At 74.6% G+C, this 56,290-nt stretch carries 55 protein-coding genes and 1 pseudogene (1 of these 56 cut by a window edge); 36 read left to right on the plus strand and 20 right to left on the minus strand.

Features of this window, described 5'->3' with window-relative positions; translation table 11 throughout:
* The 8 genes from KIK08_RS07970 to KIK08_RS08005 form a co-directional block, all read left to right on the plus strand.
* Positions 1–1,023: ABC transporter permease (locus tag KIK08_RS07970; RefSeq protein ID WP_214402372.1), on the plus strand; the 1,023-nt coding region annotated here is incomplete at its 5' end.
* A 1-nt stretch (position 1,024) separates the two neighbouring features.
* Positions 1,025–1,930, plus strand: coding sequence for an ABC transporter permease (locus KIK08_RS07975; RefSeq protein WP_214402373.1), 906 nt, complete (start codon positions 1,025–1,027; stop codon positions 1,928–1,930).
* Positions 1,914–3,014: a CoA transferase gene (locus KIK08_RS07980; protein ID WP_214402374.1), complete on the plus strand. Its 1,101-nt coding sequence runs from the start codon at positions 1,914–1,916 to the stop codon at positions 3,012–3,014. The genes KIK08_RS07975 and KIK08_RS07980 overlap by 17 nt, the downstream gene beginning before the upstream one ends.
* Complete coding sequence (locus tag KIK08_RS07985; protein WP_214402375.1) at positions 3,011–4,297, plus strand: CaiB/BaiF CoA transferase family protein; 1,287 nt, start codon at positions 3,011–3,013, stop codon at positions 4,295–4,297. Before KIK08_RS07980 ends, KIK08_RS07985 begins: the two co-directional genes overlap by 4 nt.
* A gap of 13 nt (positions 4,298–4,310) precedes the next feature.
* Positions 4,311–5,567 carry an acyl-CoA dehydrogenase family protein gene (locus KIK08_RS07990; protein ID WP_214402376.1) on the plus strand — a complete coding sequence of 419 codons (1,257 nt, stop codon included), beginning with the start codon at positions 4,311–4,313 and terminating at the stop codon, positions 5,565–5,567.
* On the plus strand, positions 5,564–6,655 hold the full coding sequence (locus tag KIK08_RS07995; protein ID WP_214402377.1) for an acyl-CoA dehydrogenase family protein: 1,092 nt from the start codon (positions 5,564–5,566) through the stop codon (positions 6,653–6,655). Before KIK08_RS07990 ends, KIK08_RS07995 begins: the two co-directional genes overlap by 4 nt.
* Positions 6,656–6,675: 20 nt before the next feature.
* Positions 6,676–7,527 (plus strand): enoyl-CoA hydratase-related protein, encoded by an 852-nt coding sequence (locus tag KIK08_RS08000; protein WP_214402378.1) that lies wholly within the window; start codon positions 6,676–6,678, stop codon positions 7,525–7,527.
* Positions 7,528–7,584: 57 nt separating this feature from the next.
* Positions 7,585–8,265, plus strand: a complete 681-nt coding sequence (locus KIK08_RS08005) for a TetR/AcrR family transcriptional regulator (RefSeq protein WP_308257486.1) — start codon at positions 7,585–7,587, stop codon at positions 8,263–8,265.
* A 5-nt stretch (positions 8,266–8,270) separates the two neighbouring features.
* Here KIK08_RS08005 and KIK08_RS08010 read toward each other — a convergent pair whose 3' ends face one another.
* On the minus strand, positions 8,271–9,137 hold the full coding sequence (locus KIK08_RS08010; RefSeq protein WP_214402379.1) for a helix-turn-helix domain-containing GNAT family N-acetyltransferase: 867 nt from the start codon (positions 9,135–9,137) through the stop codon (positions 8,271–8,273).
* 97 nt (positions 9,138–9,234) lie between these two features.
* On the opposite strand from KIK08_RS08010, the gene KIK08_RS08015 reads away from it, so the two are divergent.
* Both KIK08_RS08015 and KIK08_RS08020 read left to right on the plus strand, forming a co-directional pair.
* Positions 9,235–10,614 (plus strand): NAD(P)-binding domain-containing protein, encoded by a 1,380-nt coding sequence (locus KIK08_RS08015; protein WP_214402380.1) that lies wholly within the window; start codon positions 9,235–9,237, stop codon positions 10,612–10,614.
* Between the two features lie 27 nt (positions 10,615–10,641).
* Positions 10,642–11,910: an MFS transporter gene (locus tag KIK08_RS08020; protein WP_408004652.1), complete on the plus strand. Its 1,269-nt coding sequence runs from the start codon at positions 10,642–10,644 to the stop codon at positions 11,908–11,910.
* A 7-nt stretch (positions 11,911–11,917) separates the two neighbouring features.
* Here KIK08_RS08020 and arsM read toward each other — a convergent pair whose 3' ends face one another.
* Positions 11,918–12,754: an arsenite methyltransferase gene (gene arsM / locus KIK08_RS08025; protein WP_308257487.1), complete on the minus strand. Its 837-nt coding sequence runs from the start codon at positions 12,752–12,754 to the stop codon at positions 11,918–11,920.
* A gap of 74 nt (positions 12,755–12,828) precedes the next feature.
* On the opposite strand from arsM, the gene KIK08_RS08030 reads away from it, so the two are divergent.
* The 5 genes from KIK08_RS08030 (at position 12,829) to KIK08_RS08050 (ending at position 15,812) form a co-directional block, all read left to right on the plus strand.
* The gene (locus tag KIK08_RS08030) at positions 12,829–13,200 is read left to right on the plus strand and encodes an ArsR/SmtB family transcription factor (protein ID WP_308257488.1); all 372 of its coding nucleotides are present in this window, start codon (positions 12,829–12,831) and stop codon (positions 13,198–13,200) included.
* Between the two features lie 16 nt (positions 13,201–13,216).
* Positions 13,217–13,624 carry an arsenate reductase ArsC gene (locus KIK08_RS08035; RefSeq protein ID WP_214402383.1) on the plus strand — a complete coding sequence of 136 codons (408 nt, stop codon included), beginning with the start codon at positions 13,217–13,219 and terminating at the stop codon, positions 13,622–13,624.
* Between the two features lie 155 nt (positions 13,625–13,779).
* Positions 13,780–14,274, plus strand: a complete 495-nt coding sequence (locus KIK08_RS08040; RefSeq protein WP_214402384.1) for a VOC family protein — start codon at positions 13,780–13,782, stop codon at positions 14,272–14,274.
* Positions 14,275–14,277: 3 nt separating this feature from the next.
* Positions 14,278–14,619 (plus strand): YciI family protein, encoded by a 342-nt coding sequence (locus tag KIK08_RS39665; RefSeq protein ID WP_214402385.1) that lies wholly within the window; start codon positions 14,278–14,280, stop codon positions 14,617–14,619.
* Entirely contained in the window at positions 14,616–15,812 is a 1,197-nt protein-coding gene (locus KIK08_RS08050; protein WP_214402386.1) for an RNA polymerase sigma factor, read from the plus strand. Before KIK08_RS39665 ends, KIK08_RS08050 begins: the two co-directional genes overlap by 4 nt.
* 140 nt (positions 15,813–15,952) lie before the next feature.
* Here KIK08_RS08050 and KIK08_RS08055 read toward each other — a convergent pair whose 3' ends face one another.
* From KIK08_RS08055 to KIK08_RS41610, 4 genes are all read right to left on the minus strand, one after another.
* A complete protein-coding gene (locus KIK08_RS08055; RefSeq protein ID WP_308257489.1) occupies positions 15,953–16,354 on the minus strand; it encodes a VOC family protein in 402 nt (133 codons plus the stop codon).
* A 5-nt stretch (positions 16,355–16,359) separates the two neighbouring features.
* A complete protein-coding gene (locus KIK08_RS08060) occupies positions 16,360–17,016 on the minus strand; it encodes an SRPBCC family protein (protein WP_214402387.1) in 657 nt (218 codons plus the stop codon).
* Positions 17,013–17,609, minus strand: a complete 597-nt coding sequence (locus KIK08_RS08065; RefSeq protein ID WP_250556551.1) for an ArsR/SmtB family transcription factor — start codon at positions 17,607–17,609, stop codon at positions 17,013–17,015. Before KIK08_RS08065 ends, KIK08_RS08060 begins: the two co-directional genes overlap by 4 nt.
* Before the next feature lie 158 nt (positions 17,610–17,767).
* Positions 17,768–18,589, minus strand: a complete 822-nt coding sequence (locus tag KIK08_RS41610; protein WP_214402388.1) for a helix-turn-helix domain-containing protein — start codon at positions 18,587–18,589, stop codon at positions 17,768–17,770.
* 202 nt (positions 18,590–18,791) lie between these two features.
* Here KIK08_RS41610 and KIK08_RS08075 point away from each other — a divergent pair, with 202 nt between their 5' ends.
* The 3 genes from KIK08_RS08075 (at position 18,792) to KIK08_RS08085 (ending at position 21,957) form a co-directional block, all read left to right on the plus strand.
* On the plus strand, positions 18,792–19,835 hold the full coding sequence (locus KIK08_RS08075) for a phosphotransferase (protein ID WP_214402389.1): 1,044 nt from the start codon (positions 18,792–18,794) through the stop codon (positions 19,833–19,835).
* Complete coding sequence (locus tag KIK08_RS08080; RefSeq protein WP_214402390.1) at positions 19,835–21,028, plus strand: acyl-CoA dehydrogenase family protein; 1,194 nt, start codon at positions 19,835–19,837, stop codon at positions 21,026–21,028. The genes KIK08_RS08075 and KIK08_RS08080 overlap by 1 nt, the downstream gene beginning before the upstream one ends.
* A gap of 95 nt (positions 21,029–21,123) precedes the next feature.
* Positions 21,124–21,957: a helix-turn-helix domain-containing protein gene (locus KIK08_RS08085; protein WP_214402391.1), complete on the plus strand. Its 834-nt coding sequence runs from the start codon at positions 21,124–21,126 to the stop codon at positions 21,955–21,957.
* A 74-nt stretch (positions 21,958–22,031) separates the two neighbouring features.
* Here the strand turns inward: KIK08_RS08085 and KIK08_RS08090 are convergent, their stop codons facing one another.
* Positions 22,032–22,961 carry a hypothetical protein gene (locus tag KIK08_RS08090; protein ID WP_214402392.1) on the minus strand — a complete coding sequence of 310 codons (930 nt, stop codon included), beginning with the start codon at positions 22,959–22,961 and terminating at the stop codon, positions 22,032–22,034.
* A 302-nt stretch (positions 22,962–23,263) separates the two neighbouring features.
* Here KIK08_RS08090 and KIK08_RS08095 point away from each other — a divergent pair, with 302 nt between their 5' ends.
* A complete protein-coding gene (locus KIK08_RS08095) occupies positions 23,264–24,901 on the plus strand; it encodes a flavin-containing monooxygenase (protein ID WP_214402393.1) in 1,638 nt (545 codons plus the stop codon).
* A 37-nt stretch (positions 24,902–24,938) separates the two neighbouring features.
* Positions 24,939–26,120, plus strand: coding sequence for a serine hydrolase domain-containing protein (locus KIK08_RS08100; RefSeq protein WP_214402394.1), 1,182 nt, complete (start codon positions 24,939–24,941; stop codon positions 26,118–26,120).
* Between the two features lie 28 nt (positions 26,121–26,148).
* Here the strand turns inward: KIK08_RS08100 and KIK08_RS08105 are convergent, their stop codons facing one another.
* From KIK08_RS08105 to KIK08_RS08120, 4 genes and pseudogenes are all read right to left on the minus strand, one after another.
* Positions 26,149–28,866 carry a winged helix-turn-helix domain-containing protein gene (locus tag KIK08_RS08105; protein ID WP_214402395.1) on the minus strand — a complete coding sequence of 906 codons (2,718 nt, stop codon included), beginning with the start codon at positions 28,864–28,866 and terminating at the stop codon, positions 26,149–26,151.
* 130 nt (positions 28,867–28,996) lie between these two features.
* Positions 28,997–29,323: pseudogene (locus tag KIK08_RS08110) on the minus strand (fumarylacetoacetate hydrolase family protein); the annotation flags it as partial.
* Positions 29,324–29,340: 17 nt separating this feature from the next.
* Positions 29,341–29,502 (minus strand): hypothetical protein, encoded by a 162-nt coding sequence (locus KIK08_RS08115; RefSeq protein WP_250556552.1) that lies wholly within the window; start codon positions 29,500–29,502, stop codon positions 29,341–29,343.
* 116 nt (positions 29,503–29,618) lie between these two features.
* Positions 29,619–30,308, minus strand: a complete 690-nt coding sequence (locus KIK08_RS08120) for a class I SAM-dependent methyltransferase (RefSeq protein ID WP_214402396.1) — start codon at positions 30,306–30,308, stop codon at positions 29,619–29,621.
* Positions 30,309–30,672: 364 nt separating this feature from the next.
* Here KIK08_RS08120 and KIK08_RS08125 point away from each other — a divergent pair, with 364 nt between their 5' ends.
* The 4 genes from KIK08_RS08125 to KIK08_RS08140 all read left to right on the plus strand — a co-directional run bounded on the left by KIK08_RS08125 (position 30,673) and on the right by KIK08_RS08140 (position 35,978).
* Positions 30,673–32,163, plus strand: a complete 1,491-nt coding sequence (locus KIK08_RS08125; protein WP_214402397.1) for an MFS transporter — start codon at positions 30,673–30,675, stop codon at positions 32,161–32,163.
* Positions 32,160–34,667, plus strand: a complete 2,508-nt coding sequence (locus KIK08_RS08130; RefSeq protein WP_214402398.1) for a PEP/pyruvate-binding domain-containing protein — start codon at positions 32,160–32,162, stop codon at positions 34,665–34,667. The genes KIK08_RS08125 and KIK08_RS08130 overlap by 4 nt, the downstream gene beginning before the upstream one ends.
* Positions 34,664–35,299, plus strand: coding sequence for a TetR/AcrR family transcriptional regulator (locus KIK08_RS08135; protein ID WP_214402399.1), 636 nt, complete (start codon positions 34,664–34,666; stop codon positions 35,297–35,299). The genes KIK08_RS08130 and KIK08_RS08135 overlap by 4 nt, the downstream gene beginning before the upstream one ends.
* A gap of 166 nt (positions 35,300–35,465) precedes the next feature.
* The gene (locus KIK08_RS08140) at positions 35,466–35,978 is read left to right on the plus strand and encodes a hypothetical protein (RefSeq protein ID WP_214402400.1); all 513 of its coding nucleotides are present in this window, start codon (positions 35,466–35,468) and stop codon (positions 35,976–35,978) included.
* Positions 35,979–36,037: 59 nt separating this feature from the next.
* On the opposite strand, the gene KIK08_RS08145 is transcribed toward KIK08_RS08140, so the two are convergent.
* Both KIK08_RS08145 and KIK08_RS08150 read right to left on the minus strand, forming a co-directional pair.
* The gene (locus KIK08_RS08145; protein WP_214402401.1) at positions 36,038–36,622 is read right to left on the minus strand and encodes a hypothetical protein; all 585 of its coding nucleotides are present in this window, start codon (positions 36,620–36,622) and stop codon (positions 36,038–36,040) included.
* A complete protein-coding gene (locus tag KIK08_RS08150) occupies positions 36,619–36,966 on the minus strand; it encodes a hypothetical protein (RefSeq protein ID WP_214402402.1) in 348 nt (115 codons plus the stop codon). The genes KIK08_RS08145 and KIK08_RS08150 overlap by 4 nt, the downstream gene beginning before the upstream one ends.
* 68 nt (positions 36,967–37,034) lie before the next feature.
* Here KIK08_RS08150 and KIK08_RS08155 point away from each other — a divergent pair, with 68 nt between their 5' ends.
* The 3 genes from KIK08_RS08155 (at position 37,035) to KIK08_RS08165 (ending at position 42,246) form a co-directional block, all read left to right on the plus strand.
* Positions 37,035–39,815 carry an AfsR/SARP family transcriptional regulator gene (locus KIK08_RS08155; protein ID WP_214402403.1) on the plus strand — a complete coding sequence of 927 codons (2,781 nt, stop codon included), beginning with the start codon at positions 37,035–37,037 and terminating at the stop codon, positions 39,813–39,815.
* A 330-nt stretch (positions 39,816–40,145) separates the two neighbouring features.
* Entirely contained in the window at positions 40,146–40,925 is a 780-nt protein-coding gene (locus tag KIK08_RS08160; RefSeq protein ID WP_214402404.1) for a DUF4389 domain-containing protein, read from the plus strand.
* A 487-nt stretch (positions 40,926–41,412) separates the two neighbouring features.
* Positions 41,413–42,246, plus strand: coding sequence for a maleylpyruvate isomerase N-terminal domain-containing protein (locus KIK08_RS08165; RefSeq protein WP_214402405.1), 834 nt, complete (start codon positions 41,413–41,415; stop codon positions 42,244–42,246).
* Between the two features lie 42 nt (positions 42,247–42,288).
* On the opposite strand, the gene KIK08_RS08170 is transcribed toward KIK08_RS08165, so the two are convergent.
* Entirely contained in the window at positions 42,289–43,140 is an 852-nt protein-coding gene (locus KIK08_RS08170) for a helix-turn-helix domain-containing protein (protein ID WP_214402406.1), read from the minus strand.
* A gap of 102 nt (positions 43,141–43,242) precedes the next feature.
* Here KIK08_RS08170 and KIK08_RS08175 point away from each other — a divergent pair, with 102 nt between their 5' ends.
* Both KIK08_RS08175 and KIK08_RS08180 read left to right on the plus strand, forming a co-directional pair.
* Complete coding sequence (locus KIK08_RS08175; RefSeq protein ID WP_214402407.1) at positions 43,243–43,938, plus strand: SDR family NAD(P)-dependent oxidoreductase; 696 nt, start codon at positions 43,243–43,245, stop codon at positions 43,936–43,938.
* Positions 43,935–44,402: a TetR/AcrR family transcriptional regulator gene (locus KIK08_RS08180; protein ID WP_408004651.1), complete on the plus strand. Its 468-nt coding sequence runs from the start codon at positions 43,935–43,937 to the stop codon at positions 44,400–44,402. The genes KIK08_RS08175 and KIK08_RS08180 overlap by 4 nt, the downstream gene beginning before the upstream one ends.
* A gap of 15 nt (positions 44,403–44,417) precedes the next feature.
* Here the strand turns inward: KIK08_RS08180 and KIK08_RS08185 are convergent, their stop codons facing one another.
* Complete coding sequence (locus KIK08_RS08185) at positions 44,418–44,882, minus strand: cupin domain-containing protein (protein WP_214402408.1); 465 nt, start codon at positions 44,880–44,882, stop codon at positions 44,418–44,420.
* A 289-nt stretch (positions 44,883–45,171) separates the two neighbouring features.
* Here KIK08_RS08185 and KIK08_RS08190 point away from each other — a divergent pair, with 289 nt between their 5' ends.
* On the plus strand, positions 45,172–45,357 hold the full coding sequence (locus KIK08_RS08190; protein WP_214402409.1) for a PspC domain-containing protein: 186 nt from the start codon (positions 45,172–45,174) through the stop codon (positions 45,355–45,357).
* A gap of 99 nt (positions 45,358–45,456) precedes the next feature.
* On the opposite strand, the gene KIK08_RS08195 is transcribed toward KIK08_RS08190, so the two are convergent.
* A complete protein-coding gene (locus KIK08_RS08195; RefSeq protein ID WP_214402410.1) occupies positions 45,457–47,025 on the minus strand; it encodes an FAD-dependent monooxygenase in 1,569 nt (522 codons plus the stop codon).
* A gap of 97 nt (positions 47,026–47,122) precedes the next feature.
* Here KIK08_RS08195 and KIK08_RS08200 point away from each other — a divergent pair, with 97 nt between their 5' ends.
* The 6 genes from KIK08_RS08200 (at position 47,123) to KIK08_RS08225 (ending at position 53,126) form a co-directional block, all read left to right on the plus strand.
* Complete coding sequence (locus tag KIK08_RS08200; RefSeq protein ID WP_214402411.1) at positions 47,123–47,932, plus strand: IclR family transcriptional regulator; 810 nt, start codon at positions 47,123–47,125, stop codon at positions 47,930–47,932.
* Between the two features lie 119 nt (positions 47,933–48,051).
* The gene (locus KIK08_RS08205) at positions 48,052–49,008 is read left to right on the plus strand and encodes an ABC transporter substrate-binding protein (RefSeq protein WP_214402412.1); all 957 of its coding nucleotides are present in this window, start codon (positions 48,052–48,054) and stop codon (positions 49,006–49,008) included.
* Positions 49,009–49,031: 23 nt separating this feature from the next.
* The gene (locus tag KIK08_RS08210) at positions 49,032–49,844 is read left to right on the plus strand and encodes an ABC transporter permease (RefSeq protein ID WP_214402413.1); all 813 of its coding nucleotides are present in this window, start codon (positions 49,032–49,034) and stop codon (positions 49,842–49,844) included.
* Positions 49,845–49,848: 4 nt separating this feature from the next.
* Complete coding sequence (locus KIK08_RS08215; RefSeq protein ID WP_214402414.1) at positions 49,849–50,652, plus strand: ABC transporter permease; 804 nt, start codon at positions 49,849–49,851, stop codon at positions 50,650–50,652.
* 4 nt (positions 50,653–50,656) lie between these two features.
* Positions 50,657–51,487 carry an ABC transporter ATP-binding protein gene (locus KIK08_RS08220; RefSeq protein WP_308257491.1) on the plus strand — a complete coding sequence of 277 codons (831 nt, stop codon included), beginning with the start codon at positions 50,657–50,659 and terminating at the stop codon, positions 51,485–51,487.
* A gap of 25 nt (positions 51,488–51,512) precedes the next feature.
* Positions 51,513–53,126 carry a thiamine pyrophosphate-binding protein gene (locus KIK08_RS08225; RefSeq protein WP_214402415.1) on the plus strand — a complete coding sequence of 538 codons (1,614 nt, stop codon included), beginning with the start codon at positions 51,513–51,515 and terminating at the stop codon, positions 53,124–53,126.
* A gap of 33 nt (positions 53,127–53,159) precedes the next feature.
* On the opposite strand, the gene KIK08_RS08230 is transcribed toward KIK08_RS08225, so the two are convergent.
* The 4 genes in view from KIK08_RS08230 to KIK08_RS08245 are tightly spaced (at most 2 nt apart) and all read right to left on the minus strand, a layout consistent with a single transcriptional unit that may run on beyond the window.
* Positions 53,160–54,131: an alpha-ketoacid dehydrogenase subunit beta gene (locus tag KIK08_RS08230; protein WP_308257492.1), complete on the minus strand. Its 972-nt coding sequence runs from the start codon at positions 54,129–54,131 to the stop codon at positions 53,160–53,162.
* The gene (locus KIK08_RS08235) at positions 54,128–55,084 is read right to left on the minus strand and encodes a thiamine pyrophosphate-dependent dehydrogenase E1 component subunit alpha (RefSeq protein WP_214402416.1); all 957 of its coding nucleotides are present in this window, start codon (positions 55,082–55,084) and stop codon (positions 54,128–54,130) included. Before KIK08_RS08235 ends, KIK08_RS08230 begins: the two co-directional genes overlap by 4 nt.
* Positions 55,085–55,086: 2 nt before the next feature.
* The gene (locus KIK08_RS08240) at positions 55,087–56,070 is read right to left on the minus strand and encodes an alpha-ketoacid dehydrogenase subunit beta (RefSeq protein ID WP_214402417.1); all 984 of its coding nucleotides are present in this window, start codon (positions 56,068–56,070) and stop codon (positions 55,087–55,089) included.
* Positions 56,067–56,290, minus strand: the 3' end of a protein-coding gene (locus KIK08_RS08245; protein WP_214402418.1) for a thiamine pyrophosphate-dependent dehydrogenase E1 component subunit alpha. Its footprint extends 832 nt past the window's final position; 224 of the gene's 1,056 nt are visible here — the last part of the coding sequence; the start codon falls outside the window, past its right edge — the gene reads right to left on this strand; the stop codon is at positions 56,067–56,069. Before KIK08_RS08245 ends, KIK08_RS08240 begins: the two co-directional genes overlap by 4 nt.

Consider the following 56,290-nt stretch of genomic DNA (forward strand, 5'->3'; position numbering starts at 1 on the left):
GCCGAGCCGGCCCCGCCGGGCGGTGCCGAACCGGCGCCGGCCGTCGAGCGCGGCCGCGGTCGGCTCGCCGCCGGCGGCCTGCCCCGGTTCGTGCTGCGCCGGCTGCTGCTGTTCGTCCCCACCGCCGTGGGCGCCGGCCTGCTGACCTTCCTCCTGGTCAAGATCATCCCGGGCGGACCGGCGTACGCGAAGCTCGGTGAGGAAGCGACGCCGGAAGCCATCGCCGTGGTCGAGCGGCAGCTCGGCCTGGACCGGCCGCTGCCCGAGCAGTTCTTCGGCTGGCTGGGCAACGCGCTGGTCGGCGACCTCGGCGTGTCCTTCCAGACCGGGCAGCCGGTGATCAACCTGATCGTCAACGCGCTGCCGGTGACGATCGAGCTGGTGGTGCTGGCGATCCTGGGCACCATCGCGGTCGCGGTGCCGATCGGCGTGTACGCCGCCCGGCGGGCCGACCGCCCGGTCGGGCGGTGGATCCGCAGCACCTCGGGCCTCGGGCTGGCGGTGCCGGACTTCTTCCTGGCCCTGGTGCTGATCAGCATCTTCTCGGTGGGTCTGGGCGTGCTGCCGCGGCTGGGCTACCCGCGGCTCACCGAGGACCCGCTCGACAACCTCTATCACGTGATCCTGCCGGTGCTGCCGATGATCCTGGGCGGCAGCGCGATCGTGATCCGGCAGGTCGGCGCGGCCATGGTCGACGCGCTGGCCAGCGACTACTGCCGCACGGCGCGGGCGATGGGCCTGCCCGAACGCGTGATCACCTGGCAGTACGCGTTCCGGGCGGCGCTGCCGACCGTGCTCAACGTGGTCGCGCTGCTGGCGCTGGGGCAGCTGGGCGTGACCCTGGTGCTGGAGAAGATCTTCGTGCTGCCCGGCATGGGCAGCGCCCTGATCAACGGCATCGGCGTGCGCGACTACCCGCTGATCCTCGGGATCGTGCTGGTGTACGTGGCGATCGCGCTGGTGGTCAACCTGGTGGTGGACATCCTGGCCGGGATCGTCGACCCGGCGAGCCGGGGGGCCTGACATGACCACCACCGTCGCGAAGCACGCCGCGAAGAGCGGCGCCGCGGCCCGCACCGCCCAGCGCGACCGACCGCACCCCGGCCTGGTCGTCGCGGTCACCGTGCTCGGCGCGCTGCTGCTGGCCGCGTTGCTCGCCCCCTGGGTCGCGCCGTACGACCCGCTGGCCCAGGACCTGCTGAACCGCAACGGCGGACCGTCGGCGGCGCACCTGCTGGGCACCGACCAGTTCGGCCGCGACGTGCTGAGCCGGCTGATCTGGGGCGGGCGCAACGCCTTCGGCGGGGTCGTGATCGCCGTCGGCGTGACCACGGTGGTCGGCGTGAGCTGGGGGACGGTGGCCGGGTTCTGGCCGCGGTTCACCGGCACCGCGCTGATGCGCCTGGCCGACATCATGATCGCCTTCCCGACGATGGTGCTGGCGGTGGCCATCACCGGCTCGCTCGGGCCCGGCCTGACCACGTCGATGGTGGCGATCGGGCTGGTGCTCGCGCCCAACACCGCCCAGCTCACCCGCTCGGGCGTGCTGGCACTGCGCGAGCGGCAGTTCGTGCAGAGCGCCCGGCTCTCCGGGGTGCCGGCGCCCGTCGTGCTCCTGCGGCACGTGCTGCCGCTGGCGCTGCGGCCGGTGGTGGTGCAGCTGACCATCTACACCGGACTCGCCTTCGTCATCCAGGGCGTGCTGTCGTTCCTCGGGCTCGGCGTCGCGAAGCCGACGCCGAGCTGGGGCAGCGACCTCTCCGACGCCTACTCCCAGATCCTGTCCGCCCCGCTGCAGATCATCGCCCCGGGCGTGCTGCTCGGCGTGGTCGTGCTGTGCGTCTACCGGATCGGCGACGCGCTGCGCGACCGGATGAGCTCCGGAGCGGTCCGCACCGAGAGGACCGAGGACGATGTCATCGTCGCTTGACCCGGCCCCCCGCCCGCGCCCCCTCGACGGGCTCCGCGTCGTCGACCTCTCCTCGTCGGTCGCCGGCCAGTACGCCGGGCGCCTGCTGGCCATGCAGGGCGCGGACGTCGTGCTCGTCGAGCCGGCGGAGGGCACGCCGACGCGGCGCACTCCCCCGCTCTCGCCCGACGGCACCGAGTCCTACCTGTTCCGCCACCTCAACCAGGGCAAGCGGACGGCCGCCGCGCCGTTGGCCGAGCTGCTCGACGGCGCCGACGTGGTGCTGCGCGACCAGGGGGCGCCGCTGCCGGTCCCGCCGGCCGCCACCGTGGTCGACTGCGAGCTGGGCGACTTCCCGCCCGACGGCCCGTACGCCGGGTGGCGGGGCTCGGAGATGGTGCACCAGGCCCTGTCCGGGGTCATGAACGCCACCGGCTCTGTCGACCGCGAACCGATCTACGGGCTGGGCCAGCGGGCCTCCTACGCCACCGGCACCACCGCCTACATCTCGGTGCTCGCCGCGCTGCACGAGCGCCGCCGCTCCGGGCGCGGCCAGCGGGTGCGGGCCAGCGTGTTCGAGTCCACCGCGGCCATGGGCCAGAACCTCGTCAGCCAGGCGAGCTACAACGGCACCGAGGAGACCCGGGCCGCCTACCCGGGCTTCCTGGCCGTGCTGCGCTGCCGCGACGCCTGGGTCGTGCTGTTCGCCATCCGCAACTGGCCCAGCCTGTGCCGCGTCTTCGGGCTGGACGAGCTGCTCGACGACCCGCGGTTCAGCACCTCCGGCGACCGGCTGGCGAACTGGCCTGCGGTCGTCGAGCGGCTCCGGGAACGGGCGGCGGCGATGGCGGCCGACGACGTGGTGGCCGGGCTGCAGCGCGGCCGGGTGAGCGCGGAGAAGGTGACCGGGCTGGCCGAGCTGGTCGAGTCCGAGCAGTGGCGGGTGCGCTCGATGCTGGGCGAGGTCGGGGACCCCGCCACCGGCACCGAGACGGCGCTGCGCAGGCTGTTCGTCGTCGACGACGCCGACGGCCCGGTCGACGCGGACGTCCCCGGCCCGAGCCCGCGGCTCCCGGTCGGCGAGCCGGCGGGGAGCGCCCGGTGACCGCGGGCCCGCTGTCGGACGTGCGGGTGCTGGAGTTCAGCACCGCGTGGGCCGGGCCGTTCGCCGGTCGCTGCCTGGCCCACCTGGGCGCCGACGTGATCAAGGTGGAGGCACCCAGCCACCCGGACTCCTGGCGCGGCACCCGGGTCGGCGGGGCGCCCCGCTACTACCCCGACCTGGACCCGGGCGACGACCCGCAGAACCGCAACATGCTGTTCAACTCGCAGAACATCGACAAGCGCTCGATCGCGCTGGACCTCAAGGTGCCCGGTGCCGGCGAGGTCATGCGGGACCTCGCCCGCACCGCCGACGTCGTGCTGGCCAACTTCACCCCCGGCGTGCTGGACCGGCTCGGCGCCGGCTTCACCGCCCTGAGCCGGGTCAACCCGCGCATCGTGGTGGTCGAGATGCCGGCCTTCGGCCCCGGCGGGCCGATGTCGGGCCACCAGGGCATGGGCAAGACCATGGAGCCCGCCACCGGCATGACCGGCCTGATGGGCTACCCGGAAGGCACCCCTGTGCTCACCGGCCCCGCGCTGATGGACCCCACCGGCGGCCTGAACGCCGTCGCCGCGGTGCTCACCGGCCTGGAGCTGCGGGAGCGCACCGGGAAGGGGTGCCGGGTCGAGGTCCCGCAGGTCGAGGCGGCGGCCCACTGGATCGGCGAGTACGTCCTGGAGCAGCTGGCCACCGGCGCGACCTGGCGCCCCGACGGCAACCACCGCGACGGCTGGGCCCCGCACGACGCGTTCCGCTGCCGCGGCGACGACGAGTGGGTCGCGATCGCGGTGGCGACCGACGACCAGTGGCGGGCGCTGTGCGCGGCGATGGGCCGCCCGGACCTCCTCGACCGCGGCGCGACCGCCGCGCAGCGGCTCGCCGACCAGGCCGCGCTGGGCGCCGAGATCGCCGCGTGGACCGCCGACCGCGACAAGGTCGAGGTCGCCGAGCGGCTGCAGGCGGCCGGGGTTCCGGCCGCGCCGGTGCTGGGCGGGCGGGAGATCGCCGCGAGCCCGGCGATGCGGCGGGCCGGGATGATCGCCGAGCTGGACCACCCGCTGGTCGGGCGCCGCGCGTACAGCGCCCTCGGGTTCCGGTTCGACCGCACACCCGGCGGCCACCGGCGAGCCGCGCCGCTGTTCGGCCAGCACAACGACGACGTCCTGGGCGGCCTGCTCGGCTACGACGACGCCCGGATCGCGCGGCTCCGCGCCACCGGGGTGATCGCCGACCGCCCGACCGCGGACACCGACACCCCACGCACCCCCGCCCCGCCGACGTGACCGGGAGACGCCGATGAGCACCGGAACACCGATTGCACCAGCACCGTCACCGATCGACTACAGCCCGGCCGCGCAGGAGTTCCGGGCCGAGGTCCGCGACTGGCTCGCGGCGAACGCCCCCGACGAGATGCGCGGGGTGCAGGTCCCCCGCGAGCCGGCACCCGAACTGGCCGCGGCGCTCGCGCGCTGGGCGGACACCCTCGCCGAGGCCGGGTACATGTGCGTGGCCTGGCCGCGCGAGTACGGCGGGCGCGGCCTGTCCGGCGTCGAGGTCGCGATCATGAACGAGGAGTTCGCCCGCGCCGACGTGCCCCGGCTGACCCGCGGGATGGGCGAGGGCCTGGTCGGCCCGGCGATCATCGCGCACGCCACCGAGGAGCAGAAGGCCCGCTTCCTGCCCCCGATCATCTCCGGGGAGCACGACTACTGCCAGGGCTTCTCCGAGCCGGAGGCCGGCTCGGACCTCGCCGGCCTGCGCACCCGCGGCGTGCTGGACGGCGACCACCTGGTGATCAACGGCCAGAAGGTGTGGACCTCCGGGTTCTTCAAGGCCAACATGATCTTCACGCTGGTCCGGACCAACCCCGACGCCGCCAAGCACCGCGGGATCTCCTACGTGCTCGTCCCGATCACCGTGGACGGCGAGCCCAACGGGATCGAGTTCCGTCCGATCACCCGGATGACCGGGCTCGCGCACTTCTCCGAGACCTTCTTCACCGACACCCGCGCCCCGCTGGACAACGTCATCGGCGGCCTCGACAACGGCTGGCGGGTCGCGATGACGACCCTGGGCAGCGAGCGCGGCGGCCGCGCCACCACCCAGCACCTGGGCTTCATGCGCCAGTTCTGGCGGCTGGTCCGGGAGGTCCGCGAGCGCGGGCTGATCGACGACGTGCGCGTGCGCGAGCAGCTCGCCTGGGCCTACTCCCAGGTGGAGGTGCTGCGCTACACCGGGCTGCAGCTGGTCGCCGAGCTGGCCGCGGGCCGCTCCGGAGCCGGGCTCGGCAACGGCTCGACCACCAAGATCCGCTGGTCGGAGTACGAGCGCAGGCTGGCCGAGATCGCGATGGACCTGCTCGGTCCGGACGCCCTGGTCGTCGGCCCCGGCTACGAGCTCGACCACTGGCAGGAGGAACTGCTCGTGACCCGCTCGCACACCATCTGGGGCGGCACCGCCGAGGTCCAGCGCAACATCGTCGCCGAACGGGTGCTCGGGCTGCCCAAGGACCCGGCGGTGGCGCCGGCCCGTGCCGCAGGAGGTGAGCGATGAGCCTCGCGGTCACCGCCGAGCAGCAGGAGCTGCGCGCCACCGTCCGCCGCTGGCTCGCCGACAGCGCGCCGATGGCCCGGGTGCGCGAGCTGATGGCCACCCCCACCGCGTTCGACCCGGCGCTCTGGCGCGGCCTGGCCGAGCTCGGTGTGCTCGACCTGGCCGTGCCCGAGCAGTACGGCGGCGCCGGCTACGGCGTGCAGGAACTGGCGCACGTGTTCGACGAGTGCGGCGCCGCGCTGCTGCCCGGCCCACTGCTGGCCACCCTGGGCCTGGCCCTGCCGCTGCTGCTGGCCACCGACGACGAGCGGGCCCGGGCCCGCCACCTGCCCGGCATCGCCGACGGCTCCACGGTGGCCACGGTCGCCTGGCTGGCCCCCGGCGCCGGCTGGGACTCCGCGGGCCGCTCGATGGGCGTGACCGGCGGGAAGCTCTCGGGCAGCGCGTCGACCGTGCTGGACGGCATGTCGGCCGACCTCGTGCTGGCCGTCGCCGGCACCGGCGACTCCGCCGTCGTCGTCGCCGTCGACCCCACAGCGCCCGGGGTCACCCGCACCGCGCAGCCCACCCTCGACCAGACCCGGCCACTGGCCCAGCTGCACTTCGACGACGTGCCCTGCACCCCCGTCGGCACCGGCGCGCACCTGCTGGAACGCGCCCTGGACACCGCCGGTGTGCTGCTCGCCGCCGAGATGGTCGGCGGTGCGCAGGCCTGCCTGGACATGAGCGTGGCCTACGCCAAGGTGCGCCAGCAGTTCGGTCGGCCGATCGGGTCGTTCCAGGCGGTCAAGCACAAGTGCGCCGAGGTCCTGGTGGAGCTGGAGGGCGCGCGGGCCGCCGCGGCGTACGCGGCCTGGGCGGCCGCGGAGAACCCGGCCGAGCTGCCGGTCGTCGCGCCGCTGGCCAAGGCCGTGGCCGGCGAGGCGTACTTCCGGGCCGCGGCCGACAACGTGCAGATCCACGGCGGCATCGGCTTCACCTGGGAGCACGACGCCCACCTGTACTTCAAGCGGGCCAAGACCTCGCTCATGCTCTTCGGCGACACCGGCGCGCACCGCCGCACCCTCGCCGACCGCATCGGACTGTGACCACGACGAGGGAGTCAGCCATGGCAGCACCGACCACCACCACCTACGAGTCCATCCTGGTCGAGCGGGACGGCCCGGTGGGCATCGTCACGCTCAACCGGCCCGACGTGCTCAACTCCTGGGACTGGCTGATGTCGGAGGAGATGGCGCACGCGTTCGCCGCCCTCGACGAGGACGACGACGTGCGGGCGATCGTGCTCACCGGCGCCGGCCGGGCGTTCTGCGCCGGCGCCGGGCTGCGTCCCGCCGGCCAGACCTTCGACGGCTCGCTGCGCCGCGAGGACGCGGCGGCCAAGGTCGCCGGGCCGAAGCGCAGCGCGGAGAAGCTGCGCACACCGGTCATCGCGGCCGTCAACGGCGCCGCCGTCGGCGCCGGTCTCACCATGGCGCTGCGCGCCGACATCGTCTACGTCGCCGAGGACGCCAAGCTGGGGTTCGTGTTCAACCGGCGCGGTGTCGTCCCGGACGCCGACCTGATGTGGAGCGTCCCCCGCATGATCGGCTTCTCCCGGGCCATGGAGCTGCTGCTCACCGCGCGCATCTTCCGCGGCCGGGAGGCCGTCGAGGTCGGGCTGGCCACCAAGGCCCTGCCGGCGGCGGAGGTGCTGGCGGCGGCCGTGGCGACCGGCAAGGACATCGCCGAGAACGTCGCCCCGGTGTCGGCCGCGATCACCAAGCTGGTGACCCGGGCGTTCCTGCAGGAGACCGACCAGGCCGCGGCGCTGGAGCTGGAGCGCCGACTGTTCCGCTGGGCCGGCCAGCACGCCGACGCACCAGAGGGTGTCACCGCGTTCACGGAGAAGCGCCCGCCGCACTGGACCCTGTCCAAGACCCGCGACTTCCCCACCGAGCTGTTCGACGACGGCCGTTGACCGGGCGAGACCCGGTCCGCGCGTAGATTCCCGGGTGCAGCGGCGGAAGGAGGACCGGTGGTGACGTCGTCGGACGCGGTGCCGGACGCGGTGCCGGACGCGGTGCCGCCGCGGCCCGGGAAGGGCGCGCCCGCCCCGGCCGAGCGCCGGGACGGGCGGGCCCTGCGATCCGAGCGGACCCGCCAGGCGCTCGTCGACGCGCACGTGGCCCTGCTGCTGGAGGGCGACCTGCAACCCACCGCGGCCCGCGTCGCGGAGCGCGCCGGCGTGTCGCTCGGCTCGTTCTGGTTCCACTTCAAGGACGTCGAGTCGCTGTTCGCCGAGTCCGGGGCCAAGATCGCGCAGGCGCAGGAGGCCGCGCGGGGGCAGATCCCGCTCGACCTGCCACTGGCCGAGCGGATCGAGCGGTTCTGCCGGCAGCGCGCCCGGATGCTGGAGGCCGGGGCGGGCATGTACCGGGCCGCGCAGGCGCGGCTGTCGTCCTCGCGCCAGCTCCAGATCAACCGGATCCGGCACACCGCCCGGCTCCGTTCCGAGCTCGAGGAGCTGTTCGCCGGGGAGATCGCGGCCGCCGGGCCCGCGGGCAACGAGCTGTCCAACGCGCTGCAACTGGCCTCGACCTGGCCGTCCTGGATGGGCTGCCGCGACTACCAGGGCCTGTCGCCGGAGGAGTCGACCGCGGTCATGCGGCGGACGATGACGGCGCTCCTGGCCGCGACGAGCACGGAGGACGGCTGATCGGGTCAGACGTCGTCGGTGCGGCGGCGTTCGAGGAAGACGGTGTCGCGCCAGCGGTCGCGGTGCCGGCCGATGCGTTCGCGCAGGCCGAGGGTGCGGTAGCCGGCCGACTGGTGCAGGGCGATGCCGGCGCGGTTCTCCGGGAAGATCGAGGTCTGCAGGGTCCACAGCCCGGCCTCGTCGGCCGCGGTGACCTGCTTGTGGATCAGGGCCTTGCCGATGCCGCGGCCGCGGTGGCCCTCGCCGACGTAGATCGAGGTCTCGGCGACGCCGGTGTAGACCGGGCGCGTGGAGACGGGCCGGGCCGCGGCCCAACCGACGACCCGGCCGTCGAGTTCGGCGATCCACCGGTGCTCGGGTAGCCAGGAACGGTCGAGGGCGCGCCGGTCGGGCACCTCGGTCTCGAAGGTGGCGTCGCCGGTGGCGATCCCCTCGGCGTAGATGCGCCGCACGTCCGCCCAGTCGCCGGCGTCCATGGCCCGCACGGTGACGTCGTCGGGCAGGTCGGTCGGGCAGCACGGGCGCGGTCCGAGCATGCCCATGACGGCGTCGGCGGCGTGCGGGAGCCCGGTGCAGCAGGCCGGGTTGACCGACACCAGGGTGGCGGTGCGTTCCTTGCGCAGGTGCACGAACCCGACGTCGGCGAGCTTGCGCAGGTGGTGCGAGCAGGTGGACTGGCTGATCCCCAGCTGCTCGGTCAGCTCCCCGACGGTCACCTCCCGCCCGCTCACGGCGACGGCGTGCAGCAGCCGGACCCGCATGGGCTCGGCCAGGCACGCGAACCACTCGGCGTATCGCGCGGCATCGACCGGCGCGAGCTGGCCGGGTGTCGGCGCCGCGCTGATGTCGGAGAGAGGCAGGGTCGTGCTCATGCCGACCAGTATCGACGAACATCGATGGTTGCGTCAATCGACGCTCGTCGATACAGTCGGGCCGCATTGGATCGACGCACATCGATGGAGGGACGCCATGAGCGAGACCGCCCGCACGACGACACCCGACGAATCGCCCGTGGTGGTGATCGGCGCGGGTCCGGTGGGCCTGGCCGCCGCCGCGCAGCTGCTGGAGCGCGGGCTGCCGACGGTCGTCCTGGAAGCCGGCGCGACCGCGGGGGCCGCGGTGCGCGAGTGGCACCACGTGCGGTTGTTCTCCCGCTGGGGCGAGCTGGTCGACACCGCGGCGGCGAAGGTGCTGGCCCCGACCGGCTGGCCGGAACCCGACCCCGACACGTACCCGACCGGTGCCGAGTGGGCGCAGCGCTACCTGCAGCCGCTGGCCGACGCCCTCGGCGACCGGGTCCACTACGGGGCCCGGGTCACCGGGGTCGCCCGGCGCGGCTGGGACCGGATCGTCGACGCCGCCCGCAGCACCGAGCCGCTGACCGTGCGGGTGCGGACCGCCGGCGGCGAGGCCAGGATCGCCGCGCGGGCCGTGGTCGACGCGTCCGGCACGTGGGAGCTGCCCAACCCGCTGGGGGCCGACGGGATGCCCGCGCTCGGCGAGGCCGCCGCAGCCGACCGCATCCGCTACCGCGTCCCCGACCTCACCGACCCCGCCGAGCGGATCCGCTACGCGGGAAAGCGGGTCGCGGTCGTGGGCAGCGGACACTCCGCGCTCACCGCGCTGGTCGCGTTCGCCGACCTCGCCGAGGTCACCCCCGGCACCCGCGTGGACTGGCTGCTGCGCCGCGGCCAGGTCGGCACCGCCTTCGGCGGCGGCGACGCCGACCAGCTCCCCGCCCGCGGCGCACTCGGGCAGCGCGCCCGCCGGGCCGCCGCGGCCGGGCACATCGGCACCGTCACCGGCTTCCGCACCAGCGCCGTGCACACCACCCCCGACGGGCTCGAACTGGAGTCCTTCGACGGCGCCCGCGTCGGCCCGGTCGACGAGGTCGTGGTGCTCACCGGGTTCCGTCCCGACCTGGGCCTGCTGTCCGAGGTCCGCCTCGACCTCGACCCGGTGCTGCAGGCCCCGCGCGCGCTGGCCCCGCTCGTGGACCCGAACGTGCACTCGTGCGGCACGGTCTACCCGCACGGCGCCGCCGAGCTGGCCCAGCCCGAGCCCGACCTGTACGTGGTGGGCATGAAGAGCTACGGCCGCGCACCGACGTTCCTCGCGCTGACCGGCTACGAACAGGTCCGCTCCGTCGCCGCGGCGATCGCCGGCGACCGGGCGGCCGCCGAGCGGGTCGAGCTGGTGCTGCCCGAGACCGGCGTCTGCGGCGGCGCCGGCCTAATCGACCAGGCCGGCCCCGCCGAGACCGACGGCCCCGCGGCGGACGCCGGGGGTGGGTGCTGCGGGCCGGTCGCCCCGGTGCGACTCTCGCTCACCAGCGGCACACGCGGTTAGCCACCCGTCCCGAGCGGAGTCCGAGTCCTGGTGCGATCCGAGCCCACCGACGCGGCGCCCGGCGCGCTCTCGCCCGCCGGGCTCCGCCGCGTCCTGGCCGTGCTCTGCGGCACCGAGATCACCAGCTGGGGAGTGCTCTACTACGCCTTCCCCGTGCTGGCCCCCGGCATCGCGGCCGACACGGGCTGGTCGATCGGCACCGTCACCGCGGCGTTCTCCCTCGGCCTGGTCGTCTCCGCGGTCGTCGGCATCCCCGCCGGGCGCCGGCTCGACCGCCACGGCCCGCGCCGGGTCATGACCGCCGGCTCGGTGATCGCCGTGCCCGCGGTCGTCGGGATCGCCACCGCCCCGACGCTGCCGTGGTTCTTCGCCTCCTGGGCGCTGGCCGGGGTGGCCATGGCCGGGGTGCTCTACCAGCCCGCGTTCGCCGCGCTCACGCGCTGGTGGGGACCGCGGCGGGTCACCGCCCTCACCGCCGTCACCCTGCTCGCCGGACTGGCCAGCACCATCTTCGCCCCGCTCACCGCCGCCCTGGCCGGGCCCCTCGGGTGGCGCGGCACCTACCTCGTCCTGGCCGGCGTGCTCGGCGTGCTCACCATCCCCGCGCACCTGTTCGGGCTGCGCGGCCCGTGGCCGGACGCCGACCCGGGCGAGACCCCCGCCCACCTCGACGCCGACCCGGCCCGCGTCACCCGCAGCCGGCCGTTCGTGCTGCTGGTCGCCGCGGTCGCGCTGGGCACGTTCTCGGCGTTCGCGGTGGTGGTCAACCAGGTGCCGCTGCTGATCGAGCGCGGGATGACCACCAGCGCCGCCGCCTGGGCGCTGGGCCTCGGCGGCCTCGGCCAGGTCCTCGGCCGGCTCGGCTACGCCCGCCTGTCCGCACACACCGGCGTGCGCACCCGAACGGCGCTGGTCCTGGCCGCCACCGCCGCGACCACCGCCCTGCTCGCCGCCCTGCCGGGCCCGTCCGGACTGCTGATCGCCGTGGCGATGCTCACCGGCGCGGCCCGCGGGGTGCTCACGCTGCTGCAGGCCACCGCCGTCAGCGACCGCTGGGGCGCGGCGCACTACGGGCGCCTCGGTGCCGTCCTGTCCGCACCCGCCATGATCGCCACCGCCCTGGCCCCGTGGGCCGGTGCCGCGCTCTCCGAACTGCTCGGCGGCTACCCCGCGGTGTTCGGACTGCTCGCCGGGATCGCCGCGCTGGCCGCCGTGCTCGCGCTCGGCACCGTTCCGCGCCACCCGGCGAGCACCGCCCCCGCTCCGGAGGCGCCTCGGCCGGCCGGCGGCGAGTAGCCCGCGGTCAGCGCGCCGTCGCGGGCTTGCGGGCGCGGACGATGGCCGAGGCGGCGTGCTCGTGCACCCGGTGGGTCTCGACGATCTCGACGTCGGCCAGGCCGGCGGCGGTCAGGGCCCGCTCGAACTCGGTGCGGGTCAGGGCGCCGGCCACGCACCCGGTCCACCGGGTCGTGTCGGCGCGGGTGGCCGCGTCCATGTCGGGGTCGGCGATCACGTCCGACACCGCGAACCGGCCGCCGGGGCGCAGCACCCGCGCGGCCTCGCGCAGCACAGCGGTCTTGTCCGCGGCCAGGTTGATCACGCAGTTGGAGATCACCACGTCCACGCCGGCGTCGGGCAGCGGGATGTCCTCCAGGTAGCCCTGCAGGAACTCGACGTTGTCCACCCCCGCCGCGGCGGCGTTGGCCCGGGCCAGCTCCAGCATCTCCGGGGTCATGTCCAGCCCGTAGGCGCGCCCGCCGGGCGCCACCCGCCGCGCCGAGATCAGCACGTCCGCCCCGGCGCCCGAGCCCAGGTCCAGCACCACCTCCCCGGGGCGCAGGTCCGCGACGGCGGTGGGCACCCCGCAGCCCAACGACGCCGACACCGCCGTCGGCGGCACTCCGGCGGCCTCGGCGGGGTCGTAGAGCCGCCCGCCGAAGGCGACCTCCACCGGTCCGCAGCCACCCCCGGGTCCGCAGCAGCCGTCGCTCTCCAGGGCGTGGACCTCGACGGCGCGGGCCTCGTCGGGAGCGCCGGCCGCGGCACGGACCGCGGCGGCGGCGTAGCGGGCCCGCACGACATCGCGGATCTCCTGCGGCGTCGCGGTCGAGCCGGTGGCCGGCTGGTTCTGGTCGGGCACGTCGCACCCCCGTGTATCGACGAATGTCGAATCAGAGGTTGCTCGCTTGCATCGACAGCTGTCAAGGTAGACGCGTGTCGAATCGGAGCCGGGTGGTCGCCGAGCCGGCCGACGTGGTCGGCTGCTGTTCACCGCTGGCGCGCGAGCCCCTCGACGCCGAGCAGGCCGTCGACCTGTCCCGATCGTTCAAAGCGCTCGGCGACCCCGTCCGGCTGCGCCTGCTGTCCCTGATCGCCTCCCACGAGGGCGGCGAGGCGTGCGTGTGCGAGCTGACCGACACCTTCGAGGTCACCGGCCCGACGATCTCCCACCACCTCAAGGTGCTGCGCGAGGCCGGGCTGATCACCGGCGAGCGCCGCGGCACCTGGGTCTACTACCGCGCCGACCCCGACGCCCTGCGCCGGCTCTCCGACGTGCTCGCCACCGGCCGGCCCATCCCGGCGTGAACCCCAGGGAGCCATCGTGACGACCGTCCCCGAAGTGCTCTTCGTCTGCGTCCACAACGCCGGCCGCTCCCAGATGGCCGCCGCCCTGCTCGACCACCACGCCCACGGCACCGTCACGGTCCGCTCCGCCGGATCGGCCCCCGCCGACACCGTCAACCCCGCCGTCCGCGAGGTCATGGCCGAGATCGGCCTCGACATCGCCGGCGAGTACCCCAAGCCCCTCACCGACGACGCCGTCCGGGCCGCGGACGTCGTCATCACCATGGGCTGCGGGGACGCCTGCCCCGTCTTCGCCGGCAAGCGCTACCTCGACTGGGAGCTCGCCGACCCCGCCGGCAAGACCGTCGACCAGATCCGGCCCATCCGCGACGAGATCGACCGCCGCGTCCGCGCACTGCTCACCGAGCTCGTTCCGGCGATCTGACGCCGTCGTACCCGCCGGCCGCGCGATGCCGGGCGCGGCGACGTGATCACCGGCGAAGAATTCCGGGACGGCGGTCGGATCCGGCGGCCTCCCGGTCGTCTCACTGGTAGCGGCCCCGTGCCGCGGGACGACCGACCACCAGGAGGAGCACCACGATGACGACACCGGCCAAGCCCGACCCCGTTCCCGACACGTACCGGCGGGTGACGCCGTGCCTGGTCGTGCAGGGCGCCGCGAAGGCGCTGCAGTTCTACGCCGAGGTCTTCGGCGCGACCGAGCGCATGCGGTTCCCGGGCCCGGGTGGCAGCATCCCCCACGCGGAGATCGTGATCGGGGACGCGGTGGTCATCGTCGAGGACGAGGACCCGCAGCGGGGCACGACCGCCCCACCGGCCGGCGGGCTTCCCGGCACCCCGGTGTTCCAGTTCGTCTACGTCGAGGACGTGGACGCCGTGGTGGCCCGGGCTGCCGCCCTGGGCGCAACCGTGCGGCGCGCCCCGCAGGACCAGTTCTACGGTGACCGGGACGGCTTCATCGTGGACCCGTTCGGGCACGGCTGGGTCGTCGCGACCCACGTCGAGGACGTGGGTCCGCAGGAGATGGCGCGTCGGATGGCGGCGTGGACCGAGCCGGCGCAGGCGGAGGAGTGACCCGTGAAGTACGTGCTGATGTTCGCCGACACCGAGCAGTTCGCCGCCGACCTGGCCGCCATGGGAGAGGGTGAGCGGGCGCGCGCCTACGCCCGCGTGCAGGAGTGGTTCGCCGAGAACCAGGACAAGATCACCCACCACGCGCACCTGATGCCGCCGGAGACCGCCACCACCGTGCGGTTGGACGGCGGCGAGCCGTTGACCACGGACGGGCCGTACGTGGAGGGCAAGGAGGTGGTCAGCGGCTACGCCGAGATCGACGTGGCCGACCTGGACGAAGCGCTGCGGCTGGCCAGGACGTGGCCGGCGTGTCCGGTGGTGGAGATCCGGCCCATCGCCTCATGACCCGAGCGGGGCACGCCGAGCTGGCCCGCGTGGTGCGCGACCACGCGGGCCGGCTCGCCGCCGCCCTCGTCCACCTCGTCGGCGACTTCTCCGCCGCCGAGGACCTGGTCCAGGACGCCATCGAGGCCGCGCTGGCCCACTGGCCGGTCGAGGGCATCCCCGATCGCCCGGACGCCTGGCTCTACGCCGTGGCCCGCCGCCGCGGCCTGGACGTGCTGCGCCGGGAGAGCCGGCACCGCCAGAAGCTGGCGCTGGTGGCGTGGCCCGCCGAGCCGCTGCCCGACGACCGGCTCCGGTTGATCTTCACCTGCTGCCACCCCGCGCTGCCCCGCTCCGCCCAGGTCGCGCTCACCCTGCGGGTGGTGTGCGGCCTGACCACCGCCCAGATCGCCAAGGCGTTCCTCGTCCCGGAGAGCACCGTCGGGCAGCGCATCACCCGCGCGAAGCGCAAGATCAGCGACGCCGGCATCCCGTACCGGATCCCCGCCGACGACGAGCTCCGCGACCGCCTCGGCGTGGTCCTCGCCGTGATCTACCTGCTGTTCAACGAGGGCTACCTGTCCAGCGGCGGCCAGCAGGCGCAGTCCCGCGACCTCGCCGACGACGCCGAGTTCCTCGCGGCCCTGCTGCACCTGCTCATGCCCACCGAACCCGAGGTCGCCGGGCTGCTCGCACTGATCCGGCTGCACCGGGCGCGGCGCGCGGCCCGCTTCGACGAGGACGACGAGATCATCCAGCTCCAGCACCAGGACCGCTCCCGATGGGACCACGACGCCATCGCCGACGCCTCCCGGCTGATCGGGCGCGCCGCCGCCCTCCGGCGACCCGGGCCCTGCCAGCTGCAAGCCGCCATCGTCGCCTGCCACGCCGAGGCCGAACGCTGGGAGGACACCGACTGGACCCAGATCGTCGTGCTCTACGACATGCTGCTGCACCTCGCCCCGACCCCGGTGACCCGGCTGCACCGCGCGATCGCCCTGCGCTACGTCACCGGACCGGCCGCCGCGCTGCGCGAAGTGGACGCCCTCAGCGACGACCTGGGCGACTACCACCTGTTCCACGCCACCCGCGCGGAACTCCTCCGCGACCTCGGCCACGCCGACCGGGCACGAGCGGCGGACGAACGCGCCCTCACCCTCACCGCCAACCCGGCCGAGCGGTCGTTGCTCCGCCAGCGGCTCAGCTGGGCCTGACGGACCTCGACACTCCGCGCGGGACCGCATCCATGCGGAAGTCCGTGCGATTGTCCATGAACGTCCGGCCACGGCCCCGACCACTCGAACCGCCCGGCGCGCACACCGCCGAGGACGACGTACGCGGACTTCCGGACCGATCAGCCGAGGCTGAGCTGCCAGGACACCCCGAACCGGTCGTTGGCCCAACCGAACGGGCCGAACCCGTAGTCGTCGAGCGGCATCAGTGCGATGCCGCCTTCGGAGAGGCCGGCCCACAGCTTCTCCAACTCCTCGCGCGACCCGCAGCGCACGAACAGCGACAGCGACGGGGTGAAGTCGAACTCGTGCACGGCCGGGCTGTCCAGGCAGCGCAGCTGCTGGCCGGCCACCCGGAACACACCCTGCTTGATACCGCCCTCCGGGCCCGGCTCGCCGGGGCCGAAGCGCTCGACGACGAGCACCTCGCCGTCGTCGAACAGCCCGGTGTAGAAGGTCATGGCCTCCTCGGCCTCGCCCTTCTGGAACATCAGGAACGGGGTCAGCTTCTGCAGTTCGGGCACGGGGATCAGCTCCTCTGGGTCGCGGCCAGCCAGGCGGTCCAGCCGGCGGTCAGCGCCATGGGGTCGGCGCCTGGGGTGTAGTCGTGGTGGCCGATGGCGGGCGGCAGCCCGATCGGCGAGCGGTCGTGGAACCGGACCAGCGCGCTCGCGGTGCGCAGGCCCACGTGGTGCGCGGTGCGGATGTCGACGGTGCCGGTCAGACCGGCGACGTGCACCCGGTCGCCCTCGGCCGGGTCCCCGATCGCGGCCCGGACCCGCTCCCACGCGTCCGGGGCGGCCGGGGCCTCGGCCTCGGCGTAGACGGCGGGCCGGTCGGGGAAGTGGTGCAGGTACTGGCCAAGGGTGTGCAGGTAGAGGTGCCAGCCCGCGCTGGTCATCGCGTCGAACTCGTCGCCCCATTCCTCCTCGACGATCCCGCTGTGCACGAACCGCAGGACCGTCGTGCTCCCGTCCGCCGCTTCGAGCAGGTACTCCATCGCCTGGGTGCCGAACCGCACGGCGAACCGGTTCGGCGGGTCGGTCTCGGCCGCGACGCCGGCGCCGCCCTCCGGGCCGGGCATGAACCACCCGGCCTGGCCCTCCGGGGTGGCGATGGCCCGCCACACCTGCTCGATCGGGACGGGGAACGCGACCTCGCGGCGGATCTCGAACGGTCGGCTCACGGCCGCTCCTCGGGGGGCATCGCCGGGTGCAGGGCCACGACCAGCCGGTGCGGGCGCGCACCCGCGTCCTCGCCGCGGTGGTAGCGGGCGACGAGCGCACCGACCGCCTCGCCCAGTTCGCGGGCGAAGGCGGCCCGGTCGGCCGCGGTCGCGAAATGGACGTCGCCGTCGATGCCGAACGTGGCCACCCGGCTGCGACCGGCCGCGCCGATCAGCCGGCTCACGTCGCGCAGCAGTCGGGCCGCGAGGGCGAGCAGCCATTGGGCGGAGAGCTTGTCCGGCTCGTCGTCCGGGTCGGGGGCAAGGGCCGCCCAGGCCCGCGGGGAGACCACGAACGCCCGGGCCGTGGCGCGCAGCACGCGTTCGGTCATGTTGCCCTTGCGCCGCTCCTCGACGAGTTCGACCAGCCCGTGCGCCTCCAGCGCGCGCAGGTGGTGGTTCACCAACTGCCGGCTCAGACCCAGCGCGGCCGCGAGCGTCGTGGCCGAGCCGGGCTCGCGCAGCGCGCCCAGTAGCCGGGCGCGCAACGGGGCGAGGGCCGCCGCGGCCGCCGCCTCGTCCTCGATGACCATCGTGCCCGTCGACACCTCCATGCGCCCAGCATCTCGCTGACAGCAGACGCTGTCAAGAAAATAGAGACTTTCGGTGCGACCGCCTCTCGGGAGGACCGTCGTGCGAGGACGAGGTCACGCCGAGCGGGCCGTGGTCCCCGCTCCCCGGACACGCCGGAACGGTTCACTCGGCCGATCCCTCACGCGGGCCCGGCCAGCGCGGCCCGGGTCCGCAGGCCGGCCAGGAACGCGGCCGGGGAGGCGCCGGCGAACTGGTGGAACTCGCGGATCAGGTGGGCCTGGTCGGCGTACCCGCACTCGTCGGCGATCCGGTCCCAGCGCGGGGCCGGGTGGGTGGCCATGCGGCGCCACACCGCATCGAAGCGGGCCAGCCGGGCGGCGGTCTTCGGGGCCAGGCCGACCTGCTGCTTGAACCTGCTGATCAGGTGCCGGTGGCTCCAGCCGACCTCGTCGGCCAGCCGGCCGACCGGCAGCCTGCCGCCGGTGGCGGTCAGCCGCCGCCACGCCCAGACGACCTCCGGTGCGGGTCGCGGGCCGTCCTCGGCCCGCCGCAGCAGGTAGGCGTCCAGCAGCGCGGACTGCCGGCGCCGGTCCGCGGTGTGGCGGAGCTGGTCGGCCAGCCGCCGGACGCCGCTGCCGAGCACGTCGGTCAGGTCCATGACCTGACCGCTGATCGCGCCGGTGGGCAGACCGAGCCGGTAGGCGCCCAGCCACGTCAGCCACTGCTGCATGGCCGGGTGCGCGGGGGCGTCCGGGTGCACGTGGCAGACGTCGTGGGCGCCGATGAGGAGTTCCGGGGGGTGCCACGCCGAGTCGTCCAGCTTCAGGACGATGCCGACGCCCGCGGTGGCCGGACTGATCAGGTCGTGGGGCGGCCCGGCGGGCTCGGTGAAGCCGGCGTAGCCGCGGGCGAGCAGCCCGCGCAGCCGCGGGTGCGGCGAGCCGCCGGCGCGTGGCGCACGGGACCGCTCGGAGACCAGCACGATCCTCGTCCCGGACACCGCACGTGACCTCCCTGCGCTGCTGGACCGTCGGCCGTGGTCGGGGTGGTCCGCCAGTGCAGCGCCGGCCGAAGCGCTTGGCAACCCGCCAGGTCAATTTCCTTCAAGACCCTCCCGCGGACCGGTGCCTATCGTCGCCGTGGTCCGAGGGAGGTGCGGTGTGACCGGTCGTGGTGGTTCGGGGGACGCCCATCCCCTGCCGTTGACCGCGGACGAGGTCACGGCCGGGTGGTTGAGCGCGGCGCTCCGCACCCGCCACCCGCGCGCCGTGGTCGGCCGGGCCGAGCCGGTGCAGCTCATCGACGGGACCGCCACCAAGGTCCTGCTGCGACTGGCCTACGACCCCCACGGTCCTCGTGCCGGGCTGCCCGACCGGATGTGCGTCAAGGGCGGGTTCGGCGCGTACCGCGAGTACCTCGGCGGCATGGGCCTCTACAGCGGCGAGGTCCGCTTCTACAACGAGATCGCGCCGCTGTACGAGCTGACCTGCCCGACGAGCTACTTCGGCCTGACCCAGACCGATCCCGTCCAGGGCATCGTCGCGCTGGAGGACCTGGGGGCGCGAGGTGCCACCTTCGCGCGTGCCACGAGGCCGCTGGGCGTCGAGCTGGCCCGGGCCGGCCTCGACGCCCTCGCGGCCCTGCACGGCCAGTCGTGGCAGGACGACCGTCCCCGGCAGCTCGGTGTCGACCTGCTGCTGCCCACCGCCACCGAGCCGATCCTGCGGGACTTCCTCACCGCGTTGCCGGAGCGGTTCGCCGCACCGCGCGGCTTCGCCGCACCGGTCGTCCTGCACGACCCGGACCGGCTTCGCGCGGCGTTCACGACCTACCGGGCCGAGGCACAGCGCGCCGCCGCCTGCGTGGTCCACGGCGACGCGCACATCGGCAACGCCTACGTCGAGCCCGACGGGCGCGTGGGCTTCCTCGACTGGCAGACGGTCGCGATCGGGCCCTGGGTGCACGACGTCAACTACTTCCTCGTCTCCGCGCTCGACGTGCCCGACCGGCGGGCCCACGAGCGCGACCTGCTCGGCCACTACCTGAAGGCGCTCGCCACGTTCGGGGTGTCGGCGCCCGGGCCGGACGAGGCGTGGAGCGGCTACCGACAGGCAACGGTCCACGGCTTCCTGAGCTGGCTGTGCAACCTGGACCGCTGGCAGCCGGCCGAGGTGAACACCGCGACCTACGCGCGCTTCGGCATGGCGATGGTCGATCACGACACGTACGCCGCACTGGGGGTGTGATGTCCATCCGGGACCGCGCAGTGGTGGGCGGCGTCGCGGTCGCGCCGGACCCGTCCCACCGCGACCCGGTGTCCGACGTCCGGGCGGCGGTCGAGGTCGCGTTGCCGCTGGTGCGCGAGCGTGCCCACGCCGCGGGCGCCGGTCGCCGGCTGCCGGAGGAGGTGGTCCGGGCGCTGCGCCGGACCGGGCTGTACCGCCTGCTGCTGCCGACCGAGCTGGGTGGGGCACAGGCGCCCGTCGTGGCCGTGATGGACGTCCTGGAACGGATCGCGGCCGTCGACGGAAGCACGGCGTGGTGCGCCATGATCGGGGCGGGCAGCAACGCGTTCGCCGGCTACCTGCCCGAGTCCGGCGCCCGTCGCGTGTTCGCCGACCCCGACCAGGGCAACGCGACCATGCTCGCGCCGGTCGGTCGCCTGGTCGGCGACCGCGGGCGGCTGCGGCTGTCCGGACGGTGGCCGTTCGCCAGCAACTGCCTGCACAGCGCGTGGATCGGGCTGGGCGCGCTGTCCGAGGGGCCCGATCCGACGCCGCGGATGGTCTTCGTCGACCTGCGGTCCGTCACCGTCGAGGACACCTGGGACGCCGTCGGCCTGCGCGCCACGGGCAGCCACCACGTGAGCGTCGCCGACGTGCCGGTCGCCGACGACGAGCACTGCGCGACCGGCGACCGGCCGTGGCCGGAGGGGCCGCTGTGGCGGCTGCCGCTGCACACCGTCCTGGTGCCCCTGCTGGCCTCGGTCCCCCTGGGCATCGCCCGCGGCGCGCTCGACCACATCGCGGGCGCAACCGGCGCCGGCAGCACCGGCCTGCGCGGCCGCCTCGTCGACGACCCCGTGGCCATGAGCGACTTCGCCGTCGCCGACACCCGCTTGCGGGCGGCCCGCGCGGCGCTGCGCGAGGCCGTCGCCGAGGCGCTCGACCGGGCGGAGCAGCACGAGCCGATCGACCAGCACCTGCGGGCGCGGATCTTCCTGGCCGGGCTGCACGCCGGCGACGTCGGCGTGGAGACGACGTCGCTCGCGCACCGGCTCAGCGGAGCCGCGGCCGCGGCCGCCGGCCACCCGGTCCTGCGCGCGCTCACCGACGTGCAGGCGGCGCGCCAGCACCTGCTGCTCGCCCACCGCCACCGCCCCGAGCTCGGCCGGGCCGTGGCCGGCAACCCCGTGCGCTACCCGCCGTTCCTGCCCTGATCGGCGAGCGTCGGCGAGGTGGCCAGGTGCGTTCGAGGATCCGACCGCCGGAACCGGATCGTGCCGTCGCCGGGGGCCGGGGCCACAATCGAGGCATGCGGGCAGCCGGTCCCGCCGCGCGAGCGGCCTGGTACCTGGAGAACGAGCGGCACTCGTGGCGCGTGCCGCACCGGCCGCCGCACCCGCGCATGCGCCAGTACGTCGCCCGCGACTACGAGGGCTCGACCGAGCAGATCGGCAGCCATCGCCTCCTGCTGCCGGCGACGACATCGGTGACACTCGTCGTGAAGGTGCTGGACTCGCCGTACCGGCCGGCGGAGTTCGTGCGCGGGCCGGCCGACACGTTCCACCTGCTCGACGGGGTATGCGCCCCGGCCTACCTGCAGATCATGCTGAACCCGCTGGGCGCCTACCAGTTGCTGGGCGTCCCGCTCGACGAGCTGCGCGGTCGCGTCGCGGACCTGCGCGACGTGCTCGGCCCCGCCGGCGCCCGGTTCGCCGACCGGGTCCGCGACGCGGTGACGTGGCGGCAGCGCTTCGCGATCGTCGACGAGGTCCTCGGCGGTCGGGCGGCGACGGCGACGCCGCCGTCACCGGAGGTCGCCAGGGCGTGGTCGATCCTGGTGGCCTCCGGCGGCCGGGCGCGGGTCGGCCGGATCGCCGCCGAGGTCGGCTGGAGCCACGAGCACCTGACCCGGCGGTTCACCACCCAGGTCGGCCTGGCGCCGAAGGCCGCCGCCCGGGTGATCCGGTTCGGTCGCGCTGCCGACCGACTCGGGAGCGGCGGGTCCTCGCTGGCCGGGCTGGCCACCGAGTCCGGCTACGCCGACCAGGCCCACCTCACCCGCGACTTCCGCGCCCTGGCCGGGGTGACGCCCACCGACTTCCTGGCTCGGCTCCGCACGGCGGCGCCCCCCGACCCCGGGTGAGCACATCGCCGACCGTCCCAGCCGCGTCGATCATGTGATTCGGCCACCTCGCAGCCGTGGGTGGGTCGCCGCGCTCACCTTCGACGACGGCCCCGCTGATCGAGCAGGGCGAGCAGACCCGCGAACGCGAGGACGAGGCCGGCGAGCAGGCCGGTGAGGTGTGCGGTGCCCGCGAGACCGGACGCACCGCTGTAGGCGTCGACGCCGACGACCAGGAGCAGGTGGTAGAGCCCCCACGTGAACGGGACCGCGCTGCCGGTCCACACCGCGATGACGGCGCCCGCCCGAGCGGCCGGTGAACCGCCGACCAGGGTCACCAGTCCGGCCGCGCCGAGCAGCGCGAACACCGCGATGGGCGCGTGCACCAGGGTGGTGGCCACGTCGTCGGTCGTCGTGGCGGTGGCGAGGTGCAGGCCCGCCGCCAGTACCGCCGTGCCGGCGCCGACGGCGGTCAGCCGGCGCAGCAGCGGATGAGCCCTCCCTCGCGGCGCGCTCACCACCCCGGACCAGCGGCTCCGTGCGTGCAGCCCGAACGCGGCGACCAGGAAGACGCCCTGCCAGGCGAACCCGCCGTAGACCAGCAGCCCCACCCACGGCGCCAGCGACCCGTCGCCCAACCCGGCCCCGACACCGGCCGACACCAGTGTCGCGGGCAGGTTGACCAGCGCGATCGGGACGAGCAGCCCGGTGCCGGCCCAGGCAGGCGGCAGCAGCAGCCAGGCGGGCAGCCGATACCCCCAGCCGTGGGTCAACGCCATGGCCAGGACGATCACCAGGACGTCCAGCGCCGCGGTGATCGCGTTGCCCGCGACCCTGGCGGGATCGGTGAGCATCCCCGGATCGGCCAGGCCGACGTCGACCCGCGCGAGCCAGAGCGCCTTCAGCGCCAGGTAGGGCAGCACCCCGACGGCGACCGCCCATCCGGTGGCCCGGTGCAGGATCGGCGTGCGCGGTCGCGACCTCGGCCGGACGGGATGCGGGGTGGTCGTCGTGGTCGCGCTCATGGCCTCGATGCTGCCGTCGCCGCTCCACCGCGGCCTCCCGCTCCAGCGCGATCCGACTCCCCCGCGCGGGGGACCGCGCCGGTCCGGAGGCCGTGGTCGGGCCGGGGCCGAGATCACTGAGGTCGTCCGGGGCCCGGCCGGACGGCGGCGTCCCGCCGAGCTGGTCGAGCAGCTCCCGCCGCGTCGCCCACTCGGGTCCCCCCACCCCGACTACCCGCTCGGGTGGGTGTCGGGACCCGGTCGCGCCGCATGCTGTGACGGCCGACACGGCAGCACACGCCGACGAAGGAGCAGCAGCGACGATGACGTCCGCCACGCAGACCGCGCCACCCGCGACCGGTGAGACACTCGAACTGGACGCCGTGATCCTCGGCGCCGGCGTAGCCGGCCTGTACCAGCTCCACCAACTGCGCCAGCAGGGCTTGCGCGTGCGCGTCTTCGACCGGGCCGGCGACGTGGGCGGCACGTGGTGGTGGAACCGCTACCCCGGCGCCCGCTTCGACAGCGAGGCCTACATCTACCAGTACCTGTTCGACGAGGACCTCTACAAGGACTGGAGCTGGAGCGAGAAGTTCCCCGGCCAGCCGGAGATCGAGCGCTGGATGGGCTACGTCGCCGACCGGCTCGACCTGCGCCGCGACATCCGGTTCTCCACCACGATCACCAGCGCCCACTACGACGAGGACCGCGGTCGCTGGACCATCCGCACCGACCGCGGCGACGTCGTCGACGCGCAGTTCTTCGTCAGCTGCGCCGGGATGCTGTCCGCGCCGCTGGAGGAGGTCTTCCCGGGCCAGTCCGACTTCGCCGGGCGGATCTTCCACACCTCCCGGTGGCCGGCCGAGGGCGTCGAGCTGGCCGGGAAGCGGGTCGGGGTGGTCGGCATCGGGGCCACCGGCATCCAGGTGATCCAGACCGTGGCCGACCAGGTCGCCCACCTGACCGTGTTCGCGCGCACCCCGCAGTACGTGCTGCCGATGAAGAGCCCGGCCTACGGGGAGGCCGAGCAGGCCGCCTACAAGGCCCGCTTCGCCGAGCTCAAGGCGACGATCCCGCACACCTTCACCGGCTTCGAGTACGACTTCGAGCACGTGTGGGCCGAGTGCACGCCCGAGCAGCGCCGCGACGTGCTGGAGGAGATCTACGCCGACGGCTCGCTGAAGCTGTGGCTGGCGAGCTTCGGGGAGATGTTCTTCTCCCAGGAGGTCAACGACGAGGTCTCCGAGTTCGTCCGGGAGAAGATGCGCGCCCGGCTCAAGGACCCGCGGCTGATCGACGTCCTGGTGCCCACCGACTACGGCTTCGGCACCCACCGGGTGCCGCTGGAGCGCGACTACCTGGAGGTCTACCACCGGGAGAACGTCGAGCTGGTCGGGGTGCGCGACAACCCGATCACCCGGATCACGCCGACGGGGATCGAGCTCGCCGACGGCACCGTGCACGAGCTGGACGTCATCGTGCTGGCCACCGGGTTCGACGCCGGCACCGGGTCGCTGACCCGCATCGACGTGCGCGGGCGCGGTGGGCGCAGCCTCACCGAGGACTGGGGCCGCGACATCCGCTCGATGATGGGCCTGCAGGTGCACGGCTACCCGAACCTGCTCACCACCGCGGTCCCGCTGGCCCCGTCGGCGGCGCTGTGCAACATGACCACCTGCCTGCAGCAGCAGACCGAGTGGATCAGCGACGCGATCCGGCACGTCCGCGACCGCGGGCTGTCCACGATCGAGGCGACCGCGGAGGGCGAGGCCGCATGGGTCACCCACCACGACGAGACCGCGGGCGCGACCCTGATCGCGAACACGACCGGCTGGTACCTCGGCTCCAACGTTCCCGGCAAGCCGCGCCGGGTGCTGTCCTACACCGGCGGCGTGGGCACCTACCGGCAGAAGTGCGACGAGGTGGCGCGCGCCGGCTATCCCGGCTTCGATATCCGCTGACCAGCAGACCCTCCGCATCGACCGAAGGAGTTCGACCATGGGTTCAGGGTTCGACGGCGCCGCAACCGCCGCCATCGACGAGGTGCTGGCCGGCGCGGTCCGCACCGGCGCGGTACCGCACGTCGCGGCCATCGTCGCCGACCGCGACGGCGTCCTCTACGAGGGCGGCGCGGGGGTGCGGGTCGCCGGGGAGAGCGACGACCCGGTGACCACCGGCACCCAGTTCCGGATCATGTCCATGACCAAGATGGTGGCGACGGTCGCCGCATTGCAGCAGGTCGAGCGGGGTGAGCTGGAGCTGGACGCGCCCGTCGACACGTTCCTGCCCGAGTTCGCCGACCTGCAGGTGCTGGAGGGCTTCGACGGCGACACCCCGAAGCTGCGCCCGGCCGGCAACCGGGCCACCGTGCGCAACCTGATCACCCACACCTCGGGGTTGGCGTACTGGTTCTGGGACGCCGACCTGGCCCGCTACGAGAAGGTCACCGGCCTGCCCAACGTCGTCCCGGGCTCGCTGGAGGCGTTCACGGCGCCACTGGTCACCGACCCGGGCACCCGCTTCGTCTACGGCATCAACACCGACTGGTTGGGCAGGGTCGTCGAGAAGGTCGCCGGCACCACCCTGGACGTCGTGGTCAAGGACGGGATCACCGGCCCGCTCGGCATGGACGACACCATGTTCCGCCTCGACGCGCAGCGCTACGCCAACTGCGTCTCCGTGCACGTCCGGGGCGAGGACGGGGCGTGGACGTCGGCCGGGGAGATCCTCAACCAGGAGCCGGCGTGGTGGGCCGGCGGGCACGGGCTGTACTCCACCCCGCGCGACTACATCCGGTTCGAGCGGGCCCTGCTGCGCGGCGGCGAGCTGGACGGCGCACGGATCCTGCGCCAGGAGACCGTCGACGCGGCGTTCACCAACCAGATCGGCGACCTCGACTTCCCGGCCGAGATCCCGACCGCCGACCCGCCGATCACCGCCTCGCTGAACGTGGGCCCGGGCTGGAAGTGGGGCTACGGGCTGCTGCTCAACACCGTCGACGTGCCGGGCGCGCGGCGGGCCGGTACCGGGGCATGGGCCGGGCTGTTCAACACGCACTTCTTCATCGACCGCACCAGCGGGATCTGCGCGTCGATCTACACCAACTCGCTGCCGTTCATCACCGAGGAGGCGTGGCAGACCTACGCCGACTTCGAGGCCGCCGTCTACGCGGCGCTCTGACCGTCTCCGGGGCGGGCCGCTGTCCGGCTCAGGACAGCAGCCCGCCCCGGCGCGCGAGCGACACGGCCTCGGCCCGGTTGGTGGCGCCGAGCTTGCTGTAGATGTTCTTCAGGTACCACTTGACGGTGTTGACGGTGACCGTCAGCGAACGCGCGATCTGCTGGTTGCTGCGGCCGAGGTCGAGCATGCCCAGCACGGCCAGCTCGCGGCCGGTCAGGTCGACAGCGGCCCGCTCCCCCGCCGGCTCGGCGCCGGTGCGGGCGAGCAGCGCGGCCAGCTCGCCGGGGGCGATCGGCGCACCGGTCCCGCCGTCGGGCCAGGTGTCGGCCTCGGCCCGGGTCACCAGCCGGCCCAGCACCGCGGCGACCTCCGGGCCACCGTCCAGGACCGGCTGGCACAGCCCGGCCGGGAGCGCGTGGGCCAACGCGGCGGCGAGGCTGCGCTCCGCCGCCATCTGCCGCGCCGCGCGCTCCTGGACCACGCTCAGCTGCACGGTCGCGCTGACCGCCGCCCGGAGCTGTCCGCGCCGCCGCAGGTCGGCGATCAGCTCCTCCAGCAACGCCGTTGCGCCCTCGTGGTCGCCCTCGGCGGAGCGGACGGCGGCCAGCGAGGCGGTCCGGATCTGGTCGATCACCACCCCGATCCCGCCCGATCGGCCCGTGCCGTCGGGAAGGTCCTGCGCGGCCCGGCGCGCCTCGCGCAGCCGGCCGGCGGCCAGCAGTTGCCGGATCCGCTCGGCCTCGATGGCCGCCCGCAGCCGGGTCAGGCCGAGCCGCTCGGCGACCTTGGTCCCCTCGGCCAGCAGCTCCCCGGACTCGGCCGCGGCCCCTCGGTCGGCCCGGATGCGGGCGAGCAGGGCGTAGCTGGCGACCATGAAGTCGACGACTCCGCTCTCCGCGCCCAGCTCCCGGCTGTCCTCCAGCAGCCGCTCGGCCTCGTCGAGCTCGCCGCGCTCGTAGTGCAGCTCGCCGAGCAGGGCGCCGGCCAGCCGGGCCGCGTGCGATCGCCGCCCGGCCGACTCCCTGGCCAGCGCGACCGCGCCCTGCAACTGCTCCTCGGCGGCGGGCAGGTCCAGCTGGGCGAGTGCGGCGATGCCGGCGAAGCAGCGCCCGTAGACCCCGGCGAAGGGCCCGATCGTCCGCTCGTGGAACGGCCGGGCCCACGCCTGGCGGTCGCGCGCCGCCCGGTACCGCATGGCGTGGATGTCGCAGAACGCCTGGATGTTCGCCGCCACCGCCACGATCCACGGCCGGTAGGCCGCCGACCGCGTGAGGCTGCGCTCGACGAGCTCCTCGGCCCGGTCGGTGCGGTCGCCGTAGATGTCGATGCACGCCTGCACGACGTCGGCCTCGCTGTGCATCTCCTCGTGCTCGGGGCCGACCGGCACGGCGAGGTGGAGGTCGTCGAGGGCGAGTTGCGCGTCGTGCGGGCGCTGCAGCAGGCAGTTCGCCCAGGCGACGGCCATCAGCAGCCGCGGGCGGTCGTGCGTGGCGCGGGCCGGCAGCCGGCCGGTGAGCCCGAGCAGGCTGACCATGCGGCTGTGCTCGACCAGCGCCATCGCGTGCGACTCCACCAGGTCGGTGGCCCGGCCCGGGTCGCCCGCGGCCAACGCGTGCGCCACCGCCTCGGGCACGAGATCGTGCGCGGAGAACCAGTCCGATGCGCACCGGTGCAGCCCGGGCACCCGCTCCGGGCGGTCGCGCTCCAGCCGTCGCCGCAGGTGGTCGGCGAACAGGTGGTGGTAGCGGAACCACGTGCGCTCGGCGTCGAGCGGGCGCAGGAACAGGTCGCGCCGCTCCAGCTCCTCCAGCATCGCCTGCCCGTCGCCGCGCCCGGCGAGCGCCCCGGCCAGCTCCCCGCAGAGCCGGTCGCAGACCGACGTGGCCAGCAGGAAGTCCAAGATCTCGCCCGGCAGGGCGTCGAGCACGTTCTCGGCGAGGTACTCGCCGATCGAGTGGTGGCGCCCGGAGAAGTCCCGGATCAGCGCGGCCGGGTCGGCGCTGTCGCGCAGCGACAACGAGACCAGCTGCAGGGCCGCGACCCACCCGTCGGTGCCCTCCGACAACCGCGCCACCTCGTCGCCCCGCAGGGTCAGTCCGTTGAGGTCCACCAGGAACGCCCTGGCCTCGTCGAGGTCGAAGCGCAGCGCCGCCGCGTCCACCTCGGTCAGCTGCTGGCGCACCCGCAGCCGGCTCAGCGGCAGCCGCGGCCGGGTGCGGCTGGTGAGCAGCAGCGAGAGGTTCGGCGGCGCGAAGTCCAGCAGGTGGACCAGTGCCCGGTGCACCCGCGCGTCGTCGATCACGTGCCAGTCGTCGAAGGTCAGCACGAACCGGGCGGGGTGCCCGCCGATCAGCTCCAGCACCGCCGACAGCGTGTAGCGCTGGGCGTCCTCGACCCCCTGCTCGATCAGCTCCCGCAGGTCGTCGAGGGTGTCCGCGCTCTCCGGCAGCGCCCGGCGCACCGCCTGCAGCAGGTGCGAGAGGAACCAGTGCGGGTCGTTGTCGTCGCGGTGCAACCCGAGCCACGCGACCGCCGCACCACCGTCCTCCAGCACCCGCAGCCACTGCACGGCCAGGGTGGTCTTCCCGTACCCGGCCGGGGCCTGGATGACGGTGAGCTGGCGCCCGGAATCGGCGCGCAGGACCGCGAGCAGGCGCCGCCGCTCGATGACGTTGCGGACGTAGGTCGGCGCCCGGAACCGGCTCGACGCGTCCGGCGGGTGCGCGGGTCGCGGGGCAGGCGTCATCGGCGCACCTCATCGGGCTCGGGCGAGTCCGTGCTCAGCACCGATCGTCGCGCCTCGCCGGCCCGTGGGCAACGCCGTCGCCGCGGGTCGGACCACGCCGACTACCCGCTCGGGTAGTGGGACCGGCCGCTCACGCGCGTCGACTGCTGCCCGGCACCGCGGGAGAACCGCCCATCGGGCCTCGGAAGCCGAGGCCTGGGACGGGGCGCTCGCGGGTGCGCGGGCGCGGCCGGGCGGGCCGCACCGGGGGCAGTTCGTCCCCGGCGACGACGCGGTTGCGGATGGTGCCGATGCCCTCGACGGTCATCTCGACGCCGTCGCCGGGGCGCAGCGGGGGCGGGTCCTGGCCGCCGCGCCGGCCCCAGAGCAAGGCCGGGCAGCCGCCGTTGCCGCAGGTCCCGGAGCCGAGCACGTCGCCGGCGCGGACCCAGGTGCCGCGGGAGGCGTAGGCGAGCAGCGCATGCGCCCATCCCCTCACACCGGCGGTGGCACGAACAGGCCCTTGTCGGGGTCGTTGAACGACCGGGAGGCCACGAACTCGTTCATGGCGTCGGCCGTGGCCCACTGGTCGGACACCTCGGGCCGGGTGAAGTCGTAGAGGTGCGGGTACCAGGTGTCCTCGTCGATCGTCTCCAACTCGGTCGTGACGGGACATGCGCGCGGACGATCCGCCCGATCGCGATGGGCGCAGAGCAGGACCCGCTCCCGGCCGGGCTCCTCGACCGGGGGCACCCCGTGTCCACGAGTCGGGGTCAGCGGCCCGGCGGGTCCGGGTCGAGCCGCGTGGTCGGGGCGACCCCTGCGTCGAAGACGGTGCAGTGGCGGGTCAGGGTGCGCTCGACGGTGTCGAAGCGCCGCCGCAGCGCGGTCTCGATCCGGCCGAGCGCGGCCTCGTCGAGCAGCAGGGGTCGCGCGGCCCGGCTGGGCGCGCGCCCGCCGTGCCAGCTCAGCAGCAGCCGGCCGCCGGGGCGCAGCAGCCGACGCAGCTCGCCGGCACCGGAGTCGAGATCGGGCCAGATCGCCACGGTGTTGACCGAGACGACGACGTCGGCGCACCCGTCGGGCAGGCCGGTGGTGGCGGCGTCTCCGGGTCGGACCTCCAGCCGGTCGGCGGCGATGGCCGCGGCGTTGGCCCGGATCGCCAGCGCCCGCATGTCCACCGACGGCTCGACGCCCACCACCCGCCGCACGTCCGCACGGGCAGCGAGCAGCCCGAGCAGCACCCCGGGCCCGGGGCCGATCTCGACCACCTCGACCGCCGCGTCCACCCCGCTGGCCGCCAGCAGCGCCAGCACCTCCCGCTGCTGGCCGCGGTTGAGCAGGCGCATCAGCCGCCCGCCCAGCCGACCGAGGCGCCCGGCCGGTAGCGCGGCGAAGCGGTTGGGGGTGGTCCCCGTGGACCAGGACGGAGCGGGCGATGCGGGAGTGGCCGGAGCGCTCATGGATACCACGGTGGGTGCTCGAAGACCCTCGATGTCAAGCCCGGGGCCATCGGCGGGGCAGCCCGCCGGAGCGGGCCGGCCCTTCGGAGATCCGCTTCACCCGGACCGCGCACCCCCCGGGCCGGCCGACCAGATCCGCAACCCGGCGGACCCGATTTGGGGCGCACTTCGCAGCCCTGGACGTGTTATCGCAGCGCGCCGGCGGGCTGCGAGAACACCCCTGACGCTGCGCGGACGCCACCACCTCTGCGAGCCACCGGGCCGCAGCGCGACAAGCCGCTAGCCGCGAACCACGAGTGAACGTTGCGTTTCGTAGGAACGACCCGTACGTTATAAGAAACGTAGCGTTCTCTAGGAGGCCAGGATGGCCGGTTCCGCGGACCGGGTGCTGCCGGGCCTCATGCTCGTGATGCTGCTCGGCGCCCTCGACCAGACCGCGATGGCGCCGGCCCTTCCCGCCGTGGCCGCGGACCTCGGGCGGTTCGACCTGATGCCGGCCGTGATCACCGCCTACCTCGCCGCGGCCACCGTGGTGATGCCGCTGCACGGCAAGCTCGGGGACCGGTTCGGGCGCAAGCCCGTGCTGATGGGCGCGATCGGGGTGTTCGTGCTGGGCGCGGTCCTGTGCGCCACGGCGACCTCGATGTCGGCGCTCGTGGTCTGGCGGGTGGTGCAGGGTGTGGGCGGCGGCGGGCTGATGATCGGGGCGCAGGCCGTGCTCGGCGAGGTGGTGAGCCCGCGGGAGCGGGGGCGCTACCTGGGCCTGCTCGGCGCCGTGTACGTCGTGGCCGCGGTGGGCGGGCCGCTGCTCGGCGGGCTGGCGGTCGACCACCTCAGCTGGCGCTGGATCTTCGCGCTCTACCCGCCGCTCGGCCTGGTCGCGCTGGTCGTCGTCGCCCGCACGCTGCGGCTGCCGGCGCCGCGGGAGCGCCCGCCGTTCGACGTGCTCGGCGCGGTGCTCCTCTCGCTCGCCGTGATCGGCATCGTCCTGCTCAGCAGCGGCATGGGCGGGGCCACCCCGCTGGTCGCGGCGGCGACGGGGCTGGCCGTCGTCGGCTGGCTGCTCACCGCCCGCACGGCCGCCGACCCGGTGCTGCCGCTGCGGCTGGTGCGCACCCGCGCCATCGCGATCCCGATCGCCGTCAGCGCGCTCATCGGATTCGCCCTGTTCGGCACGATCAGCTACCTGCCGGCGTTCCTCCAGGTGGCCAGGGGCGCCTCCGCCACGCAGGCCGGCCTGGTGATCACCGCGCTGATGGCGGGCGTCATCGTCACCACGACGGTGTCCGGCCGGCTGATCACCCGCACCGGCCGCTACAAGGCCTTCCCCGTCACCGGGACCGCGGTGGCCGCGCTCGGACTGGCGCTGCTGGGCACCGTCGGCCCGACGACGCCGCTGCCGCTCGTGCTCGGCGCGCTGCTGCTGATCGGGCTGGGGATCGGGATGGTCATGCAGGTGATGGTGCTGGTCGCGCAGAACGGCGCCGAGCACCGCGACCTCGGAGCGGCCACCTCCGCGGTGACGTTCCTGCGCCAGATCGGCGCGAGCACCGGCGTCGCCGCGATCGGCGCGCTGATCACGTCCCGGTTCGCCGCCGCGCTGCCCGCCGGCATCGACCCGCGGGTGGCGATGCGCCTCGACCCGGACCAGCTCGCCGACCTGCCCGCCGCCGTGCGCGACGCGTTCGGCGCCGCCGTCCCGCCGGTGTTCGGGTTCGTCGCACCCCTGCTCGCACTCGCCTGCGTGCTGTCCATCGCGCTCCCCGCGCAGCCGCTGCGGGAGACCGCGCACGTCCGCCACTCATCGGGAAGCGACCCGTCAGGGAGCGACCCGTCAGGAAGGAGCCCACGATGACCCGTGTCCCCACCCGCAGCGGCACCCGGTTCGTGCTTCCGCTCACCGCCGTCGACCGCGACGACCTCGCGGTCGCCGGGGGCAAGGGGGCCAACCTCGGCGAGCTGCTCCGGGCCGGGTTCCCGGTGCCGGACGGTGCGGTCGTCACCACGGACGCCTACGCCGCGGTCGTCGAGCACGCCGGTCTCGCGCCGGCCGTCGCGGCCGCGGCCGAGGACGCCGGAGCCGCGGTGCGCGCGGCCTTCGCCGCGGTCGAGATCCCCGAGGAGCTGCGCGGCGAGATCCTCGACGCCCGCGCGCTGCTCGGCGACGGCCCGGTGGCGGTCCGGTCCAGCGCCACCGCCGAGGACCTGCCGGGCGCGGCGTTCGCCGGGCAGCAGGACACCTTCCTGAACGTCGTCGGCCCCGACGCGCTGCTCGACGCGGTGCGCCGCTGCTGGGGCTCGCTGTGGACCGAGCGGGCCATCGCCTACCGGGCGCAGCGCGACATCGACCCGGCCGCGGTGCGGATCGCGGTCGTGGTGCAGCGGATGGTGCCGGCCGCGTTCGCCGGCGTGCTGTTCACCGCGAACCCGGTCAGCGGCGCCCGCGACGAACTGGTCGTCGACGCCAGCAGCGGGCTCGGCGAGGCGGTGGTGTCCGGACTGGTCACCCCCGACCACTACGTGCTCGATGCGGACGGGCACGTCCGCGAGCGACGTGCGGGACTGCGCGAGGTCGTCGTGCGCGGAGTCGAGGGCGGGGGCGTCGAGCACCGCAGCGGCGAGGCGCCCGAGGAGCTCCCCGACGCCGTGCTCGCCGAGCTGGCCGCCATCGGGCGGCAGGTCGCGGCCCACTTCGGCAGGCCGCAGGACGTCGAGTGGGCGTGGGCCGACGGGCGGGTCCGGGTGGTGCAGGCGCGCCCGATGACCGCGCTCCCCCCGCCACCGCTGCGCCTGACCCGCATCCAGCGCTTCACCGGGCCGCAGATCGCCGAGATGCTGCCGGTCCGGCCCTACCCGATGGACATGAGCGGCTGGATCGGGCCCGGCGTGGGGCACATGGTCGAGCGGATGCTCGCGGAGATCCCGGGGCTGCGCGTCGCCTTCGCCGACGTGCTCCCGGAGTCCGACGGCGTCGTGGACCGGTTCGTCCCGCCATCCCCGCGGCTGACCCGCAAGGTGCTCACCGCGCCCGCGCGGAACCTGCCGCGGATCCACCGGTTCCGCCCCGCGGAGTGGACCCGTGACCCGCGGTTCGACCGCTTCGACCGGGCGGTGCGCGAGCTCGCCGGGCTCGACGTGGGTGCGCTGGGCTGGGCGGAGCTGCGCGGGCTCCCGCGGCGGGTGCTCGCGGTCACCGAGCTCATCACCGACCTGCGGGTGGACTACCTGCCCCGGGTCGGGATCGACCTGCTGCGGTTGCGCGTGGTGCAACTGCTGCTGCGCCGCCGCGCCGTGTCCGGATTGACCCTGGGCGCGCGGACCCGCACCGAGGACGCCAACCGGGCCCTGCTGGGGCTCGCCGAGCAGGTGCGCGCCGATGCCGCGTTGCGCACCGTCTTCGGGCTCGAACCACCCGCGCTCGCCGAGCGCATCGAGCAGGATCCCGCCTTCACCGCGTTCCGCGCCACGCTCGCGGCGTTCCTCGACGAGTACGGGCACCGCGAGACGGCGAGCCTGCTGCTGATGTCCGCGCCGACCTGGGGCGAAGCGCCCGCCACGGTGCTGGGCCTGGTGAAGGTCCTGGTGGAGGACGCCCCGCCGGCGCCGGCGGCCGACCGCGCCGAGCAGGCCGAGCGGCTGCTGGTGTCGCACCCGCTCGTGCGCGCGACCCGCTCCGGCCCACGCCTGCGCCGGCTGCTGGCCGCCGCCCGCACCGGCATCGCCCTCCGCGAGGACACCCACTTCCACGCCACCCGGGGGCTGCCGGTGCTGCGCCGGGCCGTGCTCGAGATGGGGCGCCGGCTGGCCGCCGCGGGCGTGCTGCGCGCCGCGGACGACGTGCTGCACCTGCGCCTGGAGGAGCTGGAGTGCCTCGGCGACCCCACCGCGCTCGCCGCTGCCGACGCCGAGCGGGTGCGCGCCGCGGCGCGGACCCGCGCGGCCCGCCGGGCCGAGCTGGCGGGGGTACCGCTCATCACCCGGTCGGTGCTGTTCGCCGGCCGGACGGTCGACGGCGACGCCCTGGTCACCGGCACCCCGGCCAGCGGCGGACGAGCGACGGGACCGGTGCGGGTGATCCGCGAGCCGGCCGAGTTCGGCCGGTTGCGCAGCGGCGACGTGCTCGTCTGCCCGTACACGAACCCGTCGTGGACGCCGCTGTTCCAGCGGGCGGCCGCGGTCGTCGTCGACACCGGGGGCATCGGGTCGCACGCCGCGATCGTCGCCCGCGAGTACGGGATCCCGGCCGTCATGGGCTCGGCGACCGGCACGGGGGTGCTGGTCGACGGGCAGATCGTGACGGTCGACGGCGACACCGGCCGGGTGACCGCGGCCCCGACTTCCGGCACGCTGGACCGGTGAGCGTACCGGCCGGGACCGTCGCGGGAGCCGACGACGACCACCGCAAGCGGCCCCGCCGACGCGGGGCCGCCCTGCAGACCGCGATCCTCGACGCGGTGCTCGCCGAGCTCGCCGAGGTGGGCTACGCGCGGCTGTCGGTGGAGCGGGTGGCCGAGCGCGCCGGCGCGAGCAAGGCGTCGCTGTACCGGCGGTGGCCCAGCAAGGTCGAGCTGGTGATGGACGCGGTGTACCACGTCCTGCCCGACCAGGGGGCACCGCCGGACACCGGGAGCCTGCGCGGCGACCTCCTCGCCATGATGCGCGCGGTCGCCGAGCAGCTGGCCGGCCCGGCGGGTCAGGCGCTGGGCGGCGTGCTCAGCGACGCGCTCGGCGACCCCGACAAGGCCAGGCGGGTGCGCGCCTACGCCCGCGGCACCAGCCAGGTGGGCATGCACGAGATCGTGCGCCGCGCGGTCGCCCGCGGCGAGGTGGACGTCGCCGCGCTCAGCGAGCGGCGACTCGAGACCGGGCACGCACTGCTGCGCCACCACTTCATCACCCGGGGCGTCCCGATCCCGGACCAGGTGATCGTCGAGATCGCGGACGAGGTGGTCATCCCGCTCCTGCGGCTGCCGGGAGCCGCTGACCGGTGAGGGCAGGCCGTCCCCCTGAGGAGGGACGACCTGGCCGTCGGTCCCCCTGGGGAGGGAGGACCCGGCTGCGCGACAGCTGTTGACTACCGGGATGACCGCCTCCGCAACCGATCGTCACCCGGCCCCCGCGCGACCCGGCGCCGGCATCACCGCGACAGGTCGTCTCATGGCCCTGTGCTGCATCGGGTTCGCGGTCGTCAACATCGTCTTCGAGCTGACCGGCCACTTCGACGGAGGTCCCTACGCCGAGTACTCCGCCGGGATCGCGGTGATGAACTGGCTCGTCGTCGGGCTCAAAGCGGTGGGTGCGGCGGTGGCGCTGTTGTCGGTCGCCGGCCGCGCGAGGTTCGTTCCCCCGGTGGTCCTCGGCGTGCTGGTGTGGGGGGCGTTCGCGATGCTCGCCGTGTACGCCCTGGGCAGCGTGGGGCAGGCGATCGGCATGGCCTCGGGTCTGGCGGGCAGCGCCGACCAGATCGACCTGGCCGGAGTCGCCTACGTGCTCTTCTTCCTGGTGGTGGCGACCGGCTACGGCGTCCTGGCGCTCTCGTACACGCGGCGCTACGAACTCCGGAAGGGCGTCGTCGTCCTCGGCGCGCTCGGCGCACCTGTGGCGTTGGGCGTGATCCTGCTGGTCGTGCCCGCGCTGCTGGCCGCCGCCGGCGTCATGCCCGCGTCCTGAGCTCGATCACCGCGTTCGTCGGGCGGGCGAGCAGGCCCGTCGACGAGCCGGTCCGAAGGTCACGTGCTCGGCGTTCGCTGCTCGTCGCGCAGCAGCACGCCGTGGAGCACGAGCCCGGAGAGCGCGCAGAAGGTGATCGCCCCGTAGGCGCCGAAGATCGTGAACTGGTCCGCGACGGCGATGCCGCCGAGCGTCGTGACGGTCCAGCCGAGACCCCAGAGGACCGGGGTGGTGAGGCCCCAGAGCCAGCGCGGGTGCGTCGTCGGGGACAGGGCGAGGACCTGCGCGACGCCCAGCGGGACGCCGGTCAGGACACCCATCAGCGCCAGGTCGCCCAGGGAGGTGCGGTAGCCGACCGCGGCGGCGCCGACCCCCAGCCCGACGGCCATGCCGAGGGCGGTGGCCGGGATCCAGCGGCGGCGGAGGGCTCCGCGGGCCGCGAGGTACTGCCCGGCGCCGAGGACGAGCCCGGTCACCGCGCCGCCGAGGACGGCGGCGCGGAGGTCGTCGACGGGGCCGGCGACCGCCCGACCGGCGAGTCCGGCGACGGGGAAGGCGAGGAAGCCCACCATCCACAGGGCCCACGGTCGCAGCAGGCGGGTGCGGGTGGTGGTCATGAGCGCGGCGGTGCGTCGGGTGTTCACAGGTGCTCTCCCGTTTCCGGAGCGTCGGTGCAACTCGCGGCGATGTGCGCGGCGAGCAGGCTGTCGGGGTGGTCGGCCAGGTGGTCGCGGGCCAGCAGGAGCACCCGGTCGACCTCACCGCGCAGGTGCGCCGCGGCGATCTCGACGAGTTGGCGGTCACGTCCGCTGCGCGCCGCCCGGGCCGCCCGGGCGAGCAGCGGCGCCCAGGCCGGGACGACGAGCGCGGCGGCCACGAGGACGGCCGGCTCGTCGCTGCCACCGGCACGCTCGACGAGCACACCGCTCGCCGCCCGGTCGCCGGCGATGAACCGCCGGATCAGCCGGTCCGAACTGGTCGTCTGCACGTCGGCGAGCATCACGACCGGCGCTGACGACCCACTGACGATCGTCTGACGCGCCTACGCTGGCCGGCATGCTCACCGTCGCGGTGCTCGGACGGGTGGAGGCGCGCGACGACGGCGTTCCCGCGGTGGTCCCCGGCGGGCTGACCACCGAACTGCTGGTGCGGCTCGCGCTCGACGCCGGGCGACCGGTGCGCGCCGAGCGCCTCCTCGACGACCTCTGGTCCGACCCGGCGGGCGCGCGGCGCAACACCCTACAGGCCAAGGTCTCCCAGCTGCGCCGGGCCCTGGGCGACCCGGCGGCGCTCACCGGCGGCGCCGCCGGCTACACCCTCGTGGTCGACCCCCGGGCCGTCGACGCGCTGGAGGCGCTGCGGCTCGCCGACGCGGGCGCCGCGCTGCTCGCCGCGGGCGACGCGGCCGCGGCACTCGCCACCTGCCGCGCGGGCCTCGCGCTGTTCGGGCCCGAGGTGCTGCCCGCCGCGGGCGGGGCGGACTGGGTGCTCCCCCACCGCGCGCGGCTGGAGGAGGCCCGCCTGCACCTGGTGGAGGACGGGCTGGCCGCGCGGCTCGCCCTCGGGGCTGCCGGCGAGCTCACCGGCGAGCTGGAGTCGCTGGTCGCCGTGCATCCGCTGCGCGAGCGGTTGTGGGGGCTGTTGATCACGGCGCTGTACCGCTCCGGCCGGCAGTCCGACGCGCTGGCCGCGCACCGCCGGGTGACCGCGTTGCTCGCCGACGAGCTCGGCGTCGACCCCGGCCCCGAGCTGCGGGCGCTGGAGCGGCAGGTGCTGGCCCACGACCGCGGCCTGGACCCGGCGGCCGCCGATCGCCGCCGCGGGAACCTCCCCGCGCTGACCACGTCACTCGTCGGCCGCACGACCGAGCTCGGCGCCCGGCTCGCCGACCTGGCCGCCCACCGGCTCGTCACGCTGGTGGGCCCGGCCGGCGTGGGCAAGACCCGCCTCGCCACCGAGATCGCCCGTGGCAGCCCGGCGCCGGACGGGGCGTGGCTGGTGCGCCTGGAGGGCGTCCGGACCGCGGCGGAACTGCCCGCCGCCCTCGCCGACGCGCTGCCGGGCAAGGACGGCGCGGACGGGCTGCGGGGCGCCGAGCTGCTGCTCGTCCTCGACAACTGCGAGCACCTGGTGGAGCCGATCGGTGCGCTCGTCGGCGCGGTGCTCGACACGGCTCCCGGTGTGCGCGTGCTGGTCACGAGCCAGCGGCCGCTCGGGCTCGACGGCGAGGTCGTGCGGGCGCTCGGCCCGCTGCCGGAGGCCGACGCGGTCACGCTGTTCGCGCGGCGGGCCGCCGAGCGCCGGCCGTCGTTCACCCTCACCGTCGACACCGCGCCCGACGTGGCGCAGCTGTGTCGCGCGCTGGACCGCCTGCCGCTGGCGATCGAACTCGCCGCGGCCCGGGCCCGGATCCTGACCGTCCCCGAGATCATCCGCCGGCTCGACGACCGCTTCGCGCTGCTCGCCGACCCCACCTCCGCCCGACCCGAGCGCCGGCGCACCCTCGCGGCCGCGCTGTCCTGGAGCTACGACCTGCTCTTCCCCGACGACCAGCGCGGCCTGTGGGCACTGGCCCAGTTCCCCGGTGGGGCCACGCTGGCCGGCGTGGAGCACGTGCTGGCCGCGCTCGACGTCCCCGCCGCATCGGCCGTCGACGTGGTGGAACGCCTGGTCGACCGCTCGCTGGTCATCGTCGACCCCGTCCCGGACGGCACCACCCGCTACCGCCTGCTCGACAGCGTCCGGGCCTTCGCCGACGACCGGGCCGCCGCGGCCGGCGCCGCCGGCACCGCCGCGGACGCGGTTCTCGACTGGGTCGGCGGGGTCGCCGACACGGTGGCCCGACGGGTCCGCGGACACGGCCAGGCCGCGCACGTGGCCGTCACCGCCGCCGAGCGCGCGACGATCGACGCCGCGCTGGGGCATGCCCGCGTCCACGATCCCGTCGCGGGCCTGCGCGTCGCCGTCGGCTTCGGCTGGGCCTGGGTGCTGCTCGACGACGCCGCGGCCGCCGCCCGATTGCGCGCCGCACACACGGCCGCGAGCTCGGCTCCCCCGGATCTCCGCGTCACCGCCCTGCTGCTGGAGAGCTGGCTGGAGGCCATGTCGGGTGACCTCGGCTCCGCGCGCCTCGCACTCGACGCGGCGACCGCCCTCGCCGCCGACGACGCGCGGCTCCGGGAACTCGCCCGCTGGCACGGGGGTTTCGTGCTGCTGCAGGAGGGCCGGTTCCGCGAGGCGTTGGACGACCTGCGGCACAGCCGCGCCGCCTCCGCCCCGGACGGCTCGACCTGGCACGAGGGTGGGAGCCACCTCCTCGCGGCGTTCGCGCACCTCGCCCTCGGCGACACCGTGGCCGCTCGGGAGGCCGGCGAGGACGCGATCCGCATCCTCGAACCCCTGGGCGACGCCTGGGGTCTGCTGCACGCCGAGGGACTGCTCGGGCGGGTCGCCCGAACCGAGCACCGCTTCGACGACGCGGCACGACACCACGCGCACGCCGCCGTTTCGGCCTCCGGTCTCGGCTTCCCGGGTGCGGCCGCGTTGCACACGGCCGACCTCGGCCGGGCCCAGCACAGCAGCGGCGACCCCGCCGCGGCCGAGACCCTGAGACGGGCCATCGCCGGCGCCGAGCACGAAGGCGATCTCCGCATGCTCGCCGAGACCCGCGTGAGCCTGGCCGAGGTCCACCTGTCCTGCGGCGACCGGGCCGCGGCGCACGACCTCCTGGTCGCCGCCGACCGCTGGTTCACCGAATCCGGAGCAGGCGATGGCGCCGCCCTCGCCGCCGGCCTGCTGGCCACCCTGCGCGCCGAGGACGGCGACCCGCCCGCCTGACCCCGTCTGCGCTGCTCGAACACCGATGGCGGGCACCCGACTGCGAGCGCGGACGAAGCCGCTGCGGGGTTGCGCAGCGGGTGGCACCGGAGGAGGGTGCGCGCACCGGCGGACCCCGCCGGGCCGGCGCCCGAGGCACGCAGGCCCAGAAGTGCCGGGGATGGCCCATCTGACCAGCCCCGATGGCGCCCGCCACGGCCCACATGAGCACGGTCGTGTCGTGCACACCGCAGACACGGGCTCGATGCGGCCCGGGCGTACGCGGACGGACATGACGCCGCTCGCGCCACCGAACCGGCGCACCCGCCGCAGACACGGAAGGACCATCACATGAACTCGACGAACCCGCCCACCACCGACGTCCCCGCCGACGCGGACCGGTCGTACCCGATCAGCGTGCACGCCGGTCGCGACGGCCCACTCTCGCGCTGGCTGTGGCTGGTCAAATGGCTGCTGGTCGTGCCGCACGTCCTGATGCTGATCCCGTTGTGGATCGGCTTCTGCCTGCTCAGCCTCGTCGCACTGGTCGCGATCGTCATCACCGGCCGCTACCCACGAGCCATCTTCGACTTCAACGTCGGAGTGCTGCGCTGGAGCTGGCGGGTGGGCTACTACTCCTACAGCGCGTTGGGCACCGACCGCTACCCGCCGTTCACCCTCGCCGACGTCGCCGACTACCCCGCCCGCCTGGACGTCACGTACCCGGAGCGGCTGCACCGCGGTCTCGCCCTGGTGAAGTGGCTGCTCGCCATCCCGCACCTGATCATCCTCGGGATCCTGTTCGGCGGCGGGGGCTGGCTCAGCGGACAGGCCGGCGCCGAGGCCTGGACCTGGGGCGGCGGGGGTCTGGTCGGCCTCCTCGTCCTGATCGCCGCGATCGCGCTCACCGTCACCGGCGACTACCCGCGCCCGCTGTTCGACATCATCGTCGGGTTCAACCGCTGGGCTCTGCGGGTCGCCGGCTACACCGCGCTGATGACCGACCGCTACCCGCCCTTCCGACTCGATCTCGGTGGCGACGAACGCACCACCGACGCCGCCTCCGCCACCGACGCCGCCACCGACACCGATCCGAGCAGCCGGCCGGCCGCCCACGACGCCGCGGTCTGACATACGGCGATCACCTGCGCACCACGGCGTCGGGCCCGGCCGTGCATCGTCAGCGCGTGGCGGGTCGGCCCGGAGGCGCATCGGATATCGGCCGGGGTCCCGCGCCACGTCGCCGACACCATCGCGCGGGACCTCGACGGGGCGGCTCGGCGGTGACGCGTTCGCCGTCGTCCCGGCGGACCGGGAGCCCACCGCCGACGTCGCGCTGGAATCGGTTCATGACCTGGCCCGCGGGGTGCGCGCCGGACGTCGTGCCGGAGAACGTGACCATCGGCACGTGTGTCCGCGCACCTCGCGCTCCTAGCGTCTCGGCAGCACGACACACCCGCCGCCGTACCTCGGCAGCATCCGCGAGCAGCTCCACCGTCACGAGGCAGAGCGCCGGCAACGGCGTTTCCTGTCACCCCCGCAGGCGATGACCGATGAGATCCGGCCCCGATCCCGAGTCACCACCGGGTAGGGAGTCCCGAGTGATGAAGGAACGACCATGAGCTACGAACTGAGTGCCGAACGCGCCCGGCGAGCGCTGAAGCAGCACACCGGAGGGCTGGCGGAGTCCGCTCGCGCGGCCGGTCCCGATGCACCGGTGCCGACGGCGTCGGACTGGAGCGCCGCTGACGTGGTCGAGCACCTCGGCCAGACCCAGCACTGGGTGGCCGAGATCCTGGAGCGCCGCATCGCCGACCCGACCCAGCTGCCCACCGAGATGGCGGCGATGCCGGCCGACCCGCAGTCCTGGCCGGCCTGGCTCGGCGACAGCGCTGACCGGGCGGCCGCGGCCGCTTCCGGCGCGGCGCTCGAGGCACCGGTGTTCAACGCTGCGGGCGACGAACGGACCGGGGGGCAGTTCTGGCTGCACAGCCTCCTCAACGAAGCGGTGGTCCACGGTTTCGACGCGGCCTCGGCCGCCGCCGGGTCCGCCGAGGCCGCCGCCGGCAGCTACGACATCGACGCGGATGTCGCCGCGGAGCTGATCACCAACCACCTGGCGATGCTCACCTCGCTGACATGGGCGGCCCGACGCTCGGACTCCGCCGACGCGCTGCGCGGCACCGGGCAGACCCTGCACTGGCACGCCACGGACGAGCCGACCCTCGGCACGTCCCGCGACTGGTTCATCGAACGCGGGCCCGGCGGTGCGAGCTGGCGGCACGCGAACGACGCGGCGGACGTGACGGTCCACGGACCGGCCGGTTCGCTGCTGTTGATCCTGACCCGCCGCCTTCCCCCGACCGGTGGGCACGCCGGCGACGTCGCGATCGAGGGAGATGCCGACCTGGTTCGACACTGGGTCCAGCACACGGCCCACGTGGCCGACTGAGCACTGGTCCACGGCGTCGCCTGCACAGCTGATCAGCCCGGCTCAGGCTCCCGGAGCGGCGGGGATCCCGCGAGCGACGCGGAGGAACTCCAGCTTCTCGGCGTCGACGGACCCGGTCGCCACCGTGTAGACGACGATCCGCAGGCTGCTGCCGGGCACGGTGAGGACGTCGCAGTCGCAGGTGATGTCCCCCACCAGCGGGTGCTCGACGGTCTTGCGCGCCGAGACGTGCCGGCCCACCGCGCCCTGGTCCCACAGCCGGTTGAAGTGCGCGCTCCTCGTGCGCATCTCCCCCACCAGCGCGGCGAGGCCCGCGTCGCGGGGGTGGTCGACGAGCGCCCCGCGCAGGTCGGCGACCAGCGCGCTCCCCAGCGCGTCGTCCTCGGCGTGGCGCACCGGCCACGACGCGAGCCCGCTCGGGCCGTCGACGAACACCGCGCGGACGAGGTTGAGCCGCTCGGGGTCGCGACCGCTCGGGTCCCCGATCAGCGCCGCCCAGGCCGGGGTCCACATCACCAGCGTCCAGTCGGCGCTGAACACCCCGACCGGGAACTCGTGGAGGCGGGCGAGCACGCGCTGCACCCCGGCGGGCACGTGCGTCGAGATCGTTCCCGCGGCGGGCGGCAGGAGGCCGGCGAGGCGGTAGGCGTGGTCGCGTTCGGCTGGCTGCAGCTGCAGCGCCCTGGCCAGGGCCGCGACCACCTGCGCCGACGGGCTCGTCGCCCGCCCCTGCTCCAGGCGGACGACGTAGTCCACCGACAGGCCGGCCAGGTCGGCCAGTTCCTCCCGCCGCAGCCCCGGGGCCCGGCGCCGGGAGCGCCCGGGCAGGCCGACGTCGTGCGGGGAGAGCCGGTCGCGCCAGCGGCGCAGGGCCACGGCCAGGGTCTCGTCCACCCGGCCATGGTGCCTCGACCGCGCGTCGGCAGCCTGGTACTGCCCGTCCCCCCGTCGCGCGGGGCACTGGCTCGCCCGCTGCCGTCCCCGCACGGTGGAGCGGTGACCACCACCTTCATCACCGGGGCCAACCGCTCGCTCGGCTTCGAGACCGCGCGCCGCCTGCGCGACGCCGGCCACACCGTCGTCCTCGGCGCCCGCGACCCGGAACGCGGCCGAGCCGCCGCGGACGCCCTCGGCGCGCGCTTCGTGCACCTCGACGTCACCGACGACGCCTCGGTCGCCGCGGCCGTCGCCGACGTCGCCGCCCACGAGGGCGTGGTCGACGTCCTGGTCAACAACGCGGGGGTCAACCAGCCGCCCAAGCCCGCCGACGAGCTCACCGCCGCCGACGCCGCCGCCGTGTTCGACGTCAACGTGATCGGCGTCGTCCGGGTGACGCGCGCGTTCCTGCCGCTGCTGCGGGCGTCGGCGAACCCCGTCGTCGTCAACGTCTCCAGCGGGATGGGCTCGTTCGCCGTGACCCATGACCCCGACCGGGTCGAGTCCACGTTCGCCGCCCCGCTCTACACGGCCTCGAAGTCGGCATTGACGATGCTCACCACGCAGTACGCCAAGGCATGGCCGGACATCAAGGTCAACGCCGCCGATCCCGGCTACACCGCGACCGACTTCAACGGGCACAGCGGTCCGCAGACGGTGACCGAGGGGACCGACGCCGTCGTCGAGCTCGCCACGATCGGCGCCCAGGGACCGACGGGGCAGTTCCGCGACCGCCACGGCGTCGTCGCCTGGTGATCCTCGGCCGACACGATCGTGATGCGTGTGGGCGGTGGCGGCGTATCGCAACCCGGGCGCGGGTCTTCGACGCCGGCGCCTTCTTCGACCTGCGCTTCGACGACTTCGCCCGGCTGGCCGGGGTGGGCACCGGCACGCTGTACCGCCACTTCCCCACCCGGGAGGCCCCGGCCGAGGCGGTCTACCACGGGGAAGTCGCCGCGCTGTGCGACCGCGCCCGCCAGTTGCAGGCCACGCTGCCCGCGGCGAAGGCCTTGGCGACCTTCCTGCGCGACATGGTCGACCACATCGCCGTCCACGAGGGCCTGGCCCGGACGCTGGCCACGCTCATGGCCGATCGCTCTGGCGCCCTCGCCGAGGGCGGCCGGGCGCTGGAGGAGGCCGTCACCGACCGCCCCCGTTGGCGGGCCGAGGCCGACGACGTCATCACCCTCGTGCTGGACGGGCTGCGCCGCCCGCGATGACGAGGCGGATACCGGCTACCGAGGACCGGCGGCCGCCGATCCGGCTCCGCCGGGCGTCCAGTCCGGTGGCGGGCCGACCAGCTCGAGCCCGAACCGGTGGTGGATCGCGGCGAGGGCCGCCGGATCGGGCTCACCGCCGGCCGCGAGCAACTCCTCCTCGGCCTCGATCCACTCGGACTCGGCAGCGGGGGAGATCAGGGTCAACCAGCGGACGGGCCGCGACGCCAGATTGGCGAGCGCGTGCGTGGTCCCACGCGGGATCAGCACGAACGCGCCGGCGGGGGCATCCACCCGCTGCCCGTCGGCCAACACCGCGAGCTCCCCGGCCAGCACGTAAAAGGCCTCTTCGGCGCGTCGGTGGATGTGCAGCGGCACCCGTCGGAAGTCGGGCGGGGCGATGTTCTCGCGCACCGCGTAGGCGCCATCGGTGTCCCGGCGCCCCACTGTGACCACGGTCTGCTCGCCGTTGAGCCGGGTCACAGCCCGTCCTGCACCCGGCCCGACGACGACGACCGGACTGCCTCGTCGCATGTCCCGATGCTCGTCGACCCGTCAAGCCCCCGGGCGGGACCGGGCGCGCCGACGTCGGACATCCTGATGAGGGCGTTCACCGTGTTCAGCGGCTCGACCGGGAGCGCACCGCGACCCGATCCGGGCGCGGATCAGCAAGCGGCGTGCGTCCGGCGGCAACGACGCAGCCGACGACATCGAGACTGCGACGATGCACCGGATCCGACCGTGCACGGGCGATCGGTACTACGGTCGCGCCATGGCCACTCGACTCGTCAGACCCGGTTCCGGGAAGTTGATCGCCGGGGTGTGCGCCGCGCTCGCGGACCGGTTCGGCCTGTCCCGCGGGTTCGTCCGCCTCGTCTTCGTGATCTTCGGGCTGGTCGGGGCCGGTGAGCTGGCCTACATCATCTTGTGGATCATCATCCCGAAGGAGCGGCGGTAGGCGGCGGGGGTTCGCCGATACCCTCCCCCGACATCGAGGTCGTGGCCCAGGCGGGAGACGGGTGCCATGCGCAGCCGGAGCTCGCGAGGAACTCAGCGGTCAAGGCCGGCCCGCCACCCGGCGCAGGATCCCGGCCGGGTCGGCCGGCGCCTCGTCGCCCGCCCACGCCACGTACTGGTCCGGGCGGACCAGGACCAGCCCGGCCCGGTACGCCCCGAGCGGCCCGTCGCGGGTGTCCCGGACGACGGTCAGCGGTAGCCGCACGGCTTCGGCCGCCGCCGCGAAGCCGGTCGGGTCGGCGTCCAGGGCCAGCAGGGTGCAGCCCCTGCCGAGCGCGTCGAAGACGTCACGGCCGTCCGACAGCGGCCCGGGCGCGAGGTGGTGGCCCGCCCGCGCGGCGAACGAGTGCGCACCCCGGGCGCCGGACGTGCCGCCGGCCGGGCCGACCACGACCGGGGAGCCCTCGTAGTGCGGCTCGACCTCGCGCAGCCGGGTCGCGGTCTCGTCGAGCAGCGTGCGCAGGCCGGCCGCGAAGCCGTCCCCGTCGCGGCCGGGGTCGTGCGCCCGGAGGAACGCCGCCTCCTGCCGGATCGTCGCGGCGATGACGTTCTCGGCGATGTCGTCGACGACCGCCCGGCGCTCCGCGGTGTAGGAGTCGAGCAGGGCGTCGCCCGCCCATCCGTCCAGCACCGCGGACAGCTTCCACCCGAGGTTGACCGCGTCCTCCAGCCCGGTGTTGAGCCCGAACCCGCCGTAGGGCGGGTGGGTGTGGGCGGCGTCGCCGGCCAGGAAGACCCGCCCCGACCGGTAGCTGTCGGCGATCCGGACCCGCAGGTCCCACCAGCCCGTGTGCTCGATCTCGCAGGCGAACTCGAAGCCGGCGGCCTCGTGCAGGACCCGCCGCACGTCCAGGTCGGCCGCGGCGGCGCGGGGCACCGGGGCGTGGAAGAAGAACCCGCTCGCCGGGTCGACGCGGCCGAAGAACCGCCAGAAGCCGCGCAGGTCCGGGTGCATGATCCGGTACGTCGCCTGCTCGGGGAACCGGCGCAGGGCCCGGTCCAGCTCCGGCGACCGGAACACCACCAGCGCCATCAGCGCGTCGAAGTCGGTGCCGTGGCGCGCGATGCCGCTGCGCTCGCGCACCAGCGAACGCCCGCCGTCGCAGCCGACGAGGTAGTCGCCCCGCAGCACCGACCGCTCCCCCTCGTTCTCCACGAGCACCCGGACGCCGTCGGCGTCCGCACCGACCTCGACGGCCCGCCAACCGAGGAGGACGTCGATCGGCTCGACCTCCGCGATCCGCTCGCGCAGCACCCGCTCGGTGCGGTACTGCGGCAGCCGGCCGTTCGCCTGCGCGTAGTAGGCGCTCACCGCCTCGCGGCCGCGCGGAGCCAGCCAGTGCTCACCCCGCAGGTCCCCGTACACCGTCACCATCCCGGTGGGGCACCCCGGCGGCATCACCGCCGCGGCCCGCACCCGCTCGGCCACACCCCACGACCGGAAGTGCTCGAAACTGCGCTGGGTGAGGTTCTGCCCCTTGGGGATGGTGCCGAGCCCGGTCCGCCGCTCGACCAGCGCGCACCGCACACCGCGCAACCCCAGTTCGAGCGCGAGCCCGGCACCGACCGGGCCGGCCCCCACGATCACCACCCGGTGCCCGTCCGCCATGCGTCCCCCTGATCGCGACGGACCCGCGGGGCCGCGCCATGCAGGCAGGCTAGCCACGATTCCGCATCCCACGAAGGAACTCACCTAGAATTCCCGCATGTCGAATCCGCCTCGCCGCAGGACGCCTGCCGCTCCGGCCTCCGACGGCGCGACGTCGACGTCCGTGGACAACGCGCTGTGGCTGCTGCAACTCGTCGGGGAGCACCAGGCGTTGCGCGTGGCCGAGGCGGCCGACCTGCTCGGGGTCGCCCGCTCGACCGCACACCGCCTCCTGACGGCGCTGCGCAGGCGGGGCTTCGTGATGCAGGACCGCCCCAACGGGGCGTACCGGCCGGGTCCGGCGCTCTACGAGATCGGCCTGGCCGCGGTGAGCCGCATCGACATCCGCCGCGTCGCCCGTCCCGTGCTCGAACACATCCAGGACACGACGCAGGAGACCGCGAGCCTCGCCGTGCTGGAGGGGACGATGGTGCGCTTCCTCGACTGCGTCGAGAGCCCGCGCTCGGTCCGGGTCGGCAACCGCATCGGGGTGGTCCGGCCCGCGCACGCGTCCGCGGTCGGCAAGGCGATCCTGGCCGGGTTGTCCGACGCGGAACTGGACCGGCGCTACCCCGGCGCCGAGTTGCCGCCCGCCACCACCTCCGCCGCCCTCACCGAGGTCGCCGCGCTGCGTGCCGAGATCGCGGTCGTCCGGACGCAGGGCTACGCGCTGAACTGGGAGGAGAGCACCGACGGGGTGTGCGCGGTCGCGGTGGCGCTGCGCGACACCGTCGGCCAACCGCTGGCCGGGCTGGGCGTGGCCGCCCCGAGCAGTCGGGTGACCAGCCTGGACGGGATCCGCGCGTTCGCCCCGGCCGTGCAGCGCGGCGCCGAGATGGTGCTGGAGCGGCTGCGCGCGCCCGAATAGCCCGTGCTCGGAGCGATCGTTCGACCTAGCGGAATTAGCTCCCACATGAGTCCGCATGCGTGGACATCTCTCCCGCCGCGACCCTAGTGTGACCGGCATCTCGCCCTCGGGAGGCCGACATGCGCAACCGTCTGACGCCGTGCGTGCTGGCCGCCGTCGCGGTGCTGGCCGCCGCCTGCGGTGGCGCCACGGGCCCCGACGGCGGCGAGCTGACCGAGGTGACCGTGGGCATCGTGCCGTTCAGCCCGAACGCCGTGCTGTTCATGGCCATGGAACGCGGGATGTTCGCCGAGCGCGGTCTCAGCGTGACCGTGGAGCCCGCGGCCTCGCCCGTCCCGGTCGTGGCCTCGCTGGTCGCCGAGCAGGCCGAGTTCGGCTTCGTCACCACGCCGGTGCTGATCAACGCGAACCGGGAGGGCACGCCGATCAAGTGCGTGAGCCCGATCGACGGCCAGGTCAGCCCGGACCGTGACTCCAGCGCGCTGGTCGCCGCGGCCGGCAGCGGCATCGACTCGCTCGACGACCTGTCCGGCCGGACGGTCGCCGTCGTGCAGTTGGCCAGCATCAACCTGATCGGCGCCAGGAAGCTCATCGAGGACGCCGGGGCCACCGGCACCGAGTACATCGCGATGCCCTTCCCGCAGATGCCGCAGGCGCTCGCCGACGGGCGGGTCGACGCCGCGGTGATCACCTCGCCCTACGTGGAGACCGCGCTCGACGCCGGAGCGGTCACGCTGGCCAACCCGAGCTCGGACCTCTTCCCCACCGGAACGATCTACTGCTACGCCGCGACGGACGCGTACCTCACCGCGAACCCCGAGGTCGCGCGCAGCTTCCAGGAGGTCATGACCGAGGCGATCACCTACGCCAAGGACCACGAGGACGAGGCGAAGGCGACGCTGGTCGAGCACCTCGGGCTCAGCCCCGAGCAGGCGCAGGCGCAGATCATCCCGAGCAACTACGTGCCGGAGATCAACCTGGACTCGATCGCGGCCATCCAGGAGCTGATGCGCGCGCAGGGCGCGATCGAGGGCACCGTGGACCCGGCCGACACGGTCTGGCAGCCGCCGCGATAACCGCCCCGGGCAGGAGGGATGACGTGAGCGCCGACAGCGGCCGGGTGGGCGCGCGCTGGTCGTCGATCGCGGCGCGGACGGCGGTCGTCGTCGCCGTGCTCGCGGGCTGGGAGTACCTCAGCGCCTCCGGCTCGCTGGACGCGAGCTCGTTCCCGAGCATGACGGACACGATGGCGGAGCTGGCGCGCCAACTGGTGTCCGCCGACCTGTGGACCGCGCTCTGGCACACCGTGCGGGGCTGGGCGACCGGCCTGGCGATCGGCGCCTCGCTGGCCGTCCTGGTCGGCACCCTGCTCGGCCTGAACCGCTTCGCCTACCTCAGCGTCATCCCCGTCGTCGAGTTCCTCAAGACGGTCCCGGTCATCGCGATCCTGCCGCTGGCCATCGTCGTCTGGGGCGCCACGCTGCAGATGAAGGTCTTCCTCGTCGCGTTCGGGGTGTTCTGGCCGCTGACCATCCAGGTCATCTACGGGGTCCGCGCGGTCGACCCGGTCGTCCGGGACACGGCCGTCGTGCTGCGGCTGCGGGGGGTGCGCCGGTTCGTCGGCGTGACCCTGCCCAGTGCCGCGCCGTTCATCGCGACCGGTCTGCGGGTCGCCGCGGCCGTCGGGCTGATCCTGACGATCATCGCCGAGCTCATCGGCGGCGCGAAGGGCCTGGGCCTGAGCATCCTCACGACGGTGAACGCCGGTCCGCAGCGGCTGCCGGCGACGTACGCGCTCATCCTCGTCACCGGGGTGGCCGGGGTGGTCGTGACCAGCGCGTTCGCCCGCCTCGAGCGCCGCGTCCTGCACTGGCACGAGAGCCAGCGCAACCTCGCGCCGACGGGGGTGTGAGGCGATGTCGAGTGGGGTGACCGGCGCGGTCGCGCTGCGGTGGGTCTGGTCGAACGTCTGGCGGCTGTGGTTCTCCGCCGCGGTCCTGGTGCTCTGGTGGGTGCTCTCGGCGGACAGCACGTCGACGTTCTTCCCGCCGCTGCAGCGCATCCTGGAGCGCCTGCACGCGCTGTGGATCGTCGGTGACGCCCGCAGCGAGCTGTGGTCGAGCCTGGGCCACTTCGCCGTCGGCTACACCGTCGCCGGGGTCGTCGGCGTCGGCGTCGGCGCGCTGCTGTGGAAGTTCCGCCGCATCGGGGACGCGGTGTCCCCCGTGCTGTACTTCGTCTACGTGATCCCGACGGCGGCGCTGCTGCCGGCGATCGTGGCGATCATGGGCATCGGATCGGCCATGAAGATCACCATCATCGTGCTGGCCGCGGTGTGGCCGACGATGCTCAACACCCTGGACGGGATGCGCGGCGTCGACCCGCTCAAGCTCGACACGGCGAAGGTCCTGCACATGTCCGCGCTCCGGACGGTCCGGACGGTCGTGGTGCCCGCGGCGATGCCCCAGGTCATGGCCGGGCTGCGGCACAGCCTGCAGGTCGCGGTGATCATGATGGTGGTCAGCGAGCTGATCGCGTCGCAGTCGGGCATCGGCTTCTTCATCCTGGAGGCGCAGCAGCGCTTCGCCATCACCGAGATGTGGACGGGGATCATCGTCCTCGCCCTGGTCGGGAGCGTGCTGACGGTCGTCTTCATCGCCGTCGAGCGCGTCGTGCTGGCCTGGTACATCGGCGCTCGCGCCGTCGAGCGGAAGGGTTGAGCCGTTGCCGCGACCAGAGGTGGCCGGCCCCGACCCGTCGGTCGCGGCGGCGAAGCGGGCCGGCGAACCGGTGCTGTCGGTCCGCACCCTCGCGAAGGCCTACGACGCCGGCACGTCGAGGGAGAAGCTCGCCATCGCCGAGGTGTCCTTCGACGTGGCCAGGGGCGAGTTCGTCTGCGTGGTCGGGCCCAGCGGCGCGGGCAAGACGACGCTGCTGCGCTGCCTGAGCGGGCTGCTCGGACCGACCTCGGGCGAGGTCCGGTTCGAGGGCACGCCGCTGCGGGCGGTCCCCGACCGGCTCAGCGTCGTCTTCCAGGACTACAGCCGCTCGCTGTTCCCGTGGCTCACCGTCAACCGCAACGTCGCGGTGCCGCTGCGGGTCGCCGGCGTCGGGAAGCAGCAGCGGGAGGCGCGGATCCAGGAGGTGCTGCACGCCGTCCGGCTCGGCGACGTCGGCCGCAGCTACCCGTGGCAGCTCTCCGGCGGCATGCAGCAGCGGGTGGCGATCGCCCGGGCGCTGGCCCAGCAGCCGGACATGCTGCTCATGGACGAGCCGTTCGCCTCGGTCGACGCCCAGACGCGCTTCGACCTGGAGGACCTGATCCTCGAGGTGCGCCGCGAGCTCGACATCACCGTCGTGCTCGTCACCCACGACATCGACGAGGCGGTGTACCTCGCCGACCGGATCGTCGTGCTCACCGGGGCCCCGAGCCGCGTCCAGGAGATCGTCGACGTGCCGCTGGAGCGGCCGCGCACCCAGCTCGGCACACGGTCGAGCGAGGCGTTCGGCCGCCTGCGCCGCCACCTGATGGAGCTCGTCACCACCTCGTCCTGACCGTCCGCGCGAGGAGACCCCGACCATGCCCCGACCCGCCGAGGCCCTGCTCGACGTGATCAGCGACTGGGGCGTGGACCGGCTGTTCACCTGCCCGGGCAGCACCGAGGCCGCCGTGCTGGACGCACTCGTCCTGCGCACCGACGTCGAACTGGTGCTCACCACCCACGAGGGCGTCGCCGTGTCGATGGCCGACGGGCTCGCCCGCGTCACCCGCCGTCCCACCGTGGCCTACCTGCACGCGAACGTCGGGCTGACCAATGGACTCAGCAATCTGGGCGCCGCCCAGCTCGCCTACTCCCCCGTCGTCGTGCTCAACGGGCTCAAGCCGTCGTCGATCCAGGCCCGGGAGGGCTTCACCACCGCCCGCCGGATGCGTGACCTCGTGCACCAGTACGTGAAGTCCGACTGGCAGTCGCTCACCGCCCCGGCGATCCCCGAGGACGTCAACCGCGCCTTCCGCACGGCCGTGACGGAGCCGGCGGGTCCGGTCTGGGTGGCGCTGAGCCAGGACCTGATGGAGAGCACCACCGACGTCGCCGTGCCGGACACGGCGTCCTACCGGTTCGACTCCCGGGTGCGGCCGGCGCCCGACGCCGTCCGCGCCGCGGCCGACCTGCTCGCCGCCGCCGAGCGGCCCGTCCTGGTGGCCGGCAGCGAGCTCGCCCGCGTCGGCGCCGTCGACGCCTTGGTGCGCCTCGCCGAACGGCTCGGGGCACCGGTCCTGCACGAGGACCGGCGCGGGTTCGAGCGCCCCGGTTTCCCGACCGACCACCCGCACTTCCGCGGCCAGTACGAGGTGGGGAACCCGCTGGTGCGCCGGGCCGACCTGCTCGCCTTCCTGGGCGCCCGCGTGTTCAACGAGTTCGAGCCCGCCCGCGTCCCCCCGCTGCCGGCCGGAGTGCCGGTCGTGCACAGCCACATCGACCCCAAGCACGTCGGGATGATCTACGGCGTCGACGCGGCGCTGATCGGCGACCAGCGACTGGTGCTCGAAGCCCTGTTCGACGCACTGCCCCCGGTCCCGTCGCGCGAGGTCCCACCGGCCGCGCCGGCCGTGCCCCGCACGCCGTCGGCGCCGGGCGGCCCGCTCCAGCCCGCGGACGTCGTCGACGTCATCACCGACTCGCTGCGCGGCTCGGCCATCGTCGGCGACGCCACCACCGCGGGCGGGATCCTGCAGCAGCGGGCGCACCAGCACACCGGCGACGACTACTTCGTCTCGACGTCGGGCTCGCTCGGGTGGGGCATGGGCGCCGCGCTCGGCATCGCGATGGGCATGCCGCACCGGCACGTCGCGGCGGTGCTCGGCGACGGCGTGTTCCAGTTCGGCCTGCCGGCCCTGTGGTCGGCGGCCCGCGGCGGCCTGCCCGTCACCTACGTGGTCATGAACAACCAGAGCTACGCCGCCGTCGGCGCGGCGCTGCGCCGCTACGGCGGCGAGGCGGTCGCGCGGCAGCGCTACCCCGGCGTGGACATCGCCGGCCCCCGGATCGCCGACATCAGCACCGCGTTCGGCGTGCCCGGTCGGCGGGTCGACAACCTCGCCGATCTGCGGGAGTGCCTCGACACCGCCCGCACGGTCGACCACCCCACCCTCGTCGAGGTGATGACCGACCCGGCGGCGTTCGGTCCCTAGCCGGCCAGCATCAGCGGCGGGCCGGCGTACCCATCAGCGCCCCAGCACGCGCCGGACGGCCGCCACGACCGAGGCGGCGTCGGGCAGGTAGGCGTCCTCCAGGCCGGGGCTGAGCGGGATCGGCTGGAACGGCGCCCCGACCCGTTCGACCGGGGCGTCGAGGTCGTCGAACGCCGCCTTCTGCACCGTGGCGGCGATCTCCGCGCCGAACCCGCCGTGCGCGACGGCCTCGTGCGCGACGACCAGGTGGTGGGTGCGCCGCACGGAGTCGAGCACCGCGGGCAGGTCCAGCGGGACCAGCGTGCGCGGGTCGACGACCTCCACCTCGACGCCCTCCGCGGCCAGTTGGTCGGCCGCGTCCAGCGACTCCGACACCATCCGCGACATCGCCAGCACCGTCACGTCCCGGCCCGGCCGCAGGGTCGCCGCCACGCCGATCGGCACCGGCTCGACGACCTCGGGCAGCTGCTCCCTGCGCGGGTAGAGGATCTTGTTCTCCACCACGACGACCGGGTCCGGGTCGGCGATCGCCGAGGCCAGCAGGCCGGCCGCGTCCACGGCCCGGCTCGGCATCACCACCTTCAGCCCGGGCACGTGGCACAGCCAGCTCTCCAGGCTCTGCGAGTGCTGCGCCGCGCCCCGCTGCCCGGCCCCGCCCTGGGTGCGCAGCACCATCGGCACGCCGAGCTGGCCGCCGGACATGAACCGGGCCTTGGCGGCCTGGTTGACCAGCTGGTCGAGGGCCAGGGTCAGGAAATCCACGTACATGATCTCCAGCACCGGGCGCAGCCCGGACTGGGCGGCGCCGATCGCGACGCCGCAGATCGCCGCCTCGCTGATCGGGGTGTCCAGCACCCGGCCGGCGCCGAACTCCTCGGCCAGGCCGGTGGTGACGGTGAACGGACCGCCCACCGAGACGTCCTCGCCCAGCACCACCACCGACGGGTCCGCGCGCATGGCGGTGGCCAGGGCCGCACCGATCGCCCGGGCGTAGGTGGTGATCACCGGCCGTACACCAGCGATGCGGCCAGGGCGGCGTCGGGGAACGGGCTCTCCCGGGCCGCCAGCACGGCCCGCTCCACCTCGTCGCGGGCGGCCCGCTCGAACCCGGGCAGCTCGTCCGGGTCGAGGCGACCGTCGCCGGTCGCCGCCCGCTGCAGGCGCGCGATGGGGTCGCGCTCGCGCCACTCGGCCGACGACACGGCCTCCCGGTAGCGGTCGGGGTCGCCCTCGTAGTGCCCGCGCAGCCGGTGGGTGAGGCACTCCAGCAACGCCGGCCCCTCCCCCGCCCGCACCGCCGGGAGCAGCCCGGCCACGGCGTCCCACACCGCGTCGACGTCGTTGCCGTCCACGGTGCCCCCGGCCAGCCCGAAGGGGGCGACCACGTCGCGGACCCGTTCCACCGGGGTGTGCGCCGAGCGCGGGCTGAACTCGGCGAAGCCGTTGTTCTCGCATACCAGTAGCACCGGCAGCCGCCACAGCGCGGCCAGGTTGACCGACTCGGCGAACAGGCCGGCCTGCACCGCGCCGTCGCCGAAGAACACCACCGCCACCGCGTCGCGGCCGGCCGCGCGCAGCGCCAGCGCGCTGCCCAGTGCCAACGGGATGTTGCCGCCCACCACCCCGGTGGCGCCCAGGAACCCGTGCTCGACGTCGACCAGGTGCATCGACCCGCCCATCCCCCGGCACAGCCCGTCGCGGCGGCCCATCAGCTCAGCCAGCGCGCGCGCCATCGACGCGCCCTTGGCCAGCGCGTGGCCGTGCGCCCGGTGCCCGCTGTAGACGGCGTCGGCGGTGCGCAACTGCCCGCAGACGGCGGCGGCCACGCCCTCCTGGCCGATCGAGAGGTGGATCAGCCCGTGCACCTCGTCGGCCCGCTTGAGCTGCCCGACGCGCTCCTCGAAGGCCCGGATGCGCCACATCATGGCCAGCACCGCCCGGGTCTGCTCGGCGTCCACGCTCAGACCCGGGTCCCGGAGTGTTCGACGACCCGGCGCACCGCGGCGACGACCTTCGCCTCGTCGGGCAGCACGTGCTCCTCCATCGGCCTGCTGTAGGCGATCCCCGCGTCCAGCCCGGTGACCTGCACGATCGGGGCGCGCAGCGCGTCGAACCCGGCCTCGGCCACCTCGGCGGCGAGCACCGCGGCGACCGAGGCGTGCCGGGTGGCCTGGTCGACCAGCACCAGCCGCCCGGTGCGCCGCACCGAGGCCAGCACGGTGGCGGTGTCCAGCGGGGCGATCGTGCGCGGGTCGATCACCTCGGCCTCGATGCCGTCGGCGGCCAGCGTCGCGGCCGCCGCCAGCGCCATCGGCACGGTCCAGCCGGTGGCGACCAGCGTGACGTCGGCGCCCGGCCGGCGGATCACGGCCTGCCCGAAGGGCACCAGGTGCTCGCCGTCGGGCACCTCACCGCGGTCCAGGGTCAGCAGGTAGTGGTGCAGGAACAGCACGGGGTTGTCGTCGCGGATCGCGGTGGCCATCAGCCCCTTCGCGTCGGCCGGGGTGGAGGGCAGGGCGACCTTCAGCCCGGGCACGCCCATGAACATCCCGTAGATCGAGCCGGTGTGCTGGCCCGCCCAGCCAGCGGTGAACCCGTAGCCGGCCTTGAGCACCATCGGCACCCGCACCCGCCCGCCGCTCATGTGGTGGAACCGGTTGCCCTCGTTGACCACCTGATCCATGGCGACCAGCAGGAACTCCGCCATCGTGGCGTCCACTACCGGGCGCATCCCGGCCAGTGCGGCGCCGACGGCCATCCCGATCTCGGCGGTCTCCGAGATCGGGGTGACCCGCACCCGGTTCTCGCCGTAGCGCTGCACGAACGGGTCGTCGGGTCGGCCGCCGACGCTCTGCCCGAGCAGCAGCACCCGCTCGTCGCGGGCCATCTCCTGGTCGATCGCCTCCATCACGGCGCCGATGTAGGTGGTCTCGTGGGTGCTCATGCCGGGGCCTCCGCGTACACGTGCTCCAGTGCGGCCGCCGGCTCCGGGAACGGGGCGGCCAGGGCGGTGTCGACCGCGTGCTGCATCTCCTCGGCGGCGTCCGCGGCGATCGAGCGGGCCGGCGCGTCGCCGAGCACGCCCGCGGCGACCAGCGCGGCCCGGAAGCGCGGCACCGGGTCGCCGCGCTTGGCCGCCTCGTACTCCTCGACCGCGCCGAACC

The sequence above is a fragment of the Pseudonocardia lacus genome, from assembly GCF_018531445.1.
Taxonomy (GTDB): Bacteria; Actinomycetota; Actinomycetes; order Mycobacteriales; family Pseudonocardiaceae; genus Pseudonocardia; species Pseudonocardia lacus.

Coding starts and splice junctions, on each gene's coding strand:
- KIK08_RS08240 (WP_214402417.1), bottom strand. CDS start 56,070: ATGAGCACCCACGAGACCACCTACATCGGCGCCGTGATGGAGGCGATC.
- KIK08_RS07990 (WP_214402376.1), top strand. CDS start 4,311: ATGAGCACCGGAACACCGATTGCACCAGCACCGTCACCGATCGACTAC.
- KIK08_RS08000 (WP_214402378.1), top strand. CDS start 6,676: ATGGCAGCACCGACCACCACCACCTACGAGTCCATCCTGGTCGAGCGG.
- KIK08_RS08015 (WP_214402380.1), top strand. CDS start 9,235: ATGAGCGAGACCGCCCGCACGACGACACCCGACGAATCGCCCGTGGTG.
- KIK08_RS08065 (WP_250556551.1), bottom strand. CDS start 17,609: ATGGAGGTGTCGACGGGCACGATGGTCATCGAGGACGAGGCGGCGGCC.
- KIK08_RS08165 (WP_214402405.1), top strand. CDS start 41,413: ATGAGCTACGAACTGAGTGCCGAACGCGCCCGGCGAGCGCTGAAGCAG.
- KIK08_RS07980 (WP_214402374.1), top strand. CDS start 1,914: ATGTCATCGTCGCTTGACCCGGCCCCCCGCCCGCGCCCCCTCGACGGG.
- KIK08_RS08215 (WP_214402414.1), top strand. CDS start 49,849: ATGTCGAGTGGGGTGACCGGCGCGGTCGCGCTGCGGTGGGTCTGGTCG.
- KIK08_RS08155 (WP_214402403.1), top strand. CDS start 37,035: ATGCTCACCGTCGCGGTGCTCGGACGGGTGGAGGCGCGCGACGACGGC.
- KIK08_RS07975 (WP_214402373.1), top strand. CDS start 1,025: ATGACCACCACCGTCGCGAAGCACGCCGCGAAGAGCGGCGCCGCGGCC.
- KIK08_RS08120 (WP_214402396.1), bottom strand. CDS start 30,308: ATGAGCGCTCCGGCCACTCCCGCATCGCCCGCTCCGTCCTGGTCCACG.
- KIK08_RS08190 (WP_214402409.1), top strand. CDS start 45,172: ATGGCCACTCGACTCGTCAGACCCGGTTCCGGGAAGTTGATCGCCGGG.
- KIK08_RS08040 (WP_214402384.1), top strand. CDS start 13,780: ATGACGACACCGGCCAAGCCCGACCCCGTTCCCGACACGTACCGGCGG.
- KIK08_RS08125 (WP_214402397.1), top strand. CDS start 30,673: ATGGCCGGTTCCGCGGACCGGGTGCTGCCGGGCCTCATGCTCGTGATG.
- KIK08_RS08195 (WP_214402410.1), bottom strand. CDS start 47,025: ATGGCGGACGGGCACCGGGTGGTGATCGTGGGGGCCGGCCCGGTCGGT.
- KIK08_RS08085 (WP_214402391.1), top strand. CDS start 21,124: ATGCGGGCAGCCGGTCCCGCCGCGCGAGCGGCCTGGTACCTGGAGAAC.
- KIK08_RS08105 (WP_214402395.1), bottom strand. CDS start 28,866: ATGACGCCTGCCCCGCGACCCGCGCACCCGCCGGACGCGTCGAGCCGG.
- KIK08_RS08205 (WP_214402412.1), top strand. CDS start 48,052: ATGCGCAACCGTCTGACGCCGTGCGTGCTGGCCGCCGTCGCGGTGCTG.
- KIK08_RS08130 (WP_214402398.1), top strand. CDS start 32,160: ATGACCCGTGTCCCCACCCGCAGCGGCACCCGGTTCGTGCTTCCGCTC.
- KIK08_RS08080 (WP_214402390.1), top strand. CDS start 19,835: ATGTCCATCCGGGACCGCGCAGTGGTGGGCGGCGTCGCGGTCGCGCCG.
- KIK08_RS08010 (WP_214402379.1), bottom strand. CDS start 9,137: ATGAGCACGACCCTGCCTCTCTCCGACATCAGCGCGGCGCCGACACCC.
- KIK08_RS08090 (WP_214402392.1), bottom strand. CDS start 22,961: ATGAGCGCGACCACGACGACCACCCCGCATCCCGTCCGGCCGAGGTCG.
- KIK08_RS08225 (WP_214402415.1), top strand. CDS start 51,513: ATGCCCCGACCCGCCGAGGCCCTGCTCGACGTGATCAGCGACTGGGGC.
- KIK08_RS08100 (WP_214402394.1), top strand. CDS start 24,939: ATGGGTTCAGGGTTCGACGGCGCCGCAACCGCCGCCATCGACGAGGTG.
- KIK08_RS07995 (WP_214402377.1), top strand. CDS start 5,564: ATGAGCCTCGCGGTCACCGCCGAGCAGCAGGAGCTGCGCGCCACCGTC.
- KIK08_RS08095 (WP_214402393.1), top strand. CDS start 23,264: ATGACGTCCGCCACGCAGACCGCGCCACCCGCGACCGGTGAGACACTC.
- KIK08_RS08140 (WP_214402400.1), top strand. CDS start 35,466: ATGGCCCTGTGCTGCATCGGGTTCGCGGTCGTCAACATCGTCTTCGAG.
- KIK08_RS08160 (WP_214402404.1), top strand. CDS start 40,146: ATGAACTCGACGAACCCGCCCACCACCGACGTCCCCGCCGACGCGGAC.
- KIK08_RS08050 (WP_214402386.1), top strand. CDS start 14,616: ATGACCCGAGCGGGGCACGCCGAGCTGGCCCGCGTGGTGCGCGACCAC.
- KIK08_RS08200 (WP_214402411.1), top strand. CDS start 47,123: ATGTCGAATCCGCCTCGCCGCAGGACGCCTGCCGCTCCGGCCTCCGAC.